Here is a 55,202-nt window from a genome sequence, read left to right on the forward strand (position 1 = left end):
GGTGACTTCGATGTGGTTCGGGCTGAGGAACTGGCCCACGCCCTGCACCACGTTCACCTTGCGCATCTTGGCCATGCCGGCCAGGCCGGTGGTCATCTTCTTGATGACCCCTTCCTTGTAGCTGCGCACCTGGTCGATGTCGATGGTCGGCTTGGCGAAGGTGACGCCATTCTTGGCCATGTGGCTGGTTTCGTCGACCACGGCTGCCAGGTGCAGCAGGGCTTTCGACGGGATGCAGCCCACGTTCAGGCAGACGCCACCCAGGGTCGCGTATTTCTCGACCAGCACGGTGTTCATGCCCAGGTCCGCGGAGCGGAAGGCGGCGGAGTAGCCGCCAGGACCGCCACCCAGGACCATCATGTCGCAGGTGATGTCGACCTGGCCGGCGTAGCCGCCAGCCTGCGGCGCAGCCACAGGCGCGGCCGGGGCTGGCGCGGCGGCTGGCGCCGGGCCTGCAGCGGCCGCAGGAGCTGCGGCTGGAGCAGGTGCGGCTGCAGGGGCTGCAGAGCCGACGGCTTCCTCGACCACCATCAGTGCCGAGCCTTCGCTCACCTTGTCGCCAACCTTGATCTTGAGTTCCTTGATCACGCCAGCGTGGGTCGATGGAATCTCCATCGATGCCTTGTCGGATTCGACGGTGGCCAGCGATTGGTCGACCTTGACGGTATCGCCAACCTTGACCAGCAGCTCGATCACTTCAACGTCCTTGAAGTCGCCGATGTTCGGTACTTTAACTTCGATCATCGCGGCCTCCTTACAGCAGGATCTTGCGCATATCGGCCAGCACTTCGGCCAGGTATGCAGCGAAGCGGGCACCGGATGCGCCGTCGACCACTCGGTGGTCGTAGGACAGCGACAGTGGCAGCATCAGGCGCGGCACGAACTGCTTGCCGTCCCAGACTGGCTTCATGGAGGACTTGGACAAGCCGAGGATCGCCACTTCCGGTGCGTTCACGATCGGGGTGAATGCGGTACCGCCAATGCCGCCCAGCGACGAAATGGTGAAGCAGGCGCCCTGCATGTCGGTCGGTTTCAGCTTGCCTTCGCGCGCTGCCAGCGACAGTTCGCCCATTTCCTTGGCGATCTGGGTCACTGACTTCTGGTCGGCGTTCTTCACGACCGGCACCACCAGGCCTTGCGGCGTGTCGGCTGCGAAGCCGATGTTGTAGTACTTCTTCAGGATCAGGTTCTCGCCCTTCTCGTCCAGTGACGAATTGAAGGTCGGGAATTTCTTCAGCGCGGTCACGGAGGCCTTGATCACGAACGCCAGCATGGTGAGCTTGACGGCGTCCTTGTTCTTGGCGTTGGCGTTGTTGCTGTCGACGCGGAACTGTTCCAGGTCGGTGATGTCGGCGTCTTCGAACTGCGTCACGTGCGGGATCATCACCCAGTTGCGATGCAGGTTCGGGCCGGAGATCTTCTTGATGCGCGGCAGCGGGGACAGTTCTGTTTCGCCGAACTTGCTGAAGTCCAGCGATGGCCATGGCAGCAGGTTCAGGCCTGCACCGCCGCCAGCGGCTGCCGGTGCGGCATTCGGTGCTGCGACTGCGCCGGAGACGATGCCCTTGACGTAATTTTGCACGTCCAGCTGGGTCACGCGGCCTTTCGGGCCGGTGCCGCCAACGCGGGTCACGTCCACGCCCAGTTCGCGGGCAAACTTGCGAACGGATGGAGAGGCATGGGCCAGCTTGCCGTTGACGGCAGGCGCGGACGGCGCTGCAGCGGCAGCAGGAGTCGCGGCTGCAGCCGGAGCTGCGGCGGCCGGAGCGGCAGCGGGAGCCGCGGCTGGCGCAGGCGCTGCCGCTGGGGCGGCGGCACCGCCGGCAGCGTCAACGATCAGCACCAGGGAGCCTTCAGCAACCTTGTCGCCTACCTTGACCTTGATCTCTTTCACCACGCCAGCGTGCGACGATGGAATTTCCATGGAGGCTTTGTCGGATTCGACGGTCACCAGGGACTGGTCCTTGGCGATGGTGTCGCCGACCTTGACCATCACTTCGATGACTTCCACTTCCTTGAAGTCGCCGATGTCGGGCACTTTCACTTCGACCGGGCCGGCCGAAGCAGCTGGCGCAGGCGCGGCGGCAGCGGCAGGCGCTGGGGCCGCAGCAGCAGGCGCGGCTGCCGGAGCTGCGGCTGCTGCCGGTGCGGCGGCAGGAACTCCGGCGGCGCCGGATGCTTCAACGATCAGCAACAGCGAACCTTCCGCCACCTTGTCGCCGACCTTCACCTTGATTTCCTTGACGACACCGGCTTGCGACGAAGGAATCTCCATCGATGCCTTGTCCGATTCAACAGTCACCAGCGACTGGTCAACCTTGATCGTGTCGCCCACCTTGACCATCAGTTCGATGACTTCAACTTCCTTGAAGTCGCCGATATCCGGGACTTTCACTTCAACCATGCTCATAGTGTTTGCTCCGTCTTCTTATTTATTGGGTCACCGGATTTGGCTTGTTCGGGTTGATGCCGTACTTCTTGATGGCGTCTTCCACCACCGACATCGCGATCTTGCCTTCGTCCGCCAGGGCACGCAGGGATGCGACGGTGATGTAGTAACGGTTCACCTCGAAGAACTCGCGCAGCTTGGCGCGGCTGTCCGAACGGCCAAAGCCATCGGTGCCCAGCACCTTGTAGGTGCGGCCTTCCGGCATGTAAGGACGGATCTGCTCAGCGAATGCACGCATGTAGTCGGTGGTTGCAACGATCGGGCCGGTGCTGTCCTTCAGCAGGCCGGTCACGTAAGGGACGCGCTGTTCCTTGGTCGGGTTGACCATGTTCCAGCGTTCGCAGTCCTGGCCATCGCGGGCCACCAGGGTCAGCGAAGGAGCGGACCACACGTCGGCAGCGATGTTCCAGTCGTTCTTCAGCAGTTCAGCGGCGAAGATGGATTCGCGCAGGATGGTGCCCGAGCCGACCAGCTGCACGCGCTGCTTGGCGGACTTATCGCCCTCTTGCAGCAGGTACATGCCCTTCAGGATGCCCTCTTCCTGGCCTGGCTTCAGGCCTGGGTGGGCATAGTTCTCGTTCATGATGGTGATGTAGTAGAACACGTCTTCCTGTTCGCCCACCATGCGGCGCAGGCCGTCCTGGATGATGACTGCCAATTCATGGCCGAAGGTCGGGTCGTACGGAACGCAGTTCGGGATGGTCGCCGCAACGATATGGCTGTGGCCATCTTCGTGCTGCAGGCCTTCGCCGTTTAGCGTGGTGCGGCCGGCGGTACCCGCCATCAGGAAGCCGCGTGCGCGCATGTCGCCCGCCGCCCAAGCCAGGTCGCCAACGCGCTGCAGGCCGAACATCGAGTAGTAGGTGAAGAACGGGATCATCACGCGGTTGTTGCTCGAGTACGAGGTCGCCGCAGCGATCCACGAGCTCATGCCGCCCGCTTCGTTGATACCCTCTTGCAGGATCTGGCCGGCCTTGTCTTCGCGGTAGTACATCACCTGGTCCTTGTCGACCGGCTCGTACAACTGGCCTTGCTGGTTGAAGATGCCGATCTGGCGGAACAGGCCTTCCATACCGAAGGTACGGGACTCGTCAACCAGGATAGGCACTACGCGCTGGCCCAGCGACTGGTCGCGCAGCAGAGCGGTGATGATACGCACATAAGCCTGGGTGGTGGAGATCTCGCGGCCTTCCGGGGTCGGGTCGGTCACGGCCTTGAAGGCGTCCAGGCCCGGCACCACCAGTTGCTCGTCGGCCTTGGTACGGCGCGATGGCAGGTAGCCGCCCAGTGCCTTGCGGCGCTCGTGCAGGTACTTCATTTCAGGCGCGTCGTCGGACGGCTTGAAGAACGGGATGTCTTTCAGCTTGTCGTCCGGGATCGGGATGTTGAAGCGGTCGCGCATTTCGCGGATTGCCTCGTCGTCCAGCTTCTTGGTCTGGTGCGCGGTGTTGCGCGCTTCGCCGGATTTGCCCATGCCGAAGCCCTTGACGGTCTTCACCAGCAGCACGGTTGGCTTGCCGACGGACTCGTTGGCCATCTTGAAGGCAGCGTAGATCTTGTGCGGGTCGTGGCCGCCGCGGGTCAGGCGCCAGATGTCGTCGTCCGACATGTTGGCCACCATTTCCAGCAGCTTCGGATGCTTGCCGAAGAAGTGCTTGCGCACGTAGGCGCCGTCCTTGGCCTTGTAGTTCTGGTATTCGCCGTCGACGGTTTCCATCATCACCTTCTGCAGGATGCCGTCCTTGTCCTGCGCCAGCAGGTTGTCCCAGCCCGGGCCCCAGATCACTTTGATGACGTTCCAGCCGGCGCCGCGGAAGTCCGCTTCCAGCTCCTGGATGATCTTGCCGTTGCCGCGCACCGGACCGTCCAGGCGCTGCAGGTTACAGTTGACCACGATGTTCAGGTTGTCCAGCTGTTCGCGGGCAGCCATGCCGATCGCGCCCATCGATTCCGGTTCATCCATCTCGCCGTCGCCGCAGAAGGCCCAGACCTTGCGGCCTTCGGTATTGGCGATGCCGCGCGCGTGCAGGTACTTCAGGAAGCGCGCCTGGTAGATCGCCATCAATGGGCCCAGGCCCATCGACACGGTCGGGAATTGCCAGAATTCCGGCATCAGTTTCGGGTGCGGGTAGGAGGACAGGCCTTTGCCGTCCACTTCCTTGCGGAAGTTCAGCAGTTGTTCTTCGCTCAGGCGCCCTTCCAGGAAGGCGCGCGCGTAGACGCCGGGCGACGAGTGGCCCTGGATGTACAGCAGGTCGCCGCCGTGCTCGGCGCTCTCGGCTTTCCAGAAGTGGTTGAAGCCGATGCCCAGCATGTTCGCCAGCGAGGCGAACGAGGACAGGTGGCCGCCCAGGTCGCCGTCGGCGCGGTTGGCCTTGACGACCATTGCCATCGCGTTCCAGCGCATCCACGAGCGCAGGCGCTCTTCGTATTCCAGGTTGCCTGGGCAGTGGGCTTCCTTATGGGCGGGGATGGTGTTGACGTAGGCGGTATTGGCGGAGAACGGAATATCGGCGCCGCGGCGGCGGGCCAGGTCGACCAGTCGCTCCATCAGGTAATGGGCACGTTCAGGGCCTTCGTTTTCCAGGACGGCTTCCAACGCCTCCAGCCATTCTTTGGTTTCCTGTGCATCAGGATCGTTGGCCGTTTGTGCCGTGACCTGGTCAAGTTGAGCTGACATGTAACTAGTCTCCTATCAATTGAAGGCGCCCCACCCTGTGTGCTCCGGACGGTGCAGGTGATTATTTATTAAGACTTTGGCTAAGTGTGAAGGATTCTATCAGCGAATTCGGCATTTTTCAAATTGCGGAAGTTGATTTTGCAATGTGAAATTAGGCACCAGCCGTGCGGGCGGCTTCAATCATCGCGATTCGGTCAGGCGGGCGGCGCACGATGCACCCGCGCCCCATCACTTGCGGCAGAGCCCCAGGCGCGGATCAAAGGGATCGAGCCACAGCTCCCTGCGGGAAAGCATGGCGGGATCGATGTCCTTGTTCGGCAGGTCGACGCGGCGCCGTTTGCACAGTTGGGCGCGCTGCAGGTAGCTGCGGTGATGTTCGAGCACGAGGCGCTCCAGTGTGCCGTCTTTCAGCAGCGATTCCATGCCGGCGCGGATGCGTTTATATAGCCGGGGGTTCTTGGGCGAAACGAAGAACATCGAGGGAATATTGTCGTGCAGGACGATGCTGTCTTCGATTGCCAGTTGCGGGAAGGCTTGCTTGCGCAGGTCGTACTCCTGGAAGATCTCGTTCACTCCGCGCGGAAAGTAGTCGAAGCGGCCGGCGACCAGCATGTCGAACAAGCCGATGTAGTTACTGCCGGTGACATAGTGGAAGCCGTTATCCTGCAGCGACGCGCGTGTGACCCACACCGATCCGACACCGGCAGTCATTTCCTTGAGCCCGCCCGGCAGCACCAGTTTGCGAATGCGTTCCTGGTTCTTGCGGTCGATCAGGGCAATACGCCAGCTTTGCAAGCCCATATCTGTGGGCACTGGCACTGCGCGCAGGGTCTTGAGCCATTTCGCATCGGCTGGGTAGGCGGTCACGTTAATCAGCTTTCCGTCCTTGAGCGCTTCAAGCAGGCGCGGACGCTCCATGTGGGCGTCGGCATATTCGATGGTGTACGGCCCGAATTCGGGCACCGTGCGCTCCATCACCTGTTGCAGCAAGACCTTTGAATATTCGCGCCGAAGGTCGGCGGACGAGGCAGCACGGTCGAAGATCACGGCATCCACCGCTCGGGCGTCGAACGCCGCGCATGCCAGTAACAGCGCGGCCAGGCGAGCGATTGTCTCCTTTATCTTCATTCGCCTATGATATCGTGATATGACCAACAATTACATTCATCCAACGCCGGGACTTCCCGGCCGCCTGCTCGCCCGCCTCGCAAATTCCCGACGCATCGCCAGCGCCCGCCGCGCGGTGTTTTCGCGCCTGCCGTTCCTGACCCTTGAAAGCGATGTGCGCGACGTCGTTTACCTGACCTGGATGATGGATGCCGCGACTGCGCAGGCCATGGTGCCGGCAGGCGTGCGCTTGTGGCAGCGCAATGGCCTCACGCCGTTCAGCGTCCTTACCTATCGCCATGGCCATTTCGGTCCGGCGCTGGCGGGAGCAACACGCCGCCTGATGCCATCGCCCCTGCAAAGCAACTGGCGCTTCTATCTGGAGGAACCGGGCAAGGTGTATTTCGTGCGGAATATCATGGATAGCACGCTTCATGCTCTCGGCACGCGCATATTCAGCGATATTCTGCCGACGCATTTGCCTGCACGGTTTGTCCATGCGCGCGATGGCGATGAATACTCCACCAGCATCGAGCCCGGAGCCGGCAGCGCGCCGCTGCTGAAGGCCCGGACCCGAGTAAGAGCGCAGCGCGCCCTGCCGCCGGGCCTGGCCGGCGCTTTCGCAAACTGGGACGAGGCAGTCGGCTTCCTCGCATGCCAGCACATGGCAATGATCGAGGTTCCGGGCACTGGCCGCATGGCGGAATCGGAAATCAGCCTGCCAATTCCGCTCGATGAAGTGCTGCCGCTGGAGGCGGAATCGGTGAACTGCCCGATGGCTGGCGCCGACGCGGGCAGCCCATTCTGCTTCGCCGTGCCGCGCGTGAAGTTCAGGGTTCTTTCGGAGTCTCTAGCAGCGTCTTGAGCGCACCGCGCGGGTTGGCCATGAAGTCGTGCATCACTTCGTAGTGTTCGGTGTCCTCATAAGCACGCTGGCGTATTCCATCCGGCGTGCAGACGAAGATGCTGGCTTCCGGATAGGCCATCAGGATCGGCGAATGGGTCGCGATCACGAATTGTGAGCCGCCCTGCACCAGTTGGTGGATGCGCTTCAATGCCCGCAACTGGCGTTGCGGCGACAGCGCGGCTTCCGGTTCGTCCAGGATGTACAGGCCTTTGCCGCCGAAACGCTTCTCCAGCAGCGCCAGGAACGATTCCCCATGCGACTGCTCATGCAGGGAAACACCGCCATAGGAATCGATGACCGGCGGCGCAGGAGCCGGGATCCGGTCCATATTCTCAATTTCGGTCGCGACATTGAAGAAGCTCTCCGCACGGAGGAAATAGCCATCCCGTGGCTTGCGCACGCCACGTGCAACGCGCAGGTACTCATGCAGGCACGAATGTGAGACACGGGTGCCGAAGTTGAAATTCTTGCTGCCGCCTTCTGCGTTGAAGCCCAGTGCCACGGCCAGCCCCTCCAGCAAAGTCGATTTTCCCGAGCCGTTTTCGCCGACGATAAACGTCACTGCCGGGTCGAATTCGAGGCGGCCGAGGTGGCGCACGGCGGGCAGGCAGAAGGGGTAAGCCGAGAAATCGGGCGTCTTGTCCGGGCGCAGCTGGACATCAATCAGGAACTGGTAAGAGATCATTTATTGGCAAGCTTACAATCATGTGCAGTGCAGGACAAGGCCGCCACCATTTATAATGGCGACTTTCCATTCCACCAATCCAAGCAATCATGTCTGCACAACTGATCGACGGAGTAGCACTCTCCCAAAAACTGCGCGCTGAAATCGCTTCCCGCGCCGCCGCACTGACCGCCAAGGGCAAACAGCCCGGCCTGGCCGTGATCCTGGTCGGCGACGACCAGGCCAGCCATGTCTACGTGCGCAACAAGGTCAAGGCATGCGAAGACGCCGGCATCCGCTCCGTGAAAGAGCAATACGCTGCAGACATGACCGAGCAAGCCCTGCTCGAACGCATCGCCACCCTGAATGCCGACCCAAGCATCCATGGCATCCTGGTGCAGATGCCGCTGCCCAAGCACATCGACCCGCACAAGGTGATCGAGGCCATCGCTACGACCAAGGACGTGGACGGCTATTCCGTGCTGAGCGCCGGCGAACTGATGACCGGCCTGGAAGGCTTCCTGCCATGCACGCCTTACGGCTGCATGAAGCTGATCGAATCGACCGGCGTTACGCTGAAGGGCAAGCATGCTGTCGTGATTGGCCGCTCCAACACCGTTGGCAAGCCAATGGGCCTGCTGCTCTTGCAAGCTAACGCCACCGTCACCATCTGCCATAGCGGAACGGCGGACCTGGGCTATCACACCCGCCAGGCAGACATCGTGGTGGCAGCAACTGGCCGCCGCAATACCCTGACTGCTGATATGGTGAAGCCGGGCGCCATCGTGATCGACGTGGGCATCAACCGCGATGAGAACGGCAAACTGTGCGGCGACGTGGACTTTGCGGGCATCAAGGAAGTGGCCTCTCATATCACGCCGGTGCCGGGTGGTGTAGGTCCGATGACCATTACCATGCTGCTGATGAATACTATTGAATCGGCGGAGCGCGTTTAAACCGGTAAACCGGTGCCAGACCCACGGGGTCTGGCACCTTCGGCACGCGGCCGCCGCGTTACCAGTGCCTGACCCTGCGGGTCTGGCACTGCTTTTACGGTTATTGAGGAGTTAAGAATGACTGACAATCCCCTGCTGGACTTTAGCGGCTTGCCGCGTTTCGATGCGATCAAGCCCGAACACGTCACTCCCGCAATCGAGCACCTGCTTGAAAAGAACCGCGCTGCCGTGGCGCAACTGGAAGCGCCAAGCGACCAGGTAACCTGGGATAACTTCGTCACCCCGCTGGAGAATTCCACCGAGCTGCTGGGCCGCGCCTGGGGCATCGTCAGTCACCTGAACAACGTGGTGGATACGCCCGAGCTGCGCGCCACCTACAACGAAAACCTGCCGAAAGTGACCGAGTTCTGGACCGCCCTGGCCCAGAACGAGGCGCTGTTCGCCAAATACAAGGCCTTGCGCGCCAGCGCGGAATTCGCCACCCTGTCACCGGCACGCCAGCGCATCGTCGACAACGCGATCCGCGACTTCCGCATGGGCGGCGCCGAACTGCCGGCCGACAAGAAGGAACGCTTCGCTGCGATCCAGGAAGAACACGCCGCCACCAGCACCCGCTTCAGCGAGAACGTGCTGGACGCCACCAATGACTGGAAACTGCTGGTCGAGGACGAAGCCGAACTGCGCGGCCTGCCCGACGATTCCAAGGCTGCCGCCAAGGCGCTGGCCGAAAAGGAAGGCAAACAAGGCTGGCTGTTCACCCTGCACTTCCCTTCCTATTACCCGATCCTGCAGTTCTGCGACAACCGCGCGCTGCGCGAAAAGGTCTACCGGGCCAACGCCACCAAGGCTTCCGAGCTGGGCGATGCGTTCAGCAAGCGCGAAGACTGGGACAACACCGCCAATATCGCCACCCTGCTGAAACTGCGTGCCGAAGAAGCCGGCCTGCTCGGCTACAAGAACTTCGCCGAAGTCTCGCTGGTGCCGAAAATGGCCAAGTCGCCGGAACAGGTCATCGAATTCCTGGAAGACCTGGCCAAACGCGCTCGCCCCTTCGCCGAGAAAGACCTGGCCGAACTGCAGGCCTACGCCAGCAAGGAGCTGGGCATCGACAACCTGCAATCGTGGGACCTGCCCTACGCTTCCGAAAAGCTGCAGCAGCACCTGTACTCCTTCTCGGCGCAGGAAGTGAAGCAGTACTTCCCCGAACACAAAGTGGTCGACGGCCTGTTCAAGCTGGTGCAAACCCTGTTCGGCGTCAGCATCCGCCCGGACAGCGCGCCGGTCTGGCACAAGGACGTGCGCTTCTACAGCATCGAACGCGATGGCGTGCTGGTAGGCCAGTTCTACCTGGACCTGTACGCCCGCGAAGGCAAGAGCGGCGGCGCCTGGATGGACGACGCGCGCGGCCGCCGCATCAAGAACGGCGAGCTGCAAACTCCGGTCGCCTACCTGACCTGCAATTTCACCGAACCGCTGGTGGTGGACGGCGTGCCGCAGCCATCGCTGTTCACCCACGATGAAGTGATCACGCTGTTCCACGAATTCGGCCATGGCCTGCACCACATGCTGACCCAGGTTGAAGAGCTGGCGGTGTCCGGCATTTCCGGCGTCGAATGGGATGCTGTCGAGCTGCCGTCGCAGTTCATGGAGAACTTCTGCTGGGAATGGGATGTGCTGAGCCATATGAGCGCCCACGTGAAGAGCGGCCTGCCGCTGCCGCGCGCCCTGTACGACCGCATGCTGGCCGCCAAGAACTTCCAGTCCGGCCTGCAGACCCTGCGCCAGGTGGAATTCGCCCTGCTCGACATGCTGCTGCACTACGATTTCCAGCCATCCGGCGCCAAATCGGTGCAGGACGTGATCGACGAAGTGCGCCGCAAGTTTGCCGTTATCATCCCGCCAAGTTTCAACCGATTCCAACATTCCTTCGGCCATATCTTTGCCGGAGGCTATGCGGCGGGATACTATAGCTATAAGTGGGCGGAAGTATTGTCTGCCGACGCCTACGCAGCCTTCGAGGAAGCGGCGGCGCTGGACGGCGGCAAACTGTCCACAGAAACTGGTAAACGCTTCCAGCAGGAGATCCTGGCCGTCGGCGGTTCGCGCCCGGCGCTGGAGTCGTTTACCGCATTCCGCGGCCGTGAGCCGAGCATCGACGCCCTGCTGCGCCACAGCGGCATGGCGGCTTAATGGAGATAGAAAGTCAATGAAACGCGCTGCCCTGCTTTTGCTGCTGCTGACTGCCAGCGCGGCGCACGCCCAGATGTACAAGTGGAAGGACGAAAAAGGCGTCACCCACTTTACGGAGACGCCGCCGCCAGCCACCGCCAAGAAGGCGGAAGTAAAGAACTACAACACCGCCGGCGCCGGCGGCGCCGAGTTGCCGGCCGAACTGGCGGAGGCCGTGCGTGCCCGTCCGGTAGTGCTGTACACCACCCCCAACTGCGGCGCCGGCTGCAATATGGCCCGCACCCTGCTGGCCAACCGCGGCATTCCGTACCGCGAAAAGACGGTCTCCACCAACGACGACTTCGATGCCATGAAAAAGGCCGGCAGCGAAGGCCAGGTGCCGTTCCTGCTGGTCGGGCGCACGCGCCAGATCGGCTTCGAGCAAGGTGCCTGGGATAGCGCGCTGACCCAGGCCGGCTACCCGACCGAGAAGATGCTGCCGCCGGGTTATTCGAACCCGCCGCCTGCGCCGGCCGCGCCGCCGCGCGCTCCGAGCGCCGAGGAAGTCGCCGCCAGCAAGGCGGAAGCCGACCGCGCAGCAGCCGCTGCGGAGAAGGCTCGCCGCGAACGCGAAACGCCTAAAAACGCGCCGCCGAACTTCCGCTTCTGAGACGCATCAAGAAACGATGACGCAGATCGATTTCCACAGCGGCGTGCCGGACAAGGTTGCCTATGCCTGCCGCCTGCTGCGCAAAGCCTACGCCAGCACGCCGCGCATCGTCGTGATGACCGAAGACGCAGCGCAACTGGCGCAGCTGGACAAGGCCCTGTGGACCTTCTCCGCCATCGACTTCCTGCCGCACGCCCACGCCAACGATCCGCTGGCGCCCGATTCCGCCATCGTGCTGGCCGACAGCGACACGACAGAACTGCCGGAAGCCGGCCTGCTGGTCAACCTGGCGCGCCGCGCTCCTGCGCAGTTCGAGGCGTTTCCGCGTTTGATCGAAGTCATCTCCTCCGACGAGGACGATGCAGCGGCGGGCCGCCTGCGCTATGCTGCCTACAAACGCCAGGATTTCCCGCTCAAACACCTCACTGTAGGCAAGTAGTTAATGAACCAGCCTTTTGACGCCAGCATCCCGGTCCTGACCGAAATCATGAACGACGAGGCGCCGCCGCCGGCGTCCGCCGTTGCTGCGGCGCCGGCCGACGAAGCGCAACCCGCGCCGGGCGATGCATTGGACTGGGAAGCGCTGCAGCGCCGCGTCTCCGAGCAGGTGCTGCAGCAGTTGTCGAACCGCGTCGATTTCGTGCTGGAGCAACGCATCAAGGACAGCATGGCCGAAGTCCTGGAACATGCCCTGCATGCCCTGACGGCGGAAATCCGCGATGGCCTGCACGACACCATCGGCAAGATCGTCACCCGCGCCGTGCAGCAGGAAATCACGCACCTGCAGGCCAGTTCCACCCGCCAGAAATAATTCCCTCTTTGCCATTCGGGGATTTTGTTGTATTTTCTCTGGCAAATCCGACTTTTTGACTGGAGCCCCCGATGCAGTTCAAGAACAAGTTCATCCCTGTCGCCCTTGCCCTGGTATTTGCCGGCAGCGCCTACGCACAGGACACTATCAAGATTGGCCACGTCGCCCCGGTATCGGGCCCTAATTCGCACCTGGGCAAGGACATGGAAAACGGCGCCCGCATGGCCGTTGAAGACTTGACCGCCAAGGGCGTCAAGATCGGCGGCAAGCCAGTCAAGTTCGTGGTGCAGTTCGAAGACGATGCGGGCGACCCGAAACAGGGCACCACCGCCGCGCAAAAGCTGGTGGACGCCAAGGTCCAGGGCGTGATCGGCCACCTGAACTCCGGCACCACCATCCCGGCCTCCAAGATCTACTACGACGCCGGCATCCCGCAAATTTCGCCGGCCGCCACCTCGCCGGTGTACACCAAGCAGAAGTTCAACACCGCATTCCGCGTAGTTGCCAACGACAACAAGCTGGGCGGCACCCTCGGCGCCTATGCGGTGAAGAACCTGGGCGCCAAGAAGATCGCCGTGATCGACGACCGCACCGCTTACGGCCAGGGCGTGGCCGACGAATTCGTCAAAGGCGCCAAGAAAGCCCTGCCGGGCGTGCAAGTGGTCGGCAAGGAATTCACCAACGCCAATGCCACCGACTTCAACGCCATCCTGACCAACATCAAGTCCAAGAATCCGGACCTGGTGTTCTTCGGCGGCATGGACTCGGTCGGCGGCCCGCTGCTGCGCCAGATGAAGGCGCTGGGCATCAATGCCAAATTCATGGGCGGCGACGGCGTCTGTACCGATGCGCTGTACCGCCTGTCCGCCGGCGCTGCCGCCGATGGCGTAGTCACCTGCGCCGAAGCCGGCGGCGTGACTGCCGACATGCAGAAGAACATGGACGACTTCCGTGCCCGCTACAAGAAGAAGTACGGCCAGGAAGTTCAGTTGTACGCACCGTACGTCTACGACGCCATCATGACCATGGCCGACGCCATGGAAAAAGCCAATTCGTCCGAGCCGGCCAAGTACCTGCCGGTGCTGGCCAAGATCAAGCACCAGGGCGTGACCGGCCTGATCGAGTTCGACCCGTTCGGCGACATCAAGGATGGTGCGTTGACCCTGTTCACTTACAAGGGCGGCATCAAGACCAAGATGGAAGTGGTCAAGTAACCAACGCAGTACGCGAGAATTATCGGGGGGGAGCCCGTGGGCCGCCAGCCAGCATGGCGGCCCGTTTTCGTTTCAGGAGAAAGTGCAATGCAAACCAAAACCATCATCGCAGCCATCGCCTTGGCCTTTGCTGGCGCCGCGAGCGCCCAGGAAGTGGTCAAGATCGGCTACGTCGGGCCGCTGTCCGGCCAGTCCGCCCACCTGGGCAAGGACAACCAGAGCGGCGTGCGCATGGCGGTGGAAGACTTGAACGCCAAGGGATTCAAGGTCAACGGCAAGGCGGTCAAGTTCGAGATGGTGTCGGAAGACGATGCCGGTGACCCCAAACAGGGTACTTCGGCAGCGCAGAAGCTGGTCGACGCCAAGGTACAGGGCGTGATCGGCCACCAGAATTCAGGCACCACCATTCCGGCATCCAAGATCTACTACGACGCCGGCATCCCGCAGATTTCGGCTTCGTCCACCAGCCCGGTGTACACCAACCAGGGCTTCAACACCACCTTCCGCGTGGTGGCGAACGACTTCAAGCTGGGCAGCTCGCTGGGCAAGTACGCCACGCAGAAACTGGGCGCCAAGCGCATCGCCGTGATCGACGATCGCACCGCCTACGGCCAGGGCGTGGCAGCCGAATTCCTGAAGGAAGCCAAGAAAGGCGCCGGCGTGCAGATCGTGGACAAGCAGTTCACCACCGACAAGTCGACCGATTTCAACGCCATCCTGACCTCGATCCGGTCCAGGAACCCGGACCTGGTGTTCTTCGGCGGCATGGACTCGGTGGGCGGCCCGCTGCTGCGCCAGATGAAGGCGCTCGGCATCAAGGCCAAGCTGATGGGCGGCGACGGCATCTGCACCGAAGCGCTGCCGAAACTGTCGGGCGGCGCCGACGACGTGGTGGTGTGCGCGGAAGCCGGCGGCGTGACGCCGGAGCAGGAGAAAAAACTGGACGAATTTGCCGGCCGCTTCAAGAAACGCTACGGCTACGACGTGCAGATCTACGCCCCGTACGCCTACGATGCAACGATGGCAATTGCCCACGCCATGGCCGATGCCAAGTCGACCGACCCGGCCAAGTACCTGCCCTTCCTGAAGAAGGTCAGGCATGACGGCATCAGCGGCACCATCGCCTTCGACGCCAAGGGGGATATCAAGGATGGCGCGCTGACGCTGTTCGGCTACAAGGCCGACAAGAAAACGCGCATCGAAGTAATCAAATAAAAAAAGGGGACGTACCCCTTTTTCTTTGAAAAATGGGGTACGTCCCCATTTTTTTTACGTCATTTCTGGGACAGGACCCATTTCACCAGGGTCTTGGCTTCCGCCTCGCTTACCTGCGGGTTGGCTGGCATCGGGACTGCGCCCCAGACGCCGGAACCGCCCTTCATGACTTTCGCAACCAGCTTGGCTTCAGCATCTTTCTGGCCGGCGTACTTGGCAGCGACATCCTTGTAAGCCGGGCCAACCAGCTTGGTGGCCACTGCGTGGCAAGCCATGCAGTTCTTGGCCTTGGCCAGGTCAGCGTTTGCGAAAGCAGCCTGCGACGAGAAAGCCGCGGTAACCAGGAAACCAACCAACAGTGAACGTTTCATTTTCATCTCCAGGAAAAAAACTGACACAATTCTACTCCACAACGCGCACTGCGTATTATGGGTTGACCGTTAGCCGGATATTGCTATGATGGAATACTAAGGAGTTTTCCATGCCCATTATCTTATTGATTATCGCCCTCGTGGCACTGAAGTACTTTGAAGTCTGGAAGTTCGCCGACCTGTCGTGGTGGTGGATCGGCGGCATCATGGCCATTGCCTTTGTCTTTTTCGAAGTGATCGAGCCGATGCTGGGCCTCGACAAGCGCAAGGCCCACAACGTCGACGAGCAGCGCCGCAAGGATCGCGTCAAGAAGGCGTTCGACGACCTGAAGAAGCGTAAGTAAGGGTTTCGCCATCCGCGGGCACGACGACGCGGCCGGCCAGGCCTGCACGCAGCGCCTGTTCCTGTAGCGCTGCCCGCTGAACCGGGCAGTGGCTCAAGGCTTCAAGATGGTTCGCCACCACGATGCCCTTCGTGACGCGGGCGAACTGCAGCACCTCTTCGATTCCCATGATGATTTCGTGGCCCAGGTCGAACCTGGCGCCGCCTGCCGGTACGACGCTGACGTCGGGCTGGTGCAGCGCCAGGAAATCCAGCACTTCCTGCGTCAGGATGGTGTCGCCCGACAGGTACAGGCTCGGCTCACCGGGCATCTCGATGAAGTAGCCCACGCCGTGTTCCATCATCAGGCTGACCAGGCCTTTGCCGTGGCGGCAGTTCACGGTCCTGATACGCCCTTCAAGGAAGGGCTGGGGTTCGTGATGGCCCGGCGCCAGCGGCTGCACGTTCAGGCCGCGCTGGAGCAGGTGTCCCTCATCATGCGGCGTGCAGATGACGGGGATCTGCTTGCCGCGTAGCCAGGCTTTGGCGGCGCGGTCCAGGTGGTCGAAGTGGCCTTTCTGGCAGTGCGTGATCAGGCAGTGCGTGACCGTTTCCAGCATGCCTTCCGTCAGCGGCGGCAGCTCGACGACCGGATTGCGCAGCCTTTCCCCCAGCAGCTTGAGCGGCGGCAGCGCGCCCTTTGGCGCCAGCATGGGGTCCACGAGTATTTTGTATGGGCCAAACTCGATAATGGCCGTCGCGTTGCGAAGTTGAGTGATCTTCATGCCGAAATTGTGCGCCCGGGCGGCTCGCCCTACAATGGCGGGATCCGACACAATCCATCCATTTCCCGCCATGCGCATCGGCCTCCTGCTCTACCCGAATTGCCTGCCTGCCGGCTTGTTTGCCGCGATGGACTTGCTGCACGCCGCCAACCTGCGGGCCGGCAAGCCGCTGTTTGAACCGGTCTTTGTCGCCGCCCGCGCCGGCAAGGTCGAATGCGCACACGCCCAGCACCTGCACGCCGCGATAGCGCTGGAAGAAGCGGCAGTCGATGCTTTGCTGGTGCCAGGCTTCTGGGGCCAGTCCCTGGGCCAGGCCGCGCGCACCCTGGACGCCAGCGCAGGCCTCGTCGCCGCGCTTGCCGCGCTGCCGCGTCGCGTGCAGCTCTGGGCCTACTGCACCGGCGTATGCCTCGCCGCCGCAACGGGCCGGCTGGACAGGCAAACGGCAACCCTCACCTGGTGGCTCGCCGATTACGCCACAACAAGCTTCCCCAAGGTGCGCTGGCAATTCGAGCGCACGCTGGCAGTTAACGAGCGTACCGCCACCGCATCGGGCGTCAACGGCCATCTGCCCATCATTCAGTCACTGATTGAGGCCAAGCTAGGCAAGGAAGCCTATCGTGAACTGGCAAGGTTGATGGTGTTGCCGCGGCCGGAGGAAAGGACCCACCACACCTTTCACATGCTCGACCTGATCGAGCAACAGGACGCCATGCTGCGCACGCTGCACCTGGCCGTCGAGCGACTGCCGGCCAGCGAAGCCACCGTGGCGCGTGTAGCGGCCGAGATGCATACGACGGAAAGAACGCTCGCCCGCAAAGTGCTGGCAGCGAGCGACATGCCGGCTGCTGCCTACATCCGCCGCATCAAGTTGCGGCAAGTAAGCGAGCGCCTGATTTACACCAAGGCATCCGCCAGCACGATCAGCATCGAGCTAGGCTTCAGCAGCGACTCAGGCATGCGGCGCATGTTCAAAGACCTCACCGCCCTCACCCCGACCCAGTACCGAACTAGCTTCAGCAGACTTTTTATTTGCGAGCGAGCTGGCTGAGATCGCGCACGGCGCCGCGGTCGGCGGAGGTGGTCAGCGCGGCGTAGGCTTGCAGGGCTTGCGAGACGTAGCGCTCGCGATCCACCGGTTTCCAGGCGTCGGCGCCGCGGGCTTCCATTGCGGCGCGGCGCTGTGCCAGCGTCTCCGGCGTCACGCGCAGGTTGATGGTGCGCGCCGGGATGTCGATGTCGATCATGTCGCCCTCTTCCACCAGGCCGATCGCGCCGCCTTCGGCCGCTTCCGGCGAGGCATGGCCGATCACCAGACCGGACGAGCCGCCGGAGAAGCGGCCGTCGGTGAACAGCGCGCATGCCTTGCCCAGGCCTTTCGACTTGATGTACGAGGTCGGGTACAGCATTTCCTGCATGCCCGGGCCGCCTTTGGGGCCTTCGTAGCGGATGATGACCACGTCGCCTTCATGCACGGTGTCGCCCAGGATGCCTTCCACCGCAGCGTCCTGGCTTTCGAACACGCGTGCCTTGCCGCTGAATTTCAGGATCGATTCATCCACGCCGGCGGTCTTCACGATGCAGCCCTTTTCGGCGATGTTTCCGTACAGGACCGCCAGGCCGCCGTCCTTCGAGTAAGCGTGCTCCAGGTCGCGGATGCAGCCGCTGCTGCGGTCCAGGTCCGAGGAGGCATAGCGTTCGGATTGCGAGAACGCCACCTGGGTCGGGACCCCGCCCGGTGCGGCGCGGAACAGCTGGTGCACAGCAGCGTCGTCGCTGCGCTTGATGTCATATTTTTCGATGGCGTCGCCCATGGTCGGGCTGTGCACGGTGTGCTGGGTGGTGTCCAGCAGGCCGGCGCGCGCAAGTTCGCCGAGGATGGAGATGATGCCGCCGGCGCGATGCACGTCTTCGATGTGGAACTTGTCGGTCATCGGCGCAACCTTGCACAGGCATGGCACCTTGCGCGAGATGCGGTCGATGTCGGCCATGGTGAACGGCACGCCCGCTTCGTGCGCGGCTGCCAGCAGGTGCAGCACGGTGTTGGTGGAACCGCCCATGGAGACGTCCAGCGCCATCGCGTTCTCGAACGCCTCCTTGGTGGCGATGGAGCGCGGCAGCACGCTGTAGTCATCCTGTTCGTAGTGGCGCTTGGTGATTTCCACGATCAGGCGGCCGGCGCGCAGGAACAGTTCCTTGCGGTCGCTGTGAGTGGCGACGATGGTGCCATTGCCCGGCAGGGACAGGCCCAGCGCTTCGGTCAGGCAGTTCATCGAGTTGGCGGTGAACATGCCGGAGCAGGAACCGCAGGTCGGGCAGGCCGAACGCTCGATTTCCGCCACGTCGGCATCGGATACGGTGCGGTCGCCGGCCTTGATCATGGCGTCGACCAGGTCCAGCTTGATGATCTTTTCGCCGCCGTTGACAGCCTTGATCACCTTGCCCGCTTCCATCGGGCCGCCGGAGACGAAGACTGCAGGGATGTTCAGGCGCATGGCGGCCATCAGCATGCCCGGGGTGATCTTGTCGCAGTTCGAGATGCACACCATGGCGTCGGCGCAGTGGGCGTTGACCATGTATTCGACGGAGTCGGCGATCAGGTCGCGCGAGGGCAGCGAGTACAGCATGCCGCCGTGGCCCATGGCGATGCCGTCGTCAACGGCGATGGTGTTGAATTCCTTGGCTACGCCTCCCGCTGCTTCGATCTCGCGTGCAACCAGCTGGCCCAGGTCTTTCAGGTGCACGTGGCCCGGTACGAATTGGGTGAAGGAATTGACCACGGCGATGATCGGTTTGTTGAAATCGCCATCTTTCATGCCGGTGGCACGCCACAGGGCGCGCGCGCCTGCCATATTGCGGCCTTGGGTGGTGGTGTAGGAACGGTATTGCGGCATGGTGGGGTCTCCTCAGTAAGAGTCTAAGATTGCCTTGCCCCTGTCAAGTTGTCAAATATATGATAATCGCTACTGTGATATGCTTTGCGAATGAATATCGAACTTCGCCAGCTGCGCTATTTCGCCACGGTCGCCGAGGAGCTGCATTTCGGACGCGCCGCGCGCCGGCTCCACATGACGCAACCGCCGCTGTCGCAGACCATCATGGCGCTGGAGGAGATGCTGGGCGCACCGCTGTTCGAGCGTAACCGGCGCAGCGTGGCGCTGACCGCGGCCGGCGAAGCCCTGCTGCCTGAGGCGCGCCGCATGCTCGAACAGTCTGCCGCCCTGCCCGCGCTGGTGCAGCGCGCGGCCAGCGGCGCCAGCGGGCGCCTGTCGCTGGCTTTCGTGTCGTCCGCCGACTACAGCGTGCTGCCGCCGACATTGCAGGCCTACCGTGCTGAATTCCCGCTGGTGGAGATCACGCTGAAGGAGGCCACCTCCGACCTGCAACTGGACGATCTGCTGGAAGGCCGCGTCGATGCAGGCCTGCTGATCCCGCCCCTGCCCGACCGTGCGCGCCAGGAACTCGACTACCTGCCCGTCCTGAGCGAACCGCTGGTGCTGGCCGCACCTGCGGGACTGCCTGCACTGGCGCGGGCGCGTACCGCCGACTTGCGCAGGCTGGCAGGCCTGCCCCTGATCATTTTCCCGCGCCATATCTCGCCCGGCCTGTACGATGCCATCCTGTCCGTGTTCCGCGAGGCAGGCATTACCGCCGAGGCGGGGCAGGAAGCGATCCAGATGCAGACCATCGTCAGCCTGGTATCGGCTGGCATGGGTATCGCACTTGTGCCACAATCCGTGTCGAATTTGCGCCGGCCAGGCGTGGAATACCTGCCCCTGGTCCAGAGCACGCCGCTGGTGGAAACCGGCCTGGCCTGGCGGCGCGACAATGCCTCGCCCGTGCTGCGCGGCTTTTTGGAATTGATGAGAAAGAGAATCTGAATGCCCTTAATGCATCCAATGCCCGATCCGGTCGCCGTCCACCTGGGTCCTGTGGCGATCCACTGGTATGGCCTGATGTACGTGCTAGCCTTTGCCATGTTTATCGCCTTGGGCCGCGTGCGCATCAAGCAGCCGCACATTGCCGCGCAAGGCTGGACCAAGGAAGACCTGGACGACATGCTGTTCTACGGAATGCTGGGCGTCATTGTTGGCGGCCGCCTGGGCGAAGTGTTCTTCTACCAGCCGGAAATGCTGCTGACGCCGCTGCGCATCTTCAAAGTGTGGGAAGGCGGCATGAGCTTCCACGGCGGCTTCCTCGGCGTATTGATCGGCATGGCGCTGTGGGGGCGCAAACGCAAGCGCAACCTGCTGGACGTGTATGATTTCATCGCGCCGCTGGTGCCGCTCGGTTATGCCGCCGGCCGCATGGGCAATTTCATCAACGCCGAACTGCCGGGGCGCATTGTCAGCGATCCGAACCTGCCATGGGCGATGATCTACCCGAACGTAGGCCCAATGCCGCGCCACCCCTCGGCCATCTACCAGATGCTGGTCGACGGCATCCTGGTGTTCTGCATCCTGTGGCCGTTCGCGCGCAAGGCCCGCCCTCGCCTGGCGGTCGGTGCGCTGTACGTGCTGCTGTATGGCTGCGCGCGTTTCTTCACCGAGTGGTTCCGCACGCCGGACTGGGAAATCACCGTGGCCGGCCTGCCGATCACTTCCGGTCAGATGCTGTCGCTGCCGATGATCATCGGCGCCATCATCATGCTGGTATGGGCCTACCGCTCAAACCAGCCCGATCGCGCCGGCCAGCGCGCCTAAGGCAATCAGCCACAAGGGATTCAGCTTGGTCGCATAGGCCGCCGCCGCGGCGGCCAGCGCCAGCACGATGCCGCGCCATCCGGCGCCGGCCACGCTCAGGAAAGTCCAGGCGGCGCCGGCCAGCATGCCGGCCGCCAGCGGCGCCAGCGCATCGCGCAGCGCGCCGGCCCAGCGCCCCTCCCCGCCGCCGTGGCGGTTGATCACCGTCCCCAGCGCCAGCACCAGGCAAGACGATGGCACGATTGCCGCCAGGGTAACCACGACGGCGCCCAGCCAGCCCTTGATCATCCAGCCGATCAGCGTGACGAACAGCAGGTTCGGGCCGGGCGCTGCTTGCGCCAGGGCGTACATGGCGGCGAACTGTTCATCGGTCAGCCAATGGTTCTGCACGGAGACGTAATGGTGCACGTCCGGCGCGACCAGCACCACGCCGCCGCCGATTGCCGTCAGCGACAGCACGGCAAGGTGCCATGCCAGCCCGCCCAGTTTGACGTCATCGCTCATGGTTTCCTCCAGACGAAGGCAAACAGCAGGAAGCCGATCGGCACCAGCGTGGCAACCACCGTGATGAGTCCGACCTTGGCTACCCCCAGGCCGATGAAAGCCGCCACCAGCAGCGCGACCTGTACCGCACGGCGGGCCGGCAGCGCAGAGCCGCGCAACATGCCGACCGCCAGCTTGAGCGCAGTCGCGAGGATCAGCCCGGACGCCGCTGCCGCCATGCCGCGCATGGCGTTGATGAACAGCGGATGGTGCGCCAGCTCCTGGTAGGCCGCGCCTAGCGCGATCACGATGAAGAATGGGCCAAGCAGGAGACCGGCCAGCGCGGAAAAGCCGCCTGCCACGCCGGCGTAGCGCTGGCCGACCATGACGGACAGGTTGCAGATCGTGGGCCCGGGCAGCAGCTGCGCGATGCTGAGGAGCTGGCCAAATTCAGCGGCGGTCAGCCACTGCGTGCGTTCAACCAGGTGGCGGTAGGCAAAGGGCAACACGCCGCCAAAGCCCTGCATCGCCATGTGTGAGAAGACCTTGAACAGCGCCCAGCATCCGATCCGTGCATCCTGCATCGCAACCTCCAATCAGCCGGCACGTCCGGCTGCCGCCGGGGCGCCGCCACGCATGCGCTACGCGAACGCGTGATAGGACATATATCCCGCCAGTGCAAACAGCACCACGGCAAACACCCGCTTGAGCGCCGCCACATCCATCTTGTGCGCCATGCGCGCGCCGAGCGGCGCCATGGTCACGCTGGCAGCCACGATCACGGCCAGCGCCGGCAAATAGACAAAGCCCAGCGAATACTGCGGCAGGCCCGGCTCGAACCAGCCAAAGTAAATATTCGACAAGGTGCCCGACAGCGCGATCGGGAAGCCCAGCGCCGCGCTGGTCGCCACCGCCTGGTGAATACGCACGTTACACCAGGCCATGAACGGCACCGAGATAAAACCTCCGCCCGCACCGACCAGCCCCGCTAGCGTGCCGATCACTCCACCGGCAGCGAACATGCCCGCTGTGCCAGGCAAATCGCGCCCGGCGGAAGGCTTCCGGTTGCGCAGCATCTGCAGCGCTGAAAACGCGACGAATAGCGCAAACAGCAGCGACAACGCCGAAGTATTCATTTGCTTGCCGATCCAGGGCCCGATCCACGAACCGAGCACGATGCCCGGCGCCAGCAACGCCACGATGCGCCACTGCACGGCGCCATGCCGGTGGTGCGCGCGCACCGATGACAAGGAAGTAAACATGATCGTCGCCAGCGAAGTCGCAATCGCCATATGCACCACCAGCCCGGGCGCAAAGCCCTTGGCCGTGAAGATCATGGTGATGAAGGGCACCAGCACCATGCCGCCGCCAATCCCCAGCAAGCCCGCCGCGTATCCGCCGCCCGCCCCCATCAGGAGCAGGACGCCGACCAGACTCCAATCCATCAATCGCCCTTCAGCAGCGCCATCACATGCTTCCACTGGGCCGGCGTGACCGGCGTGATCGACAGGCGGCTGCCCTTTTGCAGCACCACCATGTCTTCGAGCTGCGGCAGCGTACGCATTTCCGCCAGGGACAGCAGGCGCGTCTTGCGCACGCCCTTCACGTCGACGGAAATCCAGCGCGGCTGCTCCTGCGTCGCCTTCGCATCGTAATAATGGCTCTTGGGATCGAACTGGGTCGCGTCGGGATAAGGCCCGCTGGCCACTTCCGCGATGCCGGCAATACCGGGCTCGGGACAGGAGGAATGGTAGAACAGGACACCGTCGCCAACTTTCATCGCATCGCGCATGAAATTGCGGGCCTGGTAATTGCGCACGCCGAACCACGGCACCGTCTTGCCCTTGGCAGACATCACATCATCGATGCTCACTTCGTCGGGCTCAGACTTCATCATCCAGTATTGCATGGCTCTCCTCTGGGCGTAAAAAAACGGTTGCGCACCCTTGGGTGCTGGCAACCGCTTTTATGGAATGAGGCCCCGCCTGTGCCGTTATGCCGGCATCCCGAACCTTACGGTTCAAGGTGGTTGCAGTTAGTTCAACTTCGGGTTCATCAGACTAGTGACGCTCACGCCCGTCGAACAAATTTCCGCAACCGATGCGTGTAAATGGTTCAAGGAATATATGGCAAATCTCGAACACCGCAGGGTGACACGAAGTTTACTCCTCAAACGTTTTGCGGGAAAGGCCTTTAAGACAATTTTTGGGAATTAGAAGAGATTCTCTTGCGGGGTCAGCGCGTTGTCGAGCACCTTGTGCATGGCGCCCAGCTTCTCCTGCACTTCCAGCATCGACGGGCCGCCGTTGGCAGTTTTCGATGCCAGGAATTCCGCCGCCATGCCCAGCGCCGCCATCACGGCGATGCGGTCATTGCCCTTGACTTTGCCGGCGTCGCGGATGGCACTCATCTTTTTGTCGAGCAGGTTGGCCGCTTCGCGCAGCGCGCGTTCTTCATCGGCCTTGCATGCCAGCTTGTAGGGCTGGCCCATGATGGTCACGTCGACATGGATCATTGCGCATCCTCAGGAGTGTCTGCTTCGGCAGCGGGGATTTTGTCCAGCAGCGCCATCACGCGGGCATGCGCTTCGCCCAGGCGGCGTTGGTATTCAAGATTATCGGCTACCAGGGCTGCATTTGCCTGGCGCAACTGAGCGTTCTCACGGCGCAAGGTGTGCGCGAGTTCCGCCAGGCGGTCGATTTTATCGGAAAGTTCTTGGAAGTCTGCGATCATCCCGAAACTATATGGCCGTACGGTTGCACGGTCAACTTGGTGTTAAACATTCTTACGATTGTAGCTCATTTGAAAGGATGGCCCGCAATCTTGCGCGCCGCCGCTGCGATGTCGATGCACACGTCCTTGAATGCGCCGCCGATGTCGGCCAGGTCATTGCCTAGCTCCCTGAACCAGATGCCAAGGCTCATGATCCGTCTCCCGTGATTGAACCCCGCCATTACACCAAACGAAAATGACAGCTGGCCCACGCTTTGATTACAAAGCTGTAATCGAGCGCCGTTCGCATTGACGGCGCTTTGGCATTTCCTGACAATGCTGGGCATGAAAGCCCTACTGGTAGAAGACGAACAGCGGATCGCGAGCTTTGTATGCAGCGGATTGCGCGAACAAGGCATCCTGGTGGACCATTGCGAAGATGGGAACCAGGGCTATGACTACGCGCTGTCACGCCAGTACGACATCATCCTGCTCGACATCATGGTGCCGGGCCGCGACGGCCTGGCGATCCTGAAAGCCCTGCGCCGCGACGGCCGCGATACGCCGGTGATCCTGCTCACCGCGCGCAATGAACTGGACGACCGGCTGGAAGGCCTGAACCTGGGCGCCGACGATTACCTGGCCAAGCCGTTCTATGTGGAAGAACTGATTGCCCGCATCCACGCCCTGCTGCGCCGCGTGAGCGGCGAGCGGCAGAACGTGCTGACCGCCGGCCCGCTCAAGCTGGACCGCCTGTCGCGCGTGGCGGAACTCGATGGCCGCGAAGTAGAACTGACCAGCCGCGAATTCAACCTGATGGAATACCTGATGCGCGCCCCGGGCCGGGTGTATACCCGCACCCAGATCCTCGAGCATGTTTGGGGCTACGATTTCGACCCGCAAACCAATATGGTCGACGTCTGCATCCAGCGCCTGCGCAAGAAGCTGGCCTTGCCCGAACACGTAGCCATCGAAGCAGTGCGCGGCGTCGGCTACCGCCTGCGCAAGCCCGACGGCGAAGCATGACGCCGTCGCACCGCCCCTTCATCCGTTCGTACCGGCTGCGGGTGGCGCTGACGACCGGCGGCCTGGTCACGGCGGTGGTGGCCGTGCTGTTTGTCGCCGCCGCCCTGACCTTGCTAAACCGGCGCGCAGCCATCATCGACCGCGTCATGCTGGCCCAACTGGCCGGGCCGGGCTTCGGCGCTTCGCCGGTCCCGCTCTGGAATGCCATCGACGCCCACCTGAACGCCAGCTTCAGCGGCTTTGCGCCGGAAGGAGACGACGAGAAATTCGCCATCCTGCGCGCGGCGGACGATGCGCGCGGCGTGATTTACCAAAGCCCCAACTGGCCCGCTTCGCTGCTGGTGCCGGAAGCGAACGACAGGCAGCTGCGCACTTACTACGGCGGCGGCAGCCAATGGCGCATCGGCCAGGTCCGGCGCGGCAGCGTGCTGGTGCAGATGGGCGTCAACACCACCCTGTCGGAAGCGCAGCTGGCCGTGTCGATCAAGCGCTTCGGCGCATTCGTGGTCGTGCTGTGCCTGATCGTATGCGGCGTGGCCTGGTACCTGGCCGGGCGCGCCATGCGTCCGATCGAGCACCTGAGCAGCGTGATGGAGCGCATTCGCGCCAGCGATTTGCGCCAGCGCGTGGCGGCCGACGAGGAGGTGCAGGAGTTCGAGCGCCTGGTCACGGTGTTCAACGACATGCTGGACCGGCTCGAGCGCAGCTTCCTGCAGTCGGCCCGCTTCTCCGGCGACGCCGCGCACGAACTGCGCACGCCGGTCTCGATCCTGCAGGGCGAGCTGGAACGGGCCTTCGAACGCGCCGCCGCCTATCCGGAACTGGAACAGTCGCTGGCCGACATGCTGGACGAAGTGCGCCGTCTCGACAACGTGGTGCGCAAGCTGCTGATGCTGTCGCGCGCGGACGCCGGCCAGCTCCAGATACCGATGCAGGCGCTCGACCTGGTGCCGGTCCTGCGCGAACTGGCCGACGACCTGGACCTGATGGCGCCCGAGCGCCCGCTGCGGCTTGACATGCCGCCGCGCATGCAGGCGCAAGGCGATGCGGACCTGCTGCGCCAGGTACTGCAAAACCTGGTCAGCAATGCCGTCAAATACGGCGTGCCGCAAGGCTGGATCGCCATCACCGGCCGCCGCACCGCCAGCGGCTGGCAGATCGACGTGGCCAACGCCTCCGCCGGCATCGCCATCGAGCAGCGCGACCGCCTGTTCGACCGCTTCTACCGCGCCGGCCATGCCTACAACCGCCGCGTGGCCGGCGTGGGACTGGGCCTGGCCCTGGCGCGCGAGATCGCCCGCGCCCACGGCGGCGAACTGCGCCTGTCCGACTGCACCTCCAGCGAGGTGACGTTCAGCCTGTCCCTGCCTGCAAGCGCAAGCGACAACTGACTAGCATTTCAGGCATATCAAGCTCCCAAGAAATATAGCCGTCCGGAAATGCCAAACACCCTTCGTTCATAGAGAGGACGTGCCGGCACGCCCTTCCCGCGCACGCTTGCATGAGCTCCCGTTGCGACAGCAAGCTGAACTTGTCATTATTTATTTACGAAAAGACCACAAATTCTGACAAGTTTTGCTGGGAGGGACTATGCAGTACAAGCAGGTCGAACGGGTCGACGCTGCGCTGGACGCAACACGCACCGACGACCCCTTTCGCGATGACCGCTTGCTGGCGGAAATGCAGGACATCGTCACCGGGGAGAACACCTTCGGCATCAGATTAGTCGACACGCCCGAAGGGCGTAGCAAGGCTAGCATGCTGATCCACAAGATGTACGCCTGGCGTGGCCTGGAGGGCACCCATGCACTGACCGATGACCCGAACCGCGTCACGCTCATGGCGCACAACCGCGACGAAGCAGTCGGCACGCTGACCCTGGGGCTGGACAGCCCATCCGGCATCCTGGCCGACCAGCTGTTCCGCGCCGAGATCGACGCCTTCCGGGCGCGCGGCAAACGTGTCTGCGAATTCATCAAGCTGGCCTTCGACATGGGGCCAAAATCGAAGAGCTACCTGGCAGCGCTGATCCACCTGGCCGTCATGTATGCCTACGACATCCACCGCTACGACGTGCTGTTCATCGAAGTCACGCCGCGCCATCGCCAGTTCTACCAGCGCATGCTCGGCTTTCGCCAGCTTGGCGAAGAGGTCGTCAATCCGCGCGTCAACGTGCGCGGGGTGCTGATGCACATCGAACTGTCGTACATGAAGGAGCAGATCCGCCTCCATGGCGGACAGCCCGATTCCGAGGAACGTTCCTTCTATCCCCTGTTCTTCTCGCAGCATGAAGAAGCGGGAATCATCAACCGCCTGCGGGAACAGGAATAATCGCCATGGCCGAATCCAACACCGAACGCCGCTTCGATTACGAGCAAGCCTTCTCGCGCAATATCGGCTGGGTCACCGAAGCGGAGCAGCAGGCACTGCGCAACAAATGCGTGGCGATCGCCGGCGTCGGCGGCGTGGGCGGCGTGCATTTGCTGGCCTTGGCGCGCATGGGCGTGGGCGCCTTCCACCTGGCCGACTTCGACACCTTCGACATCCCCAACTTCAACCGCCAGGCCGGCGCCTTCATGTCGACGCTGGGCCAGCCCAAGGTGGAGGTGATGGCGCGCATGGCGCGCGACATCAACCCCGAAGTCAAGATCCGCACCTTTCCGCAGGGCGTCAACCAGGGCAACCTGCGCGATTTCCTGCAGGGGGCGGACGTGTATGTCGACGGGCTCGACTTCTTCGCCTTCGAGGCGCGCAAGCAGACCTATGCCATGTGCGAGGCGCTGGGCGTGCCGGCCACTTGCGCGGCGCCGCTGGGCATGAGCGTGGCGGGCCTGAACTTCGTGCCGGGCGGGACGACCTTCGAAGAGTACTTCGGCTGGGGCGACCTGCCGGAGCTGGACATGGCAATCCGCTTCCTGGTCGGCCTAGCGCCGGCCGCCCTGCATCGCAGCTACCTGGTGCCGGGCGGTATCAACCTGGCGGAGCGGCGCGGCGCCTCGACCTCGATGGCTTGCCAGCTTTGCTCGGGCGTGGCCGCCACCCAGGCCGTCAAGATGATGCTCAAGCGCGGCAAGATCCTGGCCGCACCGCATGGCTTCCAGTACGACGCCTATCGCGACAAATTCGTCTACACCTGGCGACCGGGCGGCAATAGCCATCCCCTGAACTGGCTAGCAATTCAGTTAGCCAAGCGCAAATTCTCGGCAATGCTTGCCGCGCAGTCGAAATAAATGCAGTTTAATTTTAAATTAATACTCACGCCGAGCGCGGCATAAAAAGTCACACAAAATATCAAAACATGCGAATGCTCACCAAATATATCATCCAAGTCATTGAATTTGCTACTTAATCTTGAGAAGCTACATGTCGGAATATTTTACAGAGCAGGCCGCGCAGCGCAAACAACATGGTTTGAAAGTTAATACTAAGTTTTTGTTTTTCGGCCGCATTTTAAATGTGGCATATGTATTGCTTTGATAAAGATCATGACCTGAACAAATTTAATGCTCAGTCATCCCAAAACTGGTGCTTTATCCTCTCAACGGAGAAATGTAATGAAGATTCTCACACCTAGCGTTCGCGGCCTGGCCGCCAGCATGCTGCTAGCGTTTGGCGCTCTGGCAACTGGCAGCGCTGCCGCTGCACCCTCCTTCCAGGTGGACCCAACGGGACTGGCACCTGCCGGCAACATCTTCACCGCCGACGCCATCAACGGCGTGTCGTCCGCGCGCGTGGCCTATACCGGCGTGGGCAACAATTACGTGTCCAACGGCTACATCGTGTTCAGCGGCTTTTCGCTGAATTCGAACAACGTGTCGACTACGGATACCCGCGTCAACTTCGACTATGGCTTGTATGCCACGTTCCACCAGGACTTCTCTTGCAGCGGCATTCTTGGCCCGGGCGTTTCCTGCACCCCGACCGCGCTGTCGCTGCAGCTGTGGGCCGACGTCGGCAACGACAACACCTATAACCAGGCCGTGGTCGGAACCGATCCGTCCATTAACTTTGCCGGCGCCCAGACCCAGCTGGCCTGGTCCGACTTTGCCTACAATGGCGTAGGCGGCATCGACAACCTCGGCGGCGTGTTCCAGAACGTCACCATGAGCTGGTTCCTGACCGCGGAAGGCAAAGCCTACTTCTTCGACCCGGATCCGTTCTACACTGCCTCGTTCGCAGCATTCAACAACACCACGCAAGGCGTCGATTGCGATACCGTGGATTGCACCAACGCCCTCGACATTGCCATCACGCAGGAAGGCGGTATCCTCGATTTTGTCGCCCCCGTCCCTGAACCGGGCGTGCTGGGGTTGCTCGGCATCGGCCTGCTCGGCATGGCCGGCGTGCATCGCCGCAAACAGCATTGATCTGCGTGCGTGACCATGATGGGACCGGCGACGGTCCCATTTTTCTTTTATAACTGCCCCGCTTTACCCCCTCCCCGCCACTCGCGCGCCATGCCGTTGCATCTCTGGCATGATTGATATCAATTCAACGCTTGACCAAGCGCAAAGAAATTCCCTTGAAAAGGGAAAGTGTCGTCCCTATAATTGTTGGCACTCGTTAGCCGAGAGTGCTAACAACTGTCAATAAACCGAGTAAAAGGAGTTTTGTATGAACCTTCGCCCTTTGCATGACCGCGTCATCGTCAAACGCCTGGACCAGGAAACCAAGACCGCGTCCGGCCTGATCATCCCTGATGCAGCCGCTGAAAAGCCGGACCAGGGTGAAGTGCTGGCAGTTGGCAACGGCAAAGTTGCTGACAACGGCACCGTGCGTGCTCTGGAAGTGAAAGTGGGCGACCGCGTTCTGTTCGGCAAATACGCCGGCCAAGCCGTCAAGGTAGACGGCCAGGAACTGCTGGTAATGCGCGAAGAAGACATCATGGCCGTGGTACAGAAGTAATCACAGCCCCCTAGATACAGAATTCAGGAGAAACAAACATGGCAGCTAAAGAAGTCATTTTCGGCGATTCCGCACGTTCCAAGATGGTCGAAGGCGTGAACATCCTCGCCAACGCAGTGAAAGTCACCCTGGGCCCGAAAGGCCGCAACGTGGTGCTGGAGCGCTCCTTCGGCGCCCCAACCGTCACCAAGGACGGCGTTTCGGTCGCCAAAGAGATCGAACTGAAAGACAAGCTGATGAACATGGGCGCGCAGATGGTCAAGGAAGTCGCTTCCAAGACCTCCGACAACGCCGGTGACGGTACCACCACCGCAACCGTGCTGGCCCAGGCCATCGTCCGCGAAGGCATGAAATACGTTGCCGCCGGCATGAACCCGATGGACCTGAAGCGCGGCATCGACAAGGCAGTTGCTGCCACCGTCGAACAGCTGAAGTCCATCTCCAAGCCATGCACCACCTCCAAGGAAATCGCCCAGGTTGGCGCGATCTCCGCCAACTCCGACGCATCGATCGGCGAGCGCATCTCCGAAGCGATGGAAAAAGTGGGCAAGGAAGGCGTCATCACCGTTGAAGACGGCAAGTCCCTGCACGACGAGCTGGACATCGTGGAAGGCATGCAGTTCGACCGCGGCTACCTGTCCCCATACTTCATCAACAACCAGGAAAAGCAAGTTGCCGTCCTGGAGAACCCATTCGTCCTGCTGTGCGACAAGAAGATCTCCAACATCCGCGACCTGCTGCCAGTACTGGAGCAAGTAGCAAAAGCCGGCCGTCCACTGCTGATCATCGCTGAAGACATCGAAGGCGAAGCACTGGCGACCCTGGTGGTCAACAACATCCGCGGCATCCTGAAGACCTGCGCAGTGAAAGCTCCTGGCTTCGGCGACCGTCGCAAGGCCATGCTGGAAGACATCGCCATCCTGACCGGCGGCCAGGTAGTGGCTGAAGAAGTCGGCCTGACCCTGGAAAAAGCCACCCTGGCAGAACTGGGCCAAGCCAAGCGCATCGAAGTGGGCAAGGAAAACACCATCGTCATCGACGGCGCAGGCGAAGCTTCGGCCATCGAAGGCCGCGTGACACAGATCCGCACCCAGATCGAAGGCGCGACCTCCGACTACGACCGCGAAAAACTGCAAGAGCGCGTGGCCAAGCTGGCCGGCGGCGTTGCCGTGATCAAGGTTGGCGCAGCCACCGAAGTCGAGATGAAAGAGAAGAAGGCCCGCGTTGAAGACGCACTGCACGCAACCCGCGCAGCTGTGGAAGAAGGCATTGTGCCAGGCGGCGGCGTAGCCCTGCTGCGTGCCCGCGCTTCGCTGAACGTGAAAGGCGACAACGCCGACCAGGACGCCGGCATCAAGATCGTGCTGCGCGCCATGGAAGAGCCACTGCGCATGATCGTCACCAACGCCGGCGAAGAAGCTTCGGTGGTTGTGAACGCCGTCCAAGCCGGCACCGGCAACTACGGCTACAACGCTGCCAACGGCACCTACGGCGACATGGTTGAAATGGGCGTGCTGGACCCAGCCAAGGTAACCCGTTCCGCTCTGCAGAACGCAGCCTCCATCGCTGGCCTGATGCTGACCACCGACTGCATGGTTGCTGAAGTCGTAGAAGACAAGCCAGCCGGCGGCATGGGTGGCATGGGCGGTATGGGCGGCATGGGTGGCATGGACGGCATGATGTAATCGCCGACAGCCTCACAGCTGACTAAAAAGCCTGCAAGGTTTGCGCCTTGCAGGCTTTTTCTTCATTGAGATACATCATTTCCCCTATGCGCAAAAAGAAGCCGGCAAATAACCGTGCTACAATCACAATAACTTTTACGCAACCTTCATTTAATTTCGACAATATGAAGAAACTTCTGACCGCCCTCCTGTTTGCCGTCGCAGGCACCGCCTATGCGGGCCCGATGGAATTGATCACCAATGGCAGCTTTGAAAAGAACGGCGTCGCCGCTGGTTCCTGGACCATCAAGTCCGCGCTGGACGGATGGAGCGTCGGCTCAAAAGGCGTTGAAGTGCGCAATAACGTGGCCGGTACGGCCCAGGACGGCGGCAACTTCCTGGAACTGGATTCCTCGGTCAATAGCTGGATCAGCCAGACCATCGACACCGTCGCCGGCGGCAGGTACAACCTGTCTTTCTACTACGCCCCGCGCGAACACACATCGGCCGCCACCAACGGCATCGACGTGCTGTGGAACGGCAATCTGCTGAAGCACGTCGAGCAGGACAACTTCACCTCGAAGACCAATTGGTTCAAGATTGAGTTGTCGATGTTTGCCGTCGGCAGCCTGTCGAACCTGAGCTTCCAGGCTTCCGGCATCAGCGACAGCATCGGCGGTTCGCTCGATAACGTCTCGCTGAAAGCCGTACCGGAGCCTGCAACCATCGCCTCGATGCTGCTCGGCCTGGGCATGATGGGCCTTGCCCTGCGCCGCCGCAAGCAGTAAGCGTCCACTCTGCGTATCCCGAAAGCCTGCCTGGTTCACGCCTCGCAGGCTTTTTAATTCTGTTAGTATTGGCGCACTTTCACCGCATGGTCGTGCCAAGCAATGTCTTCCTCCCGTAAATCCGCCATCGCCGGCGCCGTTGCCGGCCTGCTCCTTGCAGGTATCGGTGCCTGGTATGCAAGCAATCACAACATCCATGCAACTGCTGCGCCGATGGCCGCTGCGGCGCCTGTGGCCATGCCAGCAGCGAAAGCAAACCTGAGCCGCGACCAGGCGGTTGAAAAACTGATGGCGCTGCCGGAGCTGAAACGGCTGGCGGACGCCATCGAAAAGCGCAGCGGCGGCGAGCGCCATGGGGCGCTGCTTGAAACCGATCCGGCGCCGCGCGACGTGAACGGCAGCCCTTATTACCAGCTCATTTTCGTGGAGAACGGCGACGACATGGCGCAAGCTGTGGCCAGCTTTCTGGTCTCGCACGTGAACGGCGATATCCTGGTTGAAGACGATATCAGCGGCGAGCTGATGTCGCTCGATCAATGGCGCAAAGGTTTGAAGGACTAGACCATGTACACCCTCTATTACGGCAAAGGTGCAGCCAGCCTGGCGATCCACGCGGCGCTGAAAGAGATCGGCGTGCCTTACGAACTGGTGGCAATCGACCTTGAAGCGGGCCAGCAGCGCAGTCCTGAATACCTGCGCATCAACCCGCAAGGCAAGGTGCCTACCCTCCTCATCGACGGCAAGCCCTTCGCCGAATCGGCGGCCCTGATGCTGATGCTGGCCGAACGCCACCCGCAATCGAACCTGGCGCCGCCTGCCGGCTCGCTGGCACGGGCCGAATGGTACGAGTTGATGGTGACGCTGGCGAACAGCCTGGGCAACAATTTCCGCCTGTGGTTCTACCCGTCCGACCTTGGAAGCACGAATGACGACAGCGCGCTGCGCAGCGCAATCCGGCAGCGGATTGAAGCGACGTGGGCCACGCTCGATGCCCGCCTGGCCGATAATGGCCCTTACCTGCTGGGCGAAACGTTTTCCGGCGCGGACCTGATGCTGACCATGTACATGCGCTGGTCGCGCAACATGCCGCGTCCTGCAACTGCCTGGCCGGCATTGCAACAACATGCCGACATGATGCGCGCGCGCCCAAGCTGGCGCCACATTACGGAAGCTGAAGCATTAACTGGATGGTAAAGATGTTCAAGAAGTTGTTTGCGGCGTTCAGCGCCAAGTCAAAAGTCCGCGCTGACGCGCCGTACGGCACGGAAGAGTTAAACACCGTGCACAAGATGCTGTTCGCAGACGATGCCGGCCAGCTCTTTGGCGAAGCTCCCGACGCGCGCGTGGTGCAAGCCATCGCACAGGACGCAAGCGAAGAATCGCGCGTGCGGCTGCTGGCTGCGCACTGGCTGCGCGCCAACGGCCATGCCCCGGCCGCGCCGGAAGTGCTGGGCGTGGTGATTGAAGTGCCGCTGGACGGCAGCATGGACACCCTGGCCGCCTACGCCGACGGGCGCGTGCGCTACATCAACCAGACCGGGCGCACCGCCGTTTTCGAAGGGGCGCCGGCCGACGTGGCGGCGCAGGCGAAAGTGCTGGTCGCAAGCGCCATCCCGGCCTTCATCAAGGCTTCGCCGCAAAGACCGGCGTATACGCCGGGCCCGGGCCAGTTGCGCTTCACCTTCCTGTCGCAGGACGGCAATCGCGTCACCGACGGCTTCTTCAGCGACGTCGTGCGCGATGAACTGGCCAAGCCCGTGCTCGAGCAAGGCCAGCGGCTGCTGGACCTGGTGGTCAAGCAAGGGAACGCGCAGTAAGCGGGACGTGCGCGCTCTGCACCCGCCCGATCCACCATACCGAGAACACGATAAGCACCGAGGCAATGACGCCGATGGTGCCGTATCCCAGCAAGCGCCCTGCCGCATCGGTATGCACCAGCAGGCCGCCGGCAAAGGCGCCAATCCCCGTTCCCATCTGCTGGACCGCCGCGTTCGCGCTGAGGAAAGCGCCGCGCCGCTGCGGCTCGGGGATGGTGGTCAGCAGCGCCTGCAACGGCACGAAGCGGCCCGACATGGCGACCATGAAGAATGGGAAGAACAGCATGATCGCCAGCAGCGGGATGTGCGGCATATGCGTCATGAACAGCGTCGGCGCAATCGAGAACAGCGCCACCCAGCGGAATACGCGTTGCTTGCCGGCCCGGTCGGACCAGCCGCCAATCAGGCGTGAGCTGAACAGGGTCGCAATGCCGCCGCACAGGTAGACGTAGCTGATCTGCGCCGGTTCGATGCCCAGGTTCCCGACCAGCATGGGCGAAATGAAGGGAATCACCATCATGCCGCTGACTGTCACCACAAAGCACAGCAGGAAACCGCGCAAGTGGGCGCCCACCGTGAACAGGCCAAACAGCTCGGGCAGCACGCGCGCCAGCGGCACCGGCGCGTTCGCCAGGTGCGCAGTCATCGCAGGCAGGGTGCGCGCAGCGACCAGCCACACGACCATCGACAGTACTACCAGCAGATAGAACGGCGACTGCCAGCCGAAGTGCGCGCCAAGCATGACGCCGATCGGCACGCCCGCGATCGCGGCCATGCTGAAGGAAGTCATCACGACGCCGGTGGCGGCGCCGCGGCGTTCCTGCGGAATCAGGTCGGCGATGATGGACATGCTGATCGCCCCCAGCACGCCGCCGGTCATGCCGGCAAAAGCTCGCGACAGCACCAGCACGTGGAAATTCGGCGCCAGGGCGCAGGCCAGGTTCGACAGGTTGAACAGCATGAACACGGTCAGTTGCAGCTTCTTGCGGTCAAAGCGGTCGGCATAGGTTGCCGCCAGCAGGCCGGAAAGCCCGGCGCACCAGGCGTAGGCCGATACAGCGCCGGAAACCTGGGCGGCGCTGATGGTGAATGCCTTCATCAATTGCGGAGCAAGCGGCATCATGACCATGAAGTCCATGATGACGGTGAATTGTATGAACGCCAGCAGCCACAGGACTGTGCGTTCGCGTTGCGGAGTGAGTGTCTGGGTCATCAGCTGAGTTGGTTAATGTCGTTGATGGCGCGCTTGAGGATAGCGCGAATTGCGTCGACGTGCTCGCGGCTGGCACTCGGGCCGCGGCCGCGGGTGATGACGGCGTCTTTCAGGGCATGCATCAGGGTGCGCAAATCCCCCCCGTCTTCCCCCCTCGCGTTTTCCACCAGGCGCGCCATGTAGGCGTCCACCATATTGCGGTTCTCGTCGAGGAACTGCTGCCCTTCCGGCAAGACCGAATACAGCTTCTTGTTGCCATCCTTGACGATGTCCACATGGCCCATGTCGGCCATCATCGACAGCAGCGGGTAGATCGCGCCCGGGCTGGGCGAGTAGCTGCCGCCGGTCAGCGTTTCCAGTTCCTTGATGATTTCGTAGCCGTGGCGCGGCTTGTCGGCGATCAGTTGCAGCACGACGTAGCGCATGGCGCCAGCGTCAAACATCTTCGGCCCGCGGCCGCCGCCGCGCTGGTGATGGTGGTGTTCATGGTGCAGCCGGTGGTGGCCGCGGAAAAAATGGAACATGGCTTTCTCCCGGAAAGTTAAGATATATCTCATTAAGACATATCTTAACTCATTTTTTGCAAAATGCAAGAAGCTTGAATGTTAAATCCCGCATGGAAGCCAACCGGCGTGCGCCCCACAATGGCCTCACTTAGGGGAGATAGGATGGAAAACCATAAACAACACGGCGTATTGCCAGGGCGCCTGGTCATGCTCGGCTTCGGCAGCATCGGCCAGGCCGTGGTGCCCTTGCTGTTTCGGCATTTCGGGCTGGAGCCGTCCCAGCTCACCGTCGTGTCGCGCGGCCCGGACAAGAGCGGCGTCGCCGAGGAATATGGCATCGACTACCAGGCTACGCCGCTGCAGGAGGGGAGTCTCGAGAGCATCCTCGATCCCCTGCTGCGCAAGGGCGACTTCCTGCTAAATCTTTCAGTCGACGTGTCGAGCCTGGACCTGATCCGCTATTGCTGGCGGCGTGGCGTCCTTTATCTCGACACATGCACGGAACCGTGGAAGGGGTTTTACGATGACGAAGACCTATCGTTGTCGCAGCGTTCGAACTACGCGCTGCGCGAGGCAGTGCTGGCCTTCCGCCTCGACAAGCGCCACGGCGCGACAGCCGTGGTGACGCAAGGCGCCAATCCGGGCCTGGCCTCCGTGCTCGTCAAACAGGCGCTGATGAATATGGCGCGCGACCAGCGCCTCGAAGTGGCGCGCCCCGACTGCTACGAAGACTGGGCCAGGCTGGCGCACCAGCTGGATATCAAAGTAATCCACATCGCCGAACGCGACACGCAAGTCTCCAGCCGCCGCAAGGCGCGCGACGAATTCGTCAACACCTGGTCGGTGGACGGCTTCGTCAGCGAGGGCTTGCAGCCGGCGGAGCTGGGCTGGGGCAGCCATGAGAAGCATTGGCCGGCCGACGCCGCCCGCCACGGCTACGGCAGCGACGCCGCCATTTATCTGAAGCGCCCCGGCATTGCCACCCGCGTGCGAAGCTGGACGCCGCTCGAGGGGCCTTATCACGGCTTCCTCGTCACGCACGCCGAGTCGATTTCGATCGCCGACCACCTGACGCTGCGAGAAAACAATGAAGTGGTATACCGCCCTACCGTGCACTATGCCTACCATCCCTGCGACGACGCAGTGCTGTCGCTGCACGAAGTGGCCGGCAAGAACTGGCAGCAGCAAAGCGAACAGCGCATCATCGGCAAGGAAATCGAAAGCGGGATGGACGAACTGGGCGTGCTCCTGATGGGTAATTCGAAAGGCGCCTACTGGTTCGGTTCGCGCCTGGACATCGAACAGGCGCGCGAACTGGCGCCGCACAACTCGGCGACTTCGCTGCAGGTGGTGGCGGGCATCCTGGGCGGCATGGCATGGGCCCTGCGCAATCCCGATTGCGGCGTGGTGGAGCCGGACGACATCGACGACCAGCTGGTCATGGAAATCGCCGCGCCCTACCTGGGCGAGCTGGTTGGCGTATATAGCGACTGGACGCCTCTCAAGGAGCGCAGCGGCCTGTTCGACGAGCCGCGCGACCTGGAGGATCCCTGGCAGTTCCTGAACTTCCGCGTCACCTGATATGGGCACGCTGCTGCGCAAAGAACTGGGCGTCATCGAGAACTCATACTATGAGGCGAGCGTGCAGCGCGCCGCTGCCCTGCCCCCGTTGGCAGGCAGCACCAGCGCGGACGTCTGCGTGATTGGCGGCGGCCTGGCCGGGCTGTCCGCCGCACTGGAGCTGGCGGAACGCGGCTATTCCGTGGTCTTGCTGGAAGCGCAGCGCCTGGGCTGGGGCGCGTCGGGCCGCAATGGCGGGCAGGTATTGCCCGGCTTCGGCAACGACGGCGAGTCCGCCATCGAGCGCCAGTTGCCGCGCGAGGACGCGCGCCGCGCATGGGACGCCTCGGTGGCAGGCGTGCAGCTGCTGCGCAAGCGCATCGACAAGTACAGCATCGATTGCGACTACAAGCCCGGCGCACTCAGCCTGGCCGTCAAGCCGGGCAAGATGCGCGCGCTTGAAGCCTGGGGGCGGCATGTGGAAAAAGCCTACGCTTATCCGCTGCACTGGATTTCGCCGCACGAGATCGGCCGATGGATCGACAGCCCGCGCTTCCATGCCGGCGTGGCCGACATGGGCGGCGGGCATGTGCATCCGCTCAAGTACACCCTGGGTCTTGGGCGCGCGGCGATGGCAGCCGGCGTGCGCATCTTCGAGGATTCCCCGGTATTCCTGCTGGAGCGCGGCAATACGCCGCTTGTGCACACCGCCCAGGGACAGGTGGCCGCGCGCTTTGTTGTGCTGGGCGCGAACGTCTATCTCGCCGAGTATGGCAACCTGGTGCCGCAGGTGAGTGCGCGCATCATGCCGGTGGGGACGTATATCGTCGCCACTGAAGCACTCAGCAAGGAACATGCAGACAGCCTGCTGCCGCGCCGCAGTGCCGTGTCGGATACCAATTTCGTACTGGATTACTTCCGCTTCAGCGCCGACCACCGGCTGCTGTTCGGCGCCGGCGACAGCTACAGCGCCAAGACGCCGGCCAACCTGGTCGAACGCATCCGGCGCCGCATGGTCGCCGTGTTTCCGCAACTGGCGGACGTGGGCATCGATTACGCGTGGGGCGGCTTCATCGACATCAGCATGAACCGCGCCCCGGACCTGGGGCGGATCGGCCACAACATCTATTACATGCAAGGCTTCTCAGGCCACGGCCTGGCCTTCACCGGCATGGCCGGCCTGCTGGTGGCGGAAGCGATTGCAGGACAGGCCGAGCGCTTCGACATCTTCGCGCGCATCAAGCACGCCCCCTTCCCCGGCGGCACGCTGCTGCGTACGCCGGCGCTGGTCTTGGGCATGCTCTACTTCCAGATGCGAGATCTATTTTGAAAGTCGGGGTCAGGTCTGGCAATCCGCCAAAATGGCGGATTGCCAGACCTGAACCCGACTTTCAATTATCAAGGTGGGAGATTTGCAGGCGGCGGCTTTCCTGCACCACGCCGTTGGCTTTGTGCTCCAGCACCAGTTCGGCGTTTTGCTCGTCCAGCGAGATGCCGACTGACAGGATGTCGATCAGCAGCAGCTGCAGGATGCGCGAAATCATCGACAGGAAGGCGCTGCTGTCTTCCGTGTGGTCGACCGCCAGGCAAACCGTAGCCTTTTTGGCCAGCGGCGATTGGCTGCTGGTGATGGCGATGACGTCGGCCCCGGCGTTGCGGGCTGATTCCACCGCTTCAACCAGCTCCGGCAGCTTGCCGGAATTGGAAATCGCGATCACCACGTCCCCCGGCTTCAACAGTTCGGACGCAAGCTTGAACAGGTGGGAGTCGCCGTAGGCGGCGGTCGGAATGCGGAAGCGGAAGAACTTGTGCTGGCCATCCAGGGCTACCACGCGCGAGTTGCCCATGGCGTAGAACTCGACCTTCTTGGCCTTGGACAGCAGCTCGATCGCGCGGTCCAGCGAGTGCACGTCCATCTGGTCGCGGAACTTCAGGATCGCGGAAACCGTGTTGTCGATCACCTTGGCGCTCAGGTCGTGCGTGCTGTCCGATACGCGCACCTGGCTGTGACGCACCGGAATGGCGCCGGTCAGGCTGGACGCAAACTTCAGCTTGAAGTCGGCCAGGCCCTGGAAGCCCAGCGAGCGGCAGAAGCGGATCACGGTCGGCTGCGATACTTCCGCCAGCCGTGCAATGTCGGCGATCGGTTCGTTCAGCACCAGGCGCGGCTGCTCGATCACCAGTTGCGCAACGCGCTGTTCGGCCGGGGTCAATTCCGACTTCAGCGACTGCACGCGTTCCATCAGGGTGTTGGCGCCGGTGCGGCCGCGCAGGTGTTCGGACAAGATCGTGGCGACGCCGTAGAACGCCGGGTTCGGCGTGGTGATGACATACGTCGGGATGTCGGCCAGGTAGGACGAGAAACGTCCCTTGGCTTCGAAGCGGCTGCGGAACGGCGACTCCTTGAACCATTCGCCCATGCGAGGCACGATGCCGCCGCCGATGAAGATGCCGCCAAAGGAACCGAGCGTCACCGCCAGGTTGGCCGCGGCGCCGCCCAGCATGGCGCAGAAGCATTCCAGCACTTCGAGGCAAAGCGCATTCCTGTCTTTCAGCGCGCCGGCGATGATCTGCTGCGAGGTCAGGTCGCGCACGCTCAAGCCGTTGCGGCGCGCCAGCGCACGGTAGATGATTTCCATGCCGGGGCCGGAAATCAGCCGTTCGTTCGACACGTGCGGCCAGGTCTGCCAGGCGTATTGCAGGATCGCGTATTCACGTTCGTCGGCCGGCGCAAAGTTGGTATGGCCGCCTTCAGAACCAAGGGTCACGAAACCGTCGGTGGTCGGGATCACGCCAGAGCAGCCCAGGCCAGTACCGGGGCCGAGCACGCCGATCACCGAGTTCTGCGCCGGCGAGCCGCCGCCAACCTGCATCAGGTCTTCCGCCTTGAAGCCGGGGATCGCCATCGCCAGCGCCGTGAAGTCGTTCACCACCAACAGGGTGTGCAGGCCCAGTTCACGCCGCACTTCGTCGGTGGAGAACTGCCAATCGCGGTTGGTCATGCGGATGTAATCGCCATGCACCGGGTTGGCCAGCGCCAGCGCGCCGTGATTGAGGTTGATGTCGCCGTGATCCGCCAGGTAGTTGCGCAATAGCGGGACGATGCCGGTGAAGTCGTCGCACTGCAGCACCCGCACTGCCTGGAACTCGCCAGGTGCGGTTTGCAGCGCCAGGCGCGCATGGGTGGCGCCGATGTCAGCCAGCAGGCGGGGGCCGTCCGCAAAAGCGGATCGGTTAGCTTTTGGGTCTGCCTCTATCTGTTTCATTGTCTTTTAAGTATTAGATAACGCCTTAAAGGCGGGAGGATACCCGAAAAACAAGGCCCCGTGCGTAGACGGGGCCTCTTATATTTATACTACGTAGCCAAACCAGGCGCCGTAGCCTGGCAACTGGACCTCTTCGCCGGCCACTTCGCCCGGAAGGCCCGGCTGCTCCAGCTTTTGCGCCCCCTTGGCTGCCGGCAGCGCGAAATTGACCGGCGCCGCGCCGAGGTTAAACAGCGCCAGCACGCTGCGCTGCCCTTCCAGGTCGCGCCGCAGTGCCAGCACCGGCTCCGGCGCGTCGTAGAACACGATGTCGCCGCGCGTCAGCTGCGGCATGGTCTTGCGCCAGGCGATCATTCGGCGCGCGAAGTTCAGCGGCGAATCCGGGTCTTCTTCCTGCACCGAGGCGGCGATGGCCCTGTGCTCCTCCGCCACCGGCAGCCACGGTGTGCCTGAAGTGAAACCGCCGTGCGCGCCAGTGGTCCAGGCAATCGGGGTGCGGCAACCGTCGCGCCCCTTGAACTCGGGCCAGAAAGTCTTGCCGTAAGGGTCCTGGATCAACTCATAAGGTACATCGGCTTCGCTGAACGCCAGCTCATCGCCCTGGTACAGGCAAGGCGTGCCTTTTAGCGACAGCTGCATGGCCAGCACCAGCTTGGCGAAAGCTGCCTGGTTGCTCATGCCGTTCCAGCGCGTCACCACGCGCACGGCGTCGTGATTGCCGACCGACCAGGATGGCTGGCCGTCCTTGACGCGCGCCTTGAAGTCTTCCACCTGCTTGCGGATATGGCCTGCGCTGCTGTCGGCAGTCAGCAGGTTGAAGCTGTAAGCCATGTGCAGCTTGTTGCCGCCGGCGGTGTATTCGGCCATCACGGCCAGCGAATCGTCGGCGCCCACTTCGCCGATCGCCACCGCGCCGTATTCGTCCAGCAGCAGGCGCAGCTTTTCCAGGAAGGCCACGTTTTCCGGCTGGCTCTTGTCGTGGATGTGCGCCTGCATGCCGTAGGGGTTGGCGTCGCTCACGGTGGAAGTGTCGCGCACCAGGGCCGGCGGGTTGCTGCGCAACTGGCGGTCGTGGAAGTGGAAGTTGCAGGCATCCATGCGCACGCCGTCGACGCCGCGCTTCAGCCAGAAGCGCAGCGCGTCGAGGTGGGCCTGTTGCACTTCCGGATTATGGAAGTTCAGGTCCGGCTGGCTGACCAGGAAATTGTGCATGTAATACTGCTTGCGGCGCGAGTCCCACTGCCACGACGAGCCGCCGAACACGGACAGCCAGTTGTTGGGCGGGTTACCGTCCGGCAGCGGATCGGCCCAGACATACCAGTCGGACTTGGGATTGTCGCGCGAGGAACGGCTCTCCTTGAACCATGGATGGTCTTCGGAAGTGTGCGACATGACCTGGTCGATCATGATCTTCAGGCCCAGGCTGTGGGCCTTGGCGATCATGCGGTCGAAGTCGGCCAGGGTGCCGAACATCGGGTCCACATCGCAGTAGTCGGCCACGTCGTAGCCGAAATCGCGCATCGGGGATTTGAAGAACGGCGAGATCCAGATGATGTCCACGCCCAGCTTGGCGATGTAGTCGAGGCGATCGGTAATGCCATTCAGGTCGCCGATGCCGTCACCGTTGGTGTCCAGGTAACTGCGCGGATAAACCTGATAAATGATTGCTTCTTTCCACCAAGGTGTGCTCATATTCCTCATCCCGAGTCAAAAACAGTTATGTAGATAATATACATGATGACTGCGGGAAGTTCAAATACTATGAATCCTTAAAAATCAACTACTTACAATTTTTCTCGTAGTTAAACTACATGTAAGTGAAACCTGTAGTTGCCAACACAGATGCGTTCGCATAGCATCGCGCCCATTATTTGAAATCGGGAGACCTCATGTCGACGCAAGAACTGGAACAGGGTAACGGGCCAATGCCCCGGCAAATCCCGTACATCATCACCAACGAGGCTTGCGAGCGTTTCAGTTTTTACGGCATGCGCAACATCCTGGTGCCGTTCCTGATCAGCACCCTGCTGCTGTTCATCCCTTCCGAGCATCGCGCCGGCGAAGCGAAGCATGTGTTCCACACCTTCGTGATCGGCGTGTACTTCTTCCCGCTGCTGGGCGGCTGGCTGTCGGACCGCTTCTTCGGCAAATACAATACGGTATTCTGGTTCTCGCTGATCTACTGCGCAGGGCACGCCTGCCTGGCGCTTTTCGAGAGCAACCTGAATGGCTTCTACTTTGGCCTGTTCCTGATTGCCTTCGGCTCGGGCGGCATCAAGCCGCTGGTAGTGTCCTTCGTCGGCGACCAGTTCGACCAGACCAACAAAAAGAAAGCCAAGGTGGTATTTGACGCCTTTTACTGGAGCATCAACTTCGGCTCCTTCTTTGCGTCCCTGCTGATGCCGATCTTCCTGAAGGACTTCGGCCCGGCCGTCGCGTTCGGCATCCCGGGCATCCTGATGTTCGTCGCCACCCTGGTGTTCTGGGCCGGCCGCAGGAAGTATGTCCACGTGCCGCCGTCGGAGCCAAGCAGCGAATCGTTTTCACGTGTCACCCGCACAGCGCTGATGTCGGCTGCACCGGGCCAGTCCCGTCCCGGCTTGACCGTCGCGGTCATTGGCGTCATTGCCGCGCTTGTGTCCCTGGCCATGACCCCATCCTGGGGCTTCGTGATCGCGGCCTGCACGGCGCTGGTGCTGCTGATCTCTTTCGGCGGCATCGGGACCTCGATGCAGCTCGAGCGCGCACGCGGCAAGCATAGCGATGAAGCGGTGGACGGCGTGCGCGCCGTGCTGCGCATTTTCATCGTGTTCGCCCTGGTGACCCCGTTCCACTCCCTGTTCGACCAGAAAGCGTCAACCTGGATCGTTCAGGCAAACGATATGGTGCACCCGACCTATGAACTGCTGGGCTGGTCCTTCAGCTTTGTGCCGGCGCAGATGCAGGCGCTAAATCCGCTGCTGGTCATGCTGCTGATTCCATTTAATAACATCGCGCTGTTCCCGCTGCTGCGCAAGCTGGGCATCGAACCGACGCCGCTGCGCCGGATGGGCGCCGGCATATTCTTCGCCGCACTGGCCTGGGTGGTGATCGGCACGCTGCAGGTGTTGATGGATGGCGGCTCGCCGGTGTCAATGGCCTGGCAGATCCTGCCTTATGCATTACTGACCTTTGGCGAAGTACTGGTGTCCGCAACGGGCCTGGAGTTCGCGTATTCGCAGGCGCCCTCCTCGATGAAGGGCGTGATCATGGCACTGTGGTACCTGGCGATCACCGTGGGCAACCTGTGGGTGCTGATTGTGAACGCGGGCGTGAAGAACGACGCCGTGTCCGCCTACATCAAGACCACCGGCTTCTCGGTGATGGCCTTCCAGATGTACTTCTTCGCCGTCTTCGCGGCACTGGTGGCCGGCTGCTTCGCCCTTTACGCGATGCGCTACAAGATGGTGGATTTCTACCGCAAGGATACGGAACCGCAGGTCTGCTACGGCTCTGCGCCCGAACCGCAAAAGGCATGAGCAAAGGGGCGCAGCGCAGCGCCGCACCGTACTAGCCAGCAGTCTCTTTGCCTTGTATGCTGTCTGCTACAAGTTGAAGGATGGTGGACTTTTACCGGCTGATACGGATGAGCATCCTGCGCGCCCTGGTTCTATGCCTGGCCATGACGGCCTCCCTCGCCCACGCACAGGTGGTCGAACTGCGCGTAGCCTTCGAGGATAAGGATACTTACGACCATACCGGCGCCGGCACGGCAATTCCTGATAATCCGGGAGTCGCAGTAGAAATGGTGGCAATGCTGCCTTCCCGCGTGCCTCGCCTGAAGATTCAATTTTCGCGCAAACCATGGGCACGCTGCCTGGCGGAACTTGAGGCCGGCGCCGTGGATGCCGTGTTCTCCAGCAGCTTCAAGCCAGAGCGAACGAAGATGGGCGTCTACCCGATGCGCGATGGCAAGGACGACAGGCGCTTTCGGATCGACACCAAGACGTACAGCCTGTACCGCCTGATCGATTCACCGCTCCATTGGGATGGCAAGCGCTTCTCATTTCCACCAAGGCTGGTCGCCATGCGCGGCTACGCCATCGTTGACGACCTGCGCAAGATGGATATCCAGGTGAACGAAATCAGCAGCACCGAGGACGCCTTCCGCATGCTGCTGGCCGGCCGTGCCGACGGCTTGGCGCAGTTGAGCGACGTGGGCGACTACGTGCTGCGCAAGAATCCCGAGTTCGCGCGCATTGTCAAAGTCTCCCCGCCGCTGGCCAGCAAGGATTACTACTTGCAGTTCAGCCACCAGTTCCAGCAAAAATATCCTGAGCTGGTCACCGAGGCCTGGAAGGCACTGGCCGATATCCGCCAGGGTGAACATGAACGGCTGACGGCGAAGTACCTGAAGCAGTACGCCGACTAAGCATTGGCGAAAATCCGCACAAGGCGCGGATGGAATTCCGGAATTCCGCCACGCCACAGCGGGCCCGCGCCAGCCGCCAAGGGCTGCGCACCAATAAAATCAAGCACTTGCCGAATTCCAATTTTCTGGCACGGAAGCTGCTATTAGCTGGTCAAAACACCCCTTATCCAGGAGACCAGCATGACCAAGCTTAAACTCGCATCCCTCTTCGTGGCCGCAGCATTCGCTTCCGCCGCCAACGCCCAGGAAGTTGTCCGCCTCGGCAACCTGAAATTCGCCCACTACGGCGCCGTCTCGTACATCAAGGAAATCGCACCGAAGTGCGGCATCAAGGTCGAAGAACACGTCTTCGCCAAGGGTCCTGACGTGATGCAGGCGATCCTGGCCGGCGAGCTCGATGTCGGCGCCACCGCATCGGAGGCCGCCATCCAGGGCCGCGCCAATGGCGCCCCGATCTATGTCGTCGCCGGTTTCGCCAAAGGTGGCGCGCGCCTGGTCGCGCGCCCCGACAGCGGCATCAAGGCGATCAAGGATTTGAAGGGCAAGAAAGTCGGCGTGACCCGTGGCGGCATCCACGAAGTGCTGCTGGCTGCCGAACTGGCGCAAGCCGGCCTGACCTTCTCCGACCAGCCGGGCAAGGACGTGCAACTGGTGTTCCTGGCCTTCGCGGACCTGAACCAGGCCCTGCTCGGCAAGAACCTGGACGCGATCATGCAATCCGAACCGCAATCCTCGCAAGCCATCAACAAGGGCTTTGGCGTGGAAGTCATGAAGCCATATGACACCCCGATCGGCGAACCAGTCCGCACCATGGTCATGAGCGAGAAGTTCTACTCGACCCGCCGCGCTACCGCCGCCAAGTTCATGAACTGCTTCGTACAGGCCACCAAGACCTTCATCGACGACAAGCCAACCGCAGAAAAATACGTGCGCAACGTGATCTTCAAAGGCCAGATCACTTCCGACGACTTCCAGGACGCGATTGCCAACTCGCCGTACACCTACGACATCTCGCCGCAGCACATCCAGGTCACCACCGATGTGATGAACAAGACCGGCGTGGGCAAGATGCGCAAGGCGCCCGTGGCTTCCGAGTGGGTCAAGACCGACCTGCTGGACGAAGCCAAGAAGAGCCTGAACATCAAGTAAGGCGAGGCACATCATGGCAAAACTGAATTTGCGCCAGATCGCAGCGGGCTCCGTGGTGCCCGTGCTGGTGATCGCATTGTGGCAGGCCAGCGCCTCGCTGGAGTGGATCAACCCGCAAGTGCTGCCCTCGCCTTGGGCCGTGGTCACCAAGTGGGTCGAGTACCTGCTGCCGCTGCAGCCTTACGACCCGGCTGCCAGCTCCTGGTTCGCCTGGGCGCTGTCCGGCGAGCTGATTGGCGACACCATCAGCAGCATGTACCGCGTGCTGGTCGGCTTCGCTGTCGGCGCGGGCCTGGCCCTGCCTTTCGGCCTGGTGATGGGCTCGAGCAAACGGATGTACGACTGGCTCAATCCCCTGCTGCAGGTGCTGCGTCCGATTCCGCCCATCGCCTACATCCCGCTGGCGATCCTGTGGTTCGGGCTGGGTAACGCGCCAGCTGTGTTCCTGATTGCGCTGGGCGCCTTCTTCCCGGTGCTGATGAACACCATCGCCGGCGTGCGCCACGTGGACGGCATTTACATCCGCGCCGCCCGCAACCTGGGCGTCAGCCAGAGCACCATGTTCGTGCGCGTGATGCTGCCGGCAGCCGTGCCTTACATCCTGTCCGGCGTGCGCATCGGCATCGGTACCGCCTTCATTGTGGTGATCGTTTCCGAGATGATCGCCGTGAACAACGGCCTGGGCTTCCGTATCCTCGAAGCACGCGAGTACTTCTGGTCGGACAAGATCATCGCCGGCATGATCAGCATCGGCCTGCTTGGCCTGGCGATCGACATTGGCATGAACAAGCTGAATAACCATCTGCTGCGCTGGCACCGCGGCCTGGAGAACTGAGATGAGCGCAACCCATATCGACGTCAAGGGCGTCAACAAGGTATTCAAGACCGACAACCGCGAAGTGGTGGCGCTGCGCGACATCAACCTGCAGATCCCGCAAGGCCAGTTCGTCTGCCTGCTGGGCCCATCGGGCTGCGGCAAGTCGACCCTGCTGAACGCCATCGCCGGCTTCTCGCTGCCGTCGAGCGGCGAGATCACCGCCGACGGCCAGTTGATCACCGGCCCGGGCCCGGAGCGCGGCATGGTGTTCCAGGAATACGCCCTTTTTCCATGGATGACGGTGGAAAAGAACATCGCCTTCGGCCTCGAAGTCAAAGGCATGGCGCAGGCGCAAATCAAACAGCGCGTGGACCAGCTGCTGCAGATGCTGTCGCTGTCCGACTTCCGCAACCGCTATCCGAAAGACCTGTCGGGCGGCATGCGCCAACGCGTGGCGATTGCGCGCGTGCTGGCACTGGACTCCCCGATCATGCTGATGGACGAGCCTTTCGGCGCACTGGATGCACTGACCCGCCGCAACCTGCAGGACGAGCTGCTGCGCATCTGGTCGGAGCTGAAAAAGACCATCATCTTCGTTACCCACAGTATCGAAGAAGCGATCTACCTGGCCGACCGGATCGTGGTCATGACCTATCGCCCTGGCACCGTCAAGCGCGACATGATCGTGGAGCTGCCGCGCCTGCGCGATCCCGCATCGGCCGACTTCAATGCCTTGAAGCGTGAACTGGGCGCGCTGGTGATGGAAGAACAGCAGCGCCACCACAGCGACGAACTGCGCATGGCTGCGGTGGACTAGAATTGCGCTTATGCGCAAACCTTTCCTCTTGCTGTTAACCCCGGCGGCCGCGATTATCGTGGCCGCCTACCTGCTCGGCGCCTATCGTGCCGGCAACGAACAGTTGGCGCAGGGCCAGCGCCAGCTGCAGCTCATGGCGCCGGAACTGCAGTCGGTGCTGGAACGCTTTGAAACCCTTCCCTTCGTCCTGGCGCAGCAACCCGACCTCACCAACGCCCTCGCCAACCCGAAAGATCCTGAAGCGATCGCCCGGCTGAACGAAACGCTGCAAACCATCCAGCAGCAAGCCAAGGTCGGTGCGCTGTACCTGATGGACCGCAACGGCCTCACGCTGGGCGCCAGCAACTGGGACCAGCCGCGCGGCTTCGCTGGCAAGAATTTTTCCTACCGTCCGTATTTCCAGGCCGCGCTGCGCGGCGATGCGGGCCGCTTCTACGGCATCGGCACCAGCACCAGCGAAGCGGGCTACTTCATCGCGCAGCCGGTGCGCCGCCACGGCGAGATCGACGGCGTAATCGCCGTCAAGATCAGCCTCGCCGAACTGGAACGCAACTGGAACAGCAGCGAAGATCCGATCCTGCTGGCCGATCGCCATGGCGTGATCTTCCTCAGCAACCGTCCGAATTGGCGCTACCACAGCCTGGAGCCGCTGCCGGCCAGCGCGCTGGCCGAACTGGCCCGCACGCAGCAATACATCGGCCGCGATGTCACGCCGCTGGCCCGCAATCCCGGCCCGCGCGTCACGCAGGAGGTGGGACGGCTTGGCTGGCAGCTGATGATCTTCCCGAGCCAGTTGCGCGTGGTCCGCAGCGGCATCAACTGGGCGCTGGCAACTGCCCTGCTGCTGGCCTGCGGCGGCGTATCGTATTGGGCCATGCACCAGCGCCGCCGGCGGCGCGAGGAGCGCCTGGCCTTCGACCGCGAACTGGAGTCGCGCATCGCCCAGCGCACGCAGCAGCTGAGCGAAACCAACCGCATCCTGCGCACGACGCAAAACGAACTGGTGCAGGCCGGCAAACTGGCCATGCTGGGTCAGATGGCGGCTGGCATGACGCATGAACTGAACCAGCCCCTGGCAGCGATCCGTGCCTTTGCCGACAACGCCCGCACCTTCCTGGAGCGCGGCCAGCCGGAACAGGCGGCCAGCAACCTTGGCCACATCGGCGATGCCAGTGCGCGCATGGGCGCCATCATCAGCCAGCTGAAAGGTTTCGCGCGCAAGGACGAAACCGTCGGCCCGGTGGACTTTGGGCGCGCCGTGCGCAGTTCGGCCTTCCTGCTGGAGAGCGAGAGCAAGCGCCGCAACGTGGCGATGGAGATCGATACCGGCGCCGCACCGTTGATGGTGGCGGGCGATACGGTGCGCATCGAACAAGTGCTGATCAACCTGCTGCGCAATGCCCTCGATGCTGTCGAGAGCACCGCGCAGCCGCGCGTCTCCGTCGTGCTGTCGCGTGAAGGCGGCGACGGCGTGGCACGCATCAGCGACAACGGTCCAGGCATCCCGCAGGAAGTGGCAGCGCACCTGTTCGAGCCCTTCTTCACGACCAAGCCTGCCGGGAAAGGGCTGGGCCTGGGGCTGGCGATTTCCTCGTCGATCGCGCAGGCAATGAACGGCCGCCTGTCGGCCCGCAACCTGGACGGCGGCGGCGCGCAGTTTGAGTTACGCTTACCGCTTATCAAGGAAGGAGCCGCCCCATGAAGGCGCTATTGGTTGAAGACGAGGCCGCGCTGCGGCTGGCCACCTCGCAAACGCTGGAACTGGGCGGTTTTGCGGTGCAGGCTTGCGCAAGCGCCGAGGAAGCACTGCCGTTGTTGCTGGCGAACTTCGCGGGCGTGGTGGTGACCGATGTGCGACTGCCGGGGCTTTCAGGCCTGGACTTGCTGGCGCGCGTGGCCGCTCTGGACGCCGAGCTGCCGGTCATCGTCGTCACCGGCCATGGCGACGTCAGCATGGCCGTCGAAGCCATGCGCGCCGGCGCTTACGACTTCATTGAAAAGCCGTTCGCCTCCGAACGCCTGATGGATGCCGTCAAGCGCGCCCAGGAGCGCCGCAACCTGGTGCTGGAAAACCGCCGCCTGCGTTCCGAGCGCGCGCAGCATCCCGACATGCCGGACCTTATCGGGCGCTCCGAGGCCATCGAACACCTGAAGGTCGTGGTGCGCAACGTGGCGCCGACCGGCGTCGATATCCTGGTCAATGGCCAGACCGGTACCGGCAAGGAAGTGATGGCACGGCTGATTCACGCGGCCAGCGGGCGCAAGGGGAATTTCGTCGCGATCAACTGCGGCGCCTTGCCGGAGTCGGTATTCGAGAGCGAGATCTTTGGCCACGAAGCGGGGGCCTTCACAGGCGCGCAAAAGCGGCGCATCGGGAAGCTGGAATTTGCCAACGGCGGCACGGTTTTCCTCGACGAGATCGAGAGCATGCCGATGGCCTTGCAGGTCAAGCTCCTGCGCGTGCTGCAGGAGCGACGCCTTGAGCGGCTGGGCGGGAACGAGTCGGTCGCGCTGGATTGCCGGGTAGTCGCCGCCAGCAAGGCCGACTTGCTGGCGCTGTCGGCGCAGGGCCTGTTCCGCGAGGACCTGTATTACCGGATCGGCGTGATCAGCATCGACTTGCCGCGCTTGCGCGACCGGCGCGAGGATATTCCGCTGCTGCTGGCGCACTTCGTCGCCGAGGCAGCACAGCGCTACCAGCGGGCGATGCCGATGTGGACGCCGGAGCAGATGGCTGCGTGGCAAGCTGCGGATTGGCCGGGCAATGTGCGTGAACTGCGCAACTTCGCGGAACGCCTGACGCTTGGGCTGGTACCTGCTGCGCCGGTCGCAGCGCCGCACAGCATCCCGGCTGGTGTCGCCGCCCCAGCCACGCCCGGCAGCACTGCCGGTCCGGCTTTTGCCACTGGTGCGGGCATTTCGTCGCCTGCGGGCGCCGCGACGGGTGCCGGCATGGAATGGGCCGCCGGCGCTGGAGCATCCGGCAGCGCCGCGATGAGCGCCGGCGCTGCGTCGGCTGCCGGCGTAGTGATGGCGGCCGGCGTTCCCGCCGCGGGCGCTGCGGGGACGGAGGCCGAGCAGCCCTCCCTGCCGCAGCAAGTCGACGCTTTCGAGCGCGACCTGATCCTGCGCGCCCTGGCAGCGGCCGATAATAATGTGGCACTGGCCGCCGACCGCCTGCTCCTGCCCCGCAAAACGCTGTACGACAAGCTGAAAAAGCACCAGATCCAGCGCGACTGAAATGTAGTAAAGCTACAGATTTTGCGGTAAGATTTTCGTAGCATCACTACTACGGAGACAAAATGAAGCAGCGCACCCTGGTCGCGGCCCTGCCGGTGGTTTTTGCGGCAGTTTCCGCCGCGGCAGCGCCAACCACCGCCCTCACCGCAGCGCCAACTGCTGCGACATCGCACACGCTGGCCTCTTGCGAAGGCCCGCACGAAACCGTGCTGGCCCGTACGCAAGGCTTCGACGCCCGCGCCCTGTGGCTGGATGGCAGGCTGGCGAAATGGACCGGCGCCCAGGCCGAAGGCAGCTTCAAGCTCTATTACGCAACCGCAGCCGGCATCAGCGCCCCGCAAGGCGCCACCGTGAGCGGAGCCGATGGTGCGCTGCAGCTCAGCGCAACGACAGAAGCGCTGCCCCCGCAACTGGCCGAGCGCTTCAGATATACCGGAGACGGCGTGCTGCTCGCGCTGTCCGCCGCCGACCGCGCCCGCCTGCCGGCGCTGCTGCCGAAACAGCTCGTGCTGGTGCAGGAGAATGCCGACGGCACCGTGCGCGACGCCACGGCTTTGCAAGTCCCGGGTGTGCTGGATGACGTCTACGCCGCTGCAGAACAAACGACCGACCTTGGCGCTAGCATCGCCAAAGGCGGCACCACATTCAAGCTGTGGGCGCCGACCGCGCAACGCGTCTCCGTCTGCGTCTTCGACTCCGGCAGCAGCAAGCCGAAATCCATCACCACCATGCATGCCGATGCGAAAACCGGCATCTGGTCCGCCAGCGCGCGCAGCAACCTGTCCGGCAGCTACTACAAGTACGTGGTGGACGTGGTCGCGCCGAAAACTGGCCTGGTGCGCAACGCCGTTACCGACCCGTATTCCGTCAGCCTGACCGCCGATTCCGCCCGCAGCTACATCGCCGACCTGGCCGACCCGCGCCTGGAGCCCGCCGGCTGGAACAAGGACCAGCCGCCTGCCAAGGTGAAGGCGCAGCCGGACATGTCGATCTACGAGCTGCATGTGCGCGACTTCTCGATCAACGACCTGTCGGTCAGCGCCATGAACCGCGGCAAATACGCAGCTTTCCGCGAGACCGGTTCCAACGGCATGAAGCATCTTGCCATGCTGGCCAAGGCCGGACTGACCGACGTGCACCTGCTGCCGGTATATGACCTGGGTAGCGTGCCGGAAAAAGGCTGCATTGCCCCCGTCGTGCACGGCGCGCCGGACAGCGACCAGCAGCAGAGAATCGTCAGCGTCAACGCGCTGAAGGACTGCTACAACTGGGGTTACGACCCCTGGCATTACAACGCACCTGAAGGCAGCTACAGCACCGATGCCGCCGACGGCGCGCGCCGCATTATCGAACTACGCGAAATGGTGATGGCGCTGCACAAGACCGGCTTACGGGTCGGCACCGACGTGGTCTACAACCATACCTACCGCGGCGGACAGCACGAGCGCTCGGTATTGGACCGCATCGTACCCGGCTATTACCAGCGGCTGAACCTGAAAGGCGAAATCGAAAACTCCACCTGCTGCTTCAACACGGCCACAGAGAATCGCATGATGGCCAAGCTGATGATCGATTCGGCCGAACTGTGGACCAAGCACTACCACATCGATTCCTTCCGCTTCGACCTGATGGGACACCAGCCGCGCGCCGCAATGGAAGCGCTGCAGGCGCGCGTCAATAAAGCGGCCGGGCGACACGTGAACCTGATCGGCGAGGGCTGGAACTTCGGCGAAGTAGCCGACGGTGCACGCTTCGTGCAGGCTTCGCAACTGTCGCTGAACGGCAGCGGCATCGGCACATTCAGCGACCGCGCGCGCGACGCAGTACGCGGCGGCGGTGCTGGAGATTCGGGTGCGCAAATGGTCGCGCAGCAGGGGTTCATCAATGGCCTGGTGTACGACCCGAACGCCGGCGCCGGCCTGCGTCCCGTGACGGACCTGATGAAGGCATCCGACCTTGTGAAGGTCGGCCTGGCAGGCTCGATCCGCAGCTACCGCATGCAGACCTTTACCGGTGAAGCCAAGGAACTGCAGGCCATCGTGTACGGCGGCAGCCAGCCGGCCGGCTATGCGAGCCAGCCCAGCGAAGTAGTCAACTACGTGGAGAACCACGATAACCAGACGCTGTACGACATCAATGCCCTCAAGCTGCCCATATCCACGACCAGCGCCGACCGCGCACGCGTGCAGATGCTGGCGGCGGCAATCAACGCCTTCTCGCAGGGCGTGGCGTATTACCACGCCGGGTTTGAAATCCTGCGTTCGAAATCGATGGACCGCAACAGCTTTGAATCGGGCGACTGGTTCAATCGCCTCGACTGGACCTACCAGACCAACTATTTCGGTTCCGGCCTGCCGCCTGCTGCGGACAATGGCAAGGACTACGCATTGCTCCAGCCCTTGCTGGCCAATCGCGCGCTGCAGCCAACGCCCGTCGATATCGCATTCGCACGAGACACCTTCCGCGACCTGCTGCGCATTCGTGCCAGCAGCACCCTGTTCCGGATGCGGACCGCGGAGGATGTCAGGAAGCGCCTGCACTTCCTGAACACCGGGCCGGATCAGGTGGCAACCGTCGTCGCGGCGCGCCTGGACGGCGCCGGCTATGAAGGCGCGGGATTCAAGACGGTGGCTTACTTCATCAACGTGGACAAGGTGGAGCAGACTATCGTCGCCGCTGGAGAAGCCGGCAAGGCTTATCGCCTGCATCCCGTCCAAGCTGGCGCGGCGGCTCGCTACGACGCAGCAACGGGCAGCTTCACCATTCCGGCGAGGACGGCTATAGTGTTCGTTGAATAAACTCAAAGGCCGCCGGCCGCCCAGCCATGACAATCACCCTTCGCGCGATTCAAGGCGATATCACCATACTTTCGGTCGACGCAATCGTCAACGCTGCAAATTCCTCGCTCCTGGGCGGTGGCGGCGTTGACGGCGCAATCCATCGTGCTGCCGGGCCGGAGCTGGTCCACGAATGCCGGCTTCTCGGCGGCTGCAAGACTGGCCAGTCGAAGCTGACCAATGGCTATCGGCTTCCGGCCAAGTACATCATCCATACCGTAGGACCGGTTTGGCGCGGCGGCAACAGCGGCGAGCCGGAGCTTTTGGCGGCCTGCTATCGCGGCAGCATGGCGCTGGCGGCCGAGCATGGCGTAGCCACGCTGGCGTTCCCCAGCATCAGCACCGGCATCTATGGCTACCCGATCGACTTGGCCGCAACACTCGCCGTCGCGACAGTCCGCGCTGCGGCCGAACAATTTCAAGGAATTAAAGAAATCATCTTCTGCTGCTTCTCCCAAGCCGACCTGGCTGTCTACGAAGAGGTCCTTACTCAGTGACTCTTCCAGGAAAAAAATTGCCGACGCATCGAAGTGGGGCAAGTGCGCTATCGCTACATCATTTCAACATCGGCAGCAGGTCGCGACGGCGATATTGCGTTGAACGTGACGATTCAGGCCGAAAGTGGCAGTGGCTGCATCCTTAAGATAGCGGGGCTGAGCACCCGCGATCCCTGGCTTGATTTTCCCCAGCCCGAATCGGCGGACAAATACCTGAAATTGAGGCCACGACACGTGGCCTCACTTATCAAGCATGCACTTGCAAATGGATGGAGTGCTCAACAGGCTGGGGCGCCATTTCAGATGAACGCAAATGAATGTGCGTTCATGCCAGAATATGGATAACGCCATCGCGAAAGCTAAGCATGACGCAGGAACTCGTCTGCACCATCGGCCACTCGAATCGTTCAATCGACGAATTCATCGGGTTGTTGCGCCAGAATGGTGTTGAATGCCTTCTCGACATCAGGA

Annotated in this window: 55 protein-coding genes and 1 other RNA gene (2 of these 56 cut by a window edge); 36 read left to right on the plus strand and 20 right to left on the minus strand. The window is 62.5% G+C overall.

What is annotated here, in order from left to right:
* The 4 genes from lpdA to ACN9MY_RS25580 form a co-directional block, all read right to left on the minus strand.
* Positions 1-744 carry the 5' end (the start) of a dihydrolipoyl dehydrogenase gene (lpdA, locus tag ACN9MY_RS25565; protein WP_426336318.1) on the minus strand. The gene continues 1,047 nt to the left of window position 1, outside the view, so the window shows 744 of its 1,791 coding nt (coding positions 1-744); its start codon is at positions 742-744; the stop codon falls past the left edge of the window.
* 10 nt (positions 745-754) lie between these two features.
* The gene (gene aceF, locus ACN9MY_RS25570; RefSeq protein ID WP_426319037.1) at positions 755-2,410 is read right to left on the minus strand and encodes a dihydrolipoyllysine-residue acetyltransferase; all 1,656 of its coding nucleotides are present in this window, start codon (positions 2,408-2,410) and stop codon (positions 755-757) included.
* A 22-nt stretch (positions 2,411-2,432) separates the two neighbouring features.
* The gene (gene aceE / locus ACN9MY_RS25575) at positions 2,433-5,129 is read right to left on the minus strand and encodes a pyruvate dehydrogenase (acetyl-transferring), homodimeric type (RefSeq protein ID WP_426336319.1); all 2,697 of its coding nucleotides are present in this window, start codon (positions 5,127-5,129) and stop codon (positions 2,433-2,435) included.
* 228 nt (positions 5,130-5,357) lie between these two features.
* Positions 5,358-6,257: a hypothetical protein gene (locus ACN9MY_RS25580; RefSeq protein ID WP_426336320.1), complete on the minus strand. Its 900-nt coding sequence runs from the start codon at positions 6,255-6,257 to the stop codon at positions 5,358-5,360.
* 19 nt (positions 6,258-6,276) lie between these two features.
* On the opposite strand from ACN9MY_RS25580, the gene ACN9MY_RS25585 reads away from it, so the two are divergent.
* Entirely contained in the window at positions 6,277-7,101 is an 825-nt protein-coding gene (locus tag ACN9MY_RS25585; RefSeq protein WP_426164062.1) for a DUF2071 domain-containing protein, read from the plus strand.
* On the opposite strand, the gene ACN9MY_RS25590 is transcribed toward ACN9MY_RS25585, so the two are convergent.
* Positions 7,067-7,828 carry an AAA family ATPase gene (locus tag ACN9MY_RS25590; protein ID WP_426336321.1) on the minus strand — a complete coding sequence of 254 codons (762 nt, stop codon included), beginning with the start codon at positions 7,826-7,828 and terminating at the stop codon, positions 7,067-7,069. The genes ACN9MY_RS25585 and ACN9MY_RS25590 overlap by 35 nt on opposite strands.
* 89 nt (positions 7,829-7,917) lie before the next feature.
* Here ACN9MY_RS25590 and folD point away from each other — a divergent pair, with 89 nt between their 5' ends.
* The 7 genes from folD to ACN9MY_RS25625 all read left to right on the plus strand — a co-directional run bounded on the left by folD (position 7,918) and on the right by ACN9MY_RS25625 (position 14,842).
* Positions 7,918-8,763, plus strand: a complete 846-nt coding sequence (gene folD / locus ACN9MY_RS25595; RefSeq protein ID WP_426319038.1) for a bifunctional methylenetetrahydrofolate dehydrogenase/methenyltetrahydrofolate cyclohydrolase FolD — start codon at positions 7,918-7,920, stop codon at positions 8,761-8,763.
* A gap of 117 nt (positions 8,764-8,880) precedes the next feature.
* Positions 8,881-10,953 carry a M3 family metallopeptidase gene (locus ACN9MY_RS25600; protein WP_426336322.1) on the plus strand — a complete coding sequence of 691 codons (2,073 nt, stop codon included), beginning with the start codon at positions 8,881-8,883 and terminating at the stop codon, positions 10,951-10,953.
* A 16-nt stretch (positions 10,954-10,969) separates the two neighbouring features.
* Positions 10,970-11,602: a DUF4124 domain-containing protein gene (locus tag ACN9MY_RS25605; protein ID WP_426319039.1), complete on the plus strand. Its 633-nt coding sequence runs from the start codon at positions 10,970-10,972 to the stop codon at positions 11,600-11,602.
* Positions 11,603-11,618: 16 nt separating this feature from the next.
* The gene (locus ACN9MY_RS25610) at positions 11,619-12,041 is read left to right on the plus strand and encodes a DNA polymerase III subunit chi (RefSeq protein ID WP_426336323.1); all 423 of its coding nucleotides are present in this window, start codon (positions 11,619-11,621) and stop codon (positions 12,039-12,041) included.
* A 3-nt stretch (positions 12,042-12,044) separates the two neighbouring features.
* On the plus strand, positions 12,045-12,413 hold the full coding sequence (locus ACN9MY_RS25615; RefSeq protein ID WP_426336324.1) for a hypothetical protein: 369 nt from the start codon (positions 12,045-12,047) through the stop codon (positions 12,411-12,413).
* 71 nt (positions 12,414-12,484) lie between these two features.
* A complete protein-coding gene (locus ACN9MY_RS25620) occupies positions 12,485-13,627 on the plus strand; it encodes a branched-chain amino acid ABC transporter substrate-binding protein (protein WP_426336325.1) in 1,143 nt (380 codons plus the stop codon).
* 87 nt (positions 13,628-13,714) lie between these two features.
* Positions 13,715-14,842: a branched-chain amino acid ABC transporter substrate-binding protein gene (locus ACN9MY_RS25625; RefSeq protein WP_426164081.1), complete on the plus strand. Its 1,128-nt coding sequence runs from the start codon at positions 13,715-13,717 to the stop codon at positions 14,840-14,842.
* A gap of 59 nt (positions 14,843-14,901) precedes the next feature.
* Here ACN9MY_RS25625 and ACN9MY_RS25630 read toward each other — a convergent pair whose 3' ends face one another.
* The gene (locus ACN9MY_RS25630; RefSeq protein ID WP_426164083.1) at positions 14,902-15,213 is read right to left on the minus strand and encodes a c-type cytochrome; all 312 of its coding nucleotides are present in this window, start codon (positions 15,211-15,213) and stop codon (positions 14,902-14,904) included.
* A gap of 110 nt (positions 15,214-15,323) precedes the next feature.
* Between ACN9MY_RS25630 and ACN9MY_RS25635 the strand changes: the two genes are divergently transcribed.
* Positions 15,324-15,557, plus strand: a complete 234-nt coding sequence (locus ACN9MY_RS25635; protein WP_426164085.1) for a TIGR04438 family Trp-rich protein — start codon at positions 15,324-15,326, stop codon at positions 15,555-15,557.
* Here ACN9MY_RS25635 and ACN9MY_RS25640 read toward each other — a convergent pair.
* Entirely contained in the window at positions 15,520-16,320 is an 801-nt protein-coding gene (locus ACN9MY_RS25640; RefSeq protein WP_426319042.1) for an MBL fold metallo-hydrolase, read from the minus strand. The two genes, ACN9MY_RS25635 and ACN9MY_RS25640, sit on opposite strands and share 38 nt — an antisense overlap.
* Positions 16,321-16,390: 70 nt before the next feature.
* On the opposite strand from ACN9MY_RS25640, the gene ACN9MY_RS25645 reads away from it, so the two are divergent.
* Complete coding sequence (locus ACN9MY_RS25645) at positions 16,391-17,371, plus strand: GlxA family transcriptional regulator (protein ID WP_426164090.1); 981 nt, start codon at positions 16,391-16,393, stop codon at positions 17,369-17,371.
* Here ACN9MY_RS25645 and ilvD read toward each other — a convergent pair.
* Entirely contained in the window at positions 17,349-19,214 is a 1,866-nt protein-coding gene (ilvD, locus tag ACN9MY_RS25650) for a dihydroxy-acid dehydratase (protein WP_426319044.1), read from the minus strand. The two genes, ACN9MY_RS25645 and ilvD, sit on opposite strands and share 23 nt — an antisense overlap.
* Before the next feature lie 90 nt (positions 19,215-19,304).
* Between ilvD and ACN9MY_RS25655 the strand changes: the two genes are divergently transcribed.
* Positions 19,305-20,201 carry a LysR family transcriptional regulator gene (locus ACN9MY_RS25655; RefSeq protein ID WP_426336326.1) on the plus strand — a complete coding sequence of 299 codons (897 nt, stop codon included), beginning with the start codon at positions 19,305-19,307 and terminating at the stop codon, positions 20,199-20,201.
* Positions 20,202-21,023, plus strand: a complete 822-nt coding sequence (gene lgt, locus ACN9MY_RS25660; RefSeq protein WP_426336327.1) for a prolipoprotein diacylglyceryl transferase — start codon at positions 20,202-20,204, stop codon at positions 21,021-21,023.
* On the opposite strand, the gene ACN9MY_RS25665 is transcribed toward lgt, so the two are convergent.
* The 8 genes from ACN9MY_RS25665 to ACN9MY_RS25700 all read right to left on the minus strand — a co-directional run bounded on the left by ACN9MY_RS25665 (position 20,988) and on the right by ACN9MY_RS25700 (position 24,430).
* Positions 20,988-21,527: a chromate transporter gene (locus ACN9MY_RS25665; RefSeq protein ID WP_426164100.1), complete on the minus strand. Its 540-nt coding sequence runs from the start codon at positions 21,525-21,527 to the stop codon at positions 20,988-20,990. The genes lgt and ACN9MY_RS25665 overlap by 36 nt on opposite strands.
* Complete coding sequence (locus tag ACN9MY_RS25670) at positions 21,524-22,090, minus strand: chromate transporter (RefSeq protein ID WP_426164102.1); 567 nt, start codon at positions 22,088-22,090, stop codon at positions 21,524-21,526. The genes ACN9MY_RS25665 and ACN9MY_RS25670 overlap by 4 nt, the downstream gene beginning before the upstream one ends.
* Positions 22,091-22,147: 57 nt before the next feature.
* On the minus strand, positions 22,148-22,951 hold the full coding sequence (locus ACN9MY_RS25675) for a sulfite exporter TauE/SafE family protein (RefSeq protein ID WP_426336328.1): 804 nt from the start codon (positions 22,949-22,951) through the stop codon (positions 22,148-22,150).
* On the minus strand, positions 22,951-23,415 hold the full coding sequence (locus ACN9MY_RS25680; RefSeq protein WP_426319047.1) for an EVE domain-containing protein: 465 nt from the start codon (positions 23,413-23,415) through the stop codon (positions 22,951-22,953). Before ACN9MY_RS25680 ends, ACN9MY_RS25675 begins: the two co-directional genes overlap by 1 nt.
* Positions 23,416-23,480: 65 nt before the next feature.
* Positions 23,481-23,661: non-coding RNA, 6S RNA (gene ssrS, locus ACN9MY_RS25685), on the minus strand.
* 57 nt (positions 23,662-23,718) lie between these two features.
* Positions 23,719-24,021, minus strand: coding sequence for a cell division protein ZapA (locus tag ACN9MY_RS25690; protein WP_057260583.1), 303 nt, complete (start codon positions 24,019-24,021; stop codon positions 23,719-23,721).
* Positions 24,018-24,239 carry a hypothetical protein gene (locus tag ACN9MY_RS25695; RefSeq protein WP_426164108.1) on the minus strand — a complete coding sequence of 74 codons (222 nt, stop codon included), beginning with the start codon at positions 24,237-24,239 and terminating at the stop codon, positions 24,018-24,020. Before ACN9MY_RS25695 ends, ACN9MY_RS25690 begins: the two co-directional genes overlap by 4 nt.
* Positions 24,240-24,304: 65 nt before the next feature.
* Positions 24,305-24,430 carry a hypothetical protein gene (locus tag ACN9MY_RS25700; RefSeq protein WP_426164111.1) on the minus strand — a complete coding sequence of 42 codons (126 nt, stop codon included), beginning with the start codon at positions 24,428-24,430 and terminating at the stop codon, positions 24,305-24,307.
* Positions 24,431-24,563: 133 nt separating this feature from the next.
* Between ACN9MY_RS25700 and ACN9MY_RS25705 the strand changes: the two genes are divergently transcribed.
* The 11 genes from ACN9MY_RS25705 to ACN9MY_RS25755 all read left to right on the plus strand — a co-directional run bounded on the left by ACN9MY_RS25705 (position 24,564) and on the right by ACN9MY_RS25755 (position 34,418).
* Complete coding sequence (locus ACN9MY_RS25705; protein WP_426164113.1) at positions 24,564-25,244, plus strand: response regulator transcription factor; 681 nt, start codon at positions 24,564-24,566, stop codon at positions 25,242-25,244.
* Positions 25,241-26,635 (plus strand): sensor histidine kinase, encoded by a 1,395-nt coding sequence (locus tag ACN9MY_RS25710; protein ID WP_426319048.1) that lies wholly within the window; start codon positions 25,241-25,243, stop codon positions 26,633-26,635. Before ACN9MY_RS25705 ends, ACN9MY_RS25710 begins: the two co-directional genes overlap by 4 nt.
* 199 nt (positions 26,636-26,834) lie before the next feature.
* On the plus strand, positions 26,835-27,575 hold the full coding sequence (locus tag ACN9MY_RS25715) for an N-acyl amino acid synthase FeeM domain-containing protein (protein WP_426164118.1): 741 nt from the start codon (positions 26,835-26,837) through the stop codon (positions 27,573-27,575).
* 5 nt (positions 27,576-27,580) lie between these two features.
* Positions 27,581-28,474, plus strand: coding sequence for a ThiF family adenylyltransferase (locus ACN9MY_RS25720; RefSeq protein ID WP_426319049.1), 894 nt, complete (start codon positions 27,581-27,583; stop codon positions 28,472-28,474).
* A gap of 324 nt (positions 28,475-28,798) precedes the next feature.
* Complete coding sequence (gene pepA / locus ACN9MY_RS25725) at positions 28,799-29,611, plus strand: flocculation-associated PEP-CTERM protein PepA (protein ID WP_426319050.1); 813 nt, start codon at positions 28,799-28,801, stop codon at positions 29,609-29,611.
* 247 nt (positions 29,612-29,858) lie between these two features.
* Positions 29,859-30,149, plus strand: a complete 291-nt coding sequence (gene groES, locus ACN9MY_RS25730; RefSeq protein WP_028101749.1) for a co-chaperone GroES — start codon at positions 29,859-29,861, stop codon at positions 30,147-30,149.
* 38 nt (positions 30,150-30,187) lie between these two features.
* The gene (gene groL, locus ACN9MY_RS25735) at positions 30,188-31,834 is read left to right on the plus strand and encodes a chaperonin GroEL (protein WP_426336329.1); all 1,647 of its coding nucleotides are present in this window, start codon (positions 30,188-30,190) and stop codon (positions 31,832-31,834) included.
* A gap of 164 nt (positions 31,835-31,998) precedes the next feature.
* The gene (locus ACN9MY_RS25740; RefSeq protein ID WP_426164128.1) at positions 31,999-32,601 is read left to right on the plus strand and encodes a PEP-CTERM sorting domain-containing protein; all 603 of its coding nucleotides are present in this window, start codon (positions 31,999-32,001) and stop codon (positions 32,599-32,601) included.
* A 102-nt stretch (positions 32,602-32,703) separates the two neighbouring features.
* The gene (locus ACN9MY_RS25745) at positions 32,704-33,162 is read left to right on the plus strand and encodes a hypothetical protein (protein ID WP_426164131.1); all 459 of its coding nucleotides are present in this window, start codon (positions 32,704-32,706) and stop codon (positions 33,160-33,162) included.
* 3 nt (positions 33,163-33,165) lie between these two features.
* Entirely contained in the window at positions 33,166-33,795 is a 630-nt protein-coding gene (locus ACN9MY_RS25750; RefSeq protein ID WP_426336330.1) for a glutathione S-transferase family protein, read from the plus strand.
* Positions 33,796-33,797: 2 nt separating this feature from the next.
* A complete protein-coding gene (locus ACN9MY_RS25755; protein WP_426336331.1) occupies positions 33,798-34,418 on the plus strand; it encodes a hypothetical protein in 621 nt (206 codons plus the stop codon).
* On the opposite strand, the gene ACN9MY_RS25760 is transcribed toward ACN9MY_RS25755, so the two are convergent.
* Together ACN9MY_RS25760 and ACN9MY_RS25765 are read right to left on the minus strand one after the other, a co-directional pair.
* Positions 34,396-35,631: an MFS transporter gene (locus ACN9MY_RS25760; protein ID WP_426336332.1), complete on the minus strand. Its 1,236-nt coding sequence runs from the start codon at positions 35,629-35,631 to the stop codon at positions 34,396-34,398. The genes ACN9MY_RS25755 and ACN9MY_RS25760 overlap by 23 nt on opposite strands.
* The gene (locus ACN9MY_RS25765; RefSeq protein WP_426336333.1) at positions 35,631-36,155 is read right to left on the minus strand and encodes a PadR family transcriptional regulator; all 525 of its coding nucleotides are present in this window, start codon (positions 36,153-36,155) and stop codon (positions 35,631-35,633) included. The genes ACN9MY_RS25760 and ACN9MY_RS25765 overlap by 1 nt, the downstream gene beginning before the upstream one ends.
* A 144-nt stretch (positions 36,156-36,299) precedes the next feature.
* Here ACN9MY_RS25765 and ACN9MY_RS25770 point away from each other — a divergent pair, with 144 nt between their 5' ends.
* Both ACN9MY_RS25770 and ACN9MY_RS25775 read left to right on the plus strand, forming a co-directional pair.
* Entirely contained in the window at positions 36,300-37,718 is a 1,419-nt protein-coding gene (locus ACN9MY_RS25770) for a homospermidine synthase (RefSeq protein WP_426319054.1), read from the plus strand.
* Between the two features lies 1 nt (position 37,719).
* A complete protein-coding gene (locus ACN9MY_RS25775) occupies positions 37,720-39,027 on the plus strand; it encodes an NAD(P)/FAD-dependent oxidoreductase (RefSeq protein WP_426319055.1) in 1,308 nt (435 codons plus the stop codon).
* Positions 39,028-39,088: 61 nt separating this feature from the next.
* On the opposite strand, the gene ACN9MY_RS25780 is transcribed toward ACN9MY_RS25775, so the two are convergent.
* Both ACN9MY_RS25780 and ACN9MY_RS25785 read right to left on the minus strand, forming a co-directional pair.
* Positions 39,089-40,963, minus strand: coding sequence for a glucokinase (locus ACN9MY_RS25780; RefSeq protein ID WP_426319056.1), 1,875 nt, complete (start codon positions 40,961-40,963; stop codon positions 39,089-39,091).
* Between the two features lie 84 nt (positions 40,964-41,047).
* Positions 41,048-42,655 carry an alpha-amylase family glycosyl hydrolase gene (locus ACN9MY_RS25785; protein ID WP_426336334.1) on the minus strand — a complete coding sequence of 536 codons (1,608 nt, stop codon included), beginning with the start codon at positions 42,653-42,655 and terminating at the stop codon, positions 41,048-41,050.
* A 197-nt stretch (positions 42,656-42,852) separates the two neighbouring features.
* On the opposite strand from ACN9MY_RS25785, the gene ACN9MY_RS25790 reads away from it, so the two are divergent.
* The 11 genes from ACN9MY_RS25790 to ACN9MY_RS25840 form a co-directional block, all read left to right on the plus strand.
* Positions 42,853-44,481 (plus strand): oligopeptide:H+ symporter, encoded by a 1,629-nt coding sequence (locus tag ACN9MY_RS25790; protein ID WP_426164154.1) that lies wholly within the window; start codon positions 42,853-42,855, stop codon positions 44,479-44,481.
* Between the two features lie 107 nt (positions 44,482-44,588).
* Positions 44,589-45,374, plus strand: coding sequence for a substrate-binding periplasmic protein (locus tag ACN9MY_RS25795; RefSeq protein ID WP_426336335.1), 786 nt, complete (start codon positions 44,589-44,591; stop codon positions 45,372-45,374).
* Between the two features lie 180 nt (positions 45,375-45,554).
* Positions 45,555-46,523, plus strand: a complete 969-nt coding sequence (locus ACN9MY_RS25800) for an ABC transporter substrate-binding protein (RefSeq protein ID WP_426164159.1) — start codon at positions 45,555-45,557, stop codon at positions 46,521-46,523.
* 13 nt (positions 46,524-46,536) lie between these two features.
* Positions 46,537-47,358, plus strand: a complete 822-nt coding sequence (locus tag ACN9MY_RS25805; RefSeq protein WP_426164161.1) for an ABC transporter permease — start codon at positions 46,537-46,539, stop codon at positions 47,356-47,358.
* A 1-nt stretch (position 47,359) separates the two neighbouring features.
* Positions 47,360-48,157: an ABC transporter ATP-binding protein gene (locus ACN9MY_RS25810; protein WP_426164163.1), complete on the plus strand. Its 798-nt coding sequence runs from the start codon at positions 47,360-47,362 to the stop codon at positions 48,155-48,157.
* A gap of 10 nt (positions 48,158-48,167) precedes the next feature.
* On the plus strand, positions 48,168-49,859 hold the full coding sequence (locus ACN9MY_RS25815; RefSeq protein WP_426164165.1) for a sensor histidine kinase: 1,692 nt from the start codon (positions 48,168-48,170) through the stop codon (positions 49,857-49,859).
* Entirely contained in the window at positions 49,856-51,397 is a 1,542-nt protein-coding gene (locus tag ACN9MY_RS25820; RefSeq protein ID WP_426164167.1) for a sigma-54-dependent transcriptional regulator, read from the plus strand. The genes ACN9MY_RS25815 and ACN9MY_RS25820 overlap by 4 nt, the downstream gene beginning before the upstream one ends.
* Before the next feature lie 62 nt (positions 51,398-51,459).
* Positions 51,460-54,195 (plus strand): alpha-1,6-glucosidase domain-containing protein, encoded by a 2,736-nt coding sequence (locus tag ACN9MY_RS25825; protein WP_426336336.1) that lies wholly within the window; start codon positions 51,460-51,462, stop codon positions 54,193-54,195.
* A gap of 26 nt (positions 54,196-54,221) precedes the next feature.
* Positions 54,222-54,731: an O-acetyl-ADP-ribose deacetylase gene (locus tag ACN9MY_RS25830; protein WP_426319062.1), complete on the plus strand. Its 510-nt coding sequence runs from the start codon at positions 54,222-54,224 to the stop codon at positions 54,729-54,731.
* Positions 54,732-54,773: 42 nt separating this feature from the next.
* Entirely contained in the window at positions 54,774-55,076 is a 303-nt protein-coding gene (locus tag ACN9MY_RS25835; protein WP_426319063.1) for a hypothetical protein, read from the plus strand.
* A 20-nt stretch (positions 55,077-55,096) separates the two neighbouring features.
* A protein-coding gene (locus ACN9MY_RS25840; RefSeq protein WP_426319064.1) for a DUF488 family protein crosses the window boundary here: on the plus strand, positions 55,097-55,202 show its 5' portion. The gene runs 437 nt beyond the window's last position; 106 of the gene's 543 nt are visible here — the first part of the coding sequence; it begins with the start codon at positions 55,097-55,099; the stop codon falls past the right edge of the window.

The sequence above is a fragment of the Pseudoduganella sp. R-31 genome (assembly GCF_049913235.1).
In the GTDB taxonomy this organism is placed as follows: domain Bacteria; phylum Pseudomonadota; class Gammaproteobacteria; order Burkholderiales; family Burkholderiaceae_D; genus Rugamonas.

Excerpts from the sequence above, each read along its gene's own strand:
- aceF (WP_426319037.1), bottom strand. The coding sequence starts at position 2,410 with ATGAGCATGGTTGAAGTGAAAGTCCCGGATATCGGCGACTTCAAGGAA.
- aceE (WP_426336319.1), bottom strand. The coding sequence starts at position 5,129 with ATGTCAGCTCAACTTGACCAGGTCACGGCACAAACGGCCAACGATCCT.
- ACN9MY_RS25580 (WP_426336320.1), bottom strand. The coding sequence starts at position 6,257 with ATGAAGATAAAGGAGACAATCGCTCGCCTGGCCGCGCTGTTACTGGCA.
- ACN9MY_RS25585 (WP_426164062.1), top strand. The coding sequence starts at position 6,277 with ATGACCAACAATTACATTCATCCAACGCCGGGACTTCCCGGCCGCCTG.
- ACN9MY_RS25590 (WP_426336321.1), bottom strand. The coding sequence starts at position 7,828 with ATGATCTCTTACCAGTTCCTGATTGATGTCCAGCTGCGCCCGGACAAG.
- folD (WP_426319038.1), top strand. The coding sequence starts at position 7,918 with ATGTCTGCACAACTGATCGACGGAGTAGCACTCTCCCAAAAACTGCGC.
- ACN9MY_RS25600 (WP_426336322.1), top strand. The coding sequence starts at position 8,881 with ATGACTGACAATCCCCTGCTGGACTTTAGCGGCTTGCCGCGTTTCGAT.
- ACN9MY_RS25605 (WP_426319039.1), top strand. The coding sequence starts at position 10,970 with ATGAAACGCGCTGCCCTGCTTTTGCTGCTGCTGACTGCCAGCGCGGCG.
- ACN9MY_RS25610 (WP_426336323.1), top strand. The coding sequence starts at position 11,619 with ATGACGCAGATCGATTTCCACAGCGGCGTGCCGGACAAGGTTGCCTAT.
- ACN9MY_RS25615 (WP_426336324.1), top strand. The coding sequence starts at position 12,045 with ATGAACCAGCCTTTTGACGCCAGCATCCCGGTCCTGACCGAAATCATG.
- ACN9MY_RS25620 (WP_426336325.1), top strand. The coding sequence starts at position 12,485 with ATGCAGTTCAAGAACAAGTTCATCCCTGTCGCCCTTGCCCTGGTATTT.
- ACN9MY_RS25625 (WP_426164081.1), top strand. The coding sequence starts at position 13,715 with ATGCAAACCAAAACCATCATCGCAGCCATCGCCTTGGCCTTTGCTGGC.
- ACN9MY_RS25630 (WP_426164083.1), bottom strand. The coding sequence starts at position 15,213 with ATGAAACGTTCACTGTTGGTTGGTTTCCTGGTTACCGCGGCTTTCTCG.
- ACN9MY_RS25635 (WP_426164085.1), top strand. The coding sequence starts at position 15,324 with ATGCCCATTATCTTATTGATTATCGCCCTCGTGGCACTGAAGTACTTT.
- ACN9MY_RS25640 (WP_426319042.1), bottom strand. The coding sequence starts at position 16,320 with ATGAAGATCACTCAACTTCGCAACGCGACGGCCATTATCGAGTTTGGC.
- ACN9MY_RS25645 (WP_426164090.1), top strand. The coding sequence starts at position 16,391 with ATGCGCATCGGCCTCCTGCTCTACCCGAATTGCCTGCCTGCCGGCTTG.
- ilvD (WP_426319044.1), bottom strand. The coding sequence starts at position 19,214 with ATGCCGCAATACCGTTCCTACACCACCACCCAAGGCCGCAATATGGCA.
- ACN9MY_RS25655 (WP_426336326.1), top strand. The coding sequence starts at position 19,305 with ATGAATATCGAACTTCGCCAGCTGCGCTATTTCGCCACGGTCGCCGAG.
- lgt (WP_426336327.1), top strand. The coding sequence starts at position 20,202 with ATGCCCTTAATGCATCCAATGCCCGATCCGGTCGCCGTCCACCTGGGT.
- ACN9MY_RS25665 (WP_426164100.1), bottom strand. The coding sequence starts at position 21,527 with ATGAGCGATGACGTCAAACTGGGCGGGCTGGCATGGCACCTTGCCGTG.
- ACN9MY_RS25670 (WP_426164102.1), bottom strand. The coding sequence starts at position 22,090 with ATGCAGGATGCACGGATCGGATGCTGGGCGCTGTTCAAGGTCTTCTCA.
- ACN9MY_RS25675 (WP_426336328.1), bottom strand. The coding sequence starts at position 22,951 with ATGGATTGGAGTCTGGTCGGCGTCCTGCTCCTGATGGGGGCGGGCGGC.
- ACN9MY_RS25680 (WP_426319047.1), bottom strand. The coding sequence starts at position 23,415 with ATGCAATACTGGATGATGAAGTCTGAGCCCGACGAAGTGAGCATCGAT.
- ACN9MY_RS25690 (WP_057260583.1), bottom strand. The coding sequence starts at position 24,021 with ATGATCCATGTCGACGTGACCATCATGGGCCAGCCCTACAAGCTGGCA.
- ACN9MY_RS25695 (WP_426164108.1), bottom strand. The coding sequence starts at position 24,239 with ATGATCGCAGACTTCCAAGAACTTTCCGATAAAATCGACCGCCTGGCG.
- ACN9MY_RS25700 (WP_426164111.1), bottom strand. The coding sequence starts at position 24,430 with ATGAGCCTTGGCATCTGGTTCAGGGAGCTAGGCAATGACCTGGCCGAC.
- ACN9MY_RS25705 (WP_426164113.1), top strand. The coding sequence starts at position 24,564 with ATGAAAGCCCTACTGGTAGAAGACGAACAGCGGATCGCGAGCTTTGTA.
- ACN9MY_RS25710 (WP_426319048.1), top strand. The coding sequence starts at position 25,241 with ATGACGCCGTCGCACCGCCCCTTCATCCGTTCGTACCGGCTGCGGGTG.
- ACN9MY_RS25715 (WP_426164118.1), top strand. The coding sequence starts at position 26,835 with ATGCAGTACAAGCAGGTCGAACGGGTCGACGCTGCGCTGGACGCAACA.
- ACN9MY_RS25720 (WP_426319049.1), top strand. The coding sequence starts at position 27,581 with ATGGCCGAATCCAACACCGAACGCCGCTTCGATTACGAGCAAGCCTTC.
- pepA (WP_426319050.1), top strand. The coding sequence starts at position 28,799 with ATGAAGATTCTCACACCTAGCGTTCGCGGCCTGGCCGCCAGCATGCTG.
- groES (WP_028101749.1), top strand. The coding sequence starts at position 29,859 with ATGAACCTTCGCCCTTTGCATGACCGCGTCATCGTCAAACGCCTGGAC.
- groL (WP_426336329.1), top strand. The coding sequence starts at position 30,188 with ATGGCAGCTAAAGAAGTCATTTTCGGCGATTCCGCACGTTCCAAGATG.
- ACN9MY_RS25740 (WP_426164128.1), top strand. The coding sequence starts at position 31,999 with ATGAAGAAACTTCTGACCGCCCTCCTGTTTGCCGTCGCAGGCACCGCC.
- ACN9MY_RS25745 (WP_426164131.1), top strand. The coding sequence starts at position 32,704 with ATGTCTTCCTCCCGTAAATCCGCCATCGCCGGCGCCGTTGCCGGCCTG.
- ACN9MY_RS25750 (WP_426336330.1), top strand. The coding sequence starts at position 33,166 with ATGTACACCCTCTATTACGGCAAAGGTGCAGCCAGCCTGGCGATCCAC.
- ACN9MY_RS25755 (WP_426336331.1), top strand. The coding sequence starts at position 33,798 with ATGTTCAAGAAGTTGTTTGCGGCGTTCAGCGCCAAGTCAAAAGTCCGC.
- ACN9MY_RS25760 (WP_426336332.1), bottom strand. The coding sequence starts at position 35,631 with ATGACCCAGACACTCACTCCGCAACGCGAACGCACAGTCCTGTGGCTG.
- ACN9MY_RS25765 (WP_426336333.1), bottom strand. The coding sequence starts at position 36,155 with ATGTTCCATTTTTTCCGCGGCCACCACCGGCTGCACCATGAACACCAC.
- ACN9MY_RS25770 (WP_426319054.1), top strand. The coding sequence starts at position 36,300 with ATGGAAAACCATAAACAACACGGCGTATTGCCAGGGCGCCTGGTCATG.
- ACN9MY_RS25775 (WP_426319055.1), top strand. The coding sequence starts at position 37,720 with ATGGGCACGCTGCTGCGCAAAGAACTGGGCGTCATCGAGAACTCATAC.
- ACN9MY_RS25780 (WP_426319056.1), bottom strand. The coding sequence starts at position 40,963 with ATGAAACAGATAGAGGCAGACCCAAAAGCTAACCGATCCGCTTTTGCG.
- ACN9MY_RS25785 (WP_426336334.1), bottom strand. The coding sequence starts at position 42,655 with ATGAGCACACCTTGGTGGAAAGAAGCAATCATTTATCAGGTTTATCCG.
- ACN9MY_RS25790 (WP_426164154.1), top strand. The coding sequence starts at position 42,853 with ATGTCGACGCAAGAACTGGAACAGGGTAACGGGCCAATGCCCCGGCAA.
- ACN9MY_RS25795 (WP_426336335.1), top strand. The coding sequence starts at position 44,589 with ATGAGCATCCTGCGCGCCCTGGTTCTATGCCTGGCCATGACGGCCTCC.
- ACN9MY_RS25800 (WP_426164159.1), top strand. The coding sequence starts at position 45,555 with ATGACCAAGCTTAAACTCGCATCCCTCTTCGTGGCCGCAGCATTCGCT.
- ACN9MY_RS25805 (WP_426164161.1), top strand. The coding sequence starts at position 46,537 with ATGGCAAAACTGAATTTGCGCCAGATCGCAGCGGGCTCCGTGGTGCCC.
- ACN9MY_RS25810 (WP_426164163.1), top strand. The coding sequence starts at position 47,360 with ATGAGCGCAACCCATATCGACGTCAAGGGCGTCAACAAGGTATTCAAG.
- ACN9MY_RS25815 (WP_426164165.1), top strand. The coding sequence starts at position 48,168 with ATGCGCAAACCTTTCCTCTTGCTGTTAACCCCGGCGGCCGCGATTATC.
- ACN9MY_RS25820 (WP_426164167.1), top strand. The coding sequence starts at position 49,856 with ATGAAGGCGCTATTGGTTGAAGACGAGGCCGCGCTGCGGCTGGCCACC.
- ACN9MY_RS25825 (WP_426336336.1), top strand. The coding sequence starts at position 51,460 with ATGAAGCAGCGCACCCTGGTCGCGGCCCTGCCGGTGGTTTTTGCGGCA.
- ACN9MY_RS25830 (WP_426319062.1), top strand. The coding sequence starts at position 54,222 with ATGACAATCACCCTTCGCGCGATTCAAGGCGATATCACCATACTTTCG.